Raw genomic sequence first — 57,671 nt, forward strand, 5'->3', positions numbered from 1 at the left:
GCCCGGCGTGGCCACCCAGCGCGCCGAATTCCGCCATGACGCCGCCGGCCAGCTGCTGCGCGTGGAGCGCCACGCCAGCGCCAGCGGCGACACGCCGGCGGTGGTCAGCAGCTACCGCTATGACGGCGCAGGCCGCCTGCTGCAGCTCACCCACGCCGGCCCGGCCGGCGTGATCGCCGACTACCAGAACACCTGGGACATCGGCGGCCGGCTGGTGGCGCAGGCCAGTGCCGATGGCAGCACCGCCTGGCGCTACGACGCGCTGGACCAGGTGCTGGGCAGCGACCACAGCGGCCAGCCCGACGAGGCCTTCGGCTACGACCCCGCCGGCAACCCGGTGCAGACCGGCGTGACGGTGGACACCGACAACCGGCTGACCAGCGACGGCACCTACCGCTACACCTACGACGCCGAAGGCAACCGCAGCACCCGCACCGAGATTGCCACCGGCCAGGTGACCACCTACGCCTGGGACCACCTCAACCGCCTGGTGGGCGCCGTCACGCGCGATGCCGGCGGCCAGCTGCTGAAGACGGTGGCGCTGCGCTACGACGCCTTCGACCGCAAGGTCTCGCGCACCGTGGACGGCAACACCGAGGGCTACGCCTGGAACGGCACCCACGTCGCGATGGTGTTCGACGGCGCCGGCCAGGTGGCCGAGCGCTTCTTCCTCGGCCCGCGGACCGACATGGTGCTGGCCGAGCAGCGTGGCGGCGCGCTGCGCTGGTCGCTGGGCGACCACCTGAACACCGTGCGCGACGTGGCCGATGCCGGCGGCAGCCTGCTCGACCATGTGCGCTACGACACCTTCGGCCGGGTGGTCTCGCACAGCGCGCCGGCCCAGGCGCCGCGCTTCGGATTCACCGGCCGCGACTTCGATGCCGCGCTGGGACTGGCCGACTACCGCGCCCGCTGGTACGACCCGGCCATCGGCCGCTTTGCCAGCGAGGACCCAAGCGGCTTCGCCGCCGGCGATGCCAACCTGTACCGCTACGTGGGCAACAACCCGCTCACCCGCACCGACCCCACCGGCCGCACCGCCGAGGAATTCCTGCAGCAGGTGGGCAAGAGCGTGGCCGTGGGCGTGGGCGCCGTGGCCGGCGTGGCCAAGGCCGCCTGGGACATGACGCTGGGCATGGTGTTCGATGCCGGCTGGCAGGTCGGCAGCGACATCGACTATGCGATGCAGCACGGCTGGTCGGGCCTGACGGCCAAGAAGGACGCCGAGATGGCCCGGGTGCAGGCGCAGCGCATGCAGGAGGCGATGGACCCCTGCAGCGACCTGCTGCACACCGTGACCACCATCGGCCAGCTGCCTTCCCGGGTCGGCAGCGCCATCGGCGAATCCTTCGATGCCTGGGCCGCCAATGTCGAGCGCCTCTACAGCAGCGAGAGCCTGACCGACAACCTCAAGGCCGGCTTCACCTTCGCCAAGCCGGTGGCCGAGGTGGCCGCCGTGGTGGTGCCGGTGGCCGGTGCGGTGGTGCGTGCGGGCTCCGAGCTGGTGTCGGGCATCCGCACCGCCTCGGCCATCGAAGGCGCCATGGCTTCCGGCCGCGCGCTGCGGGCCGAGGCCGCTGCGGTGGCCGAGGCCGCCGAGGTGCAGCGCGCCCGCCAGCTGGCCGGCGAACTGCGCGCCGCGCAGGCCGCCGCGGCTCAGGCGCGCGGCGCCGTCACTTACCGCCGCGACGTGGCGCAGTGGCTGGAGGCCAACTTCAAGCCGCGGCCCTTCGCCGAGAAGCCCAAGCCGGTCCGGGACGTCATGGTCGCCAAGACCAAGAGCACGCTGAAGGACCTGTTCGGCGCGCGCAGCGCGGCCGATTCCTTCGAGCGGCTGGCGGTGTCGCAGGAGATGTCGCTGGCCCGCCGCGAGGGCCTGAACCTGGCCGGCACCGCCTATGCGCCGGGCGAGCTGCGCATGGAGCTGCGCTCGGTGGACGTGCTGACCGAGAAGATCAGCAAGCTGGGCGCGCGGCTGGGCCTGGAGGCCAAGCCCGAGGTGCTGAAGGCCAAGTCGATCTTCGGCATCTCGTCCAAGGGCACCATCACCGACTTCAAGTCGCTGCGCACTTCCTGGCAGCAGGCCAGCGGCGAGACCTTCGGCCAGCGCTTCAAGGACTGGGCGCAGAAGAACTTCTACCGCTCCGACCTGGACATCGCCCGCGTCACCTACTCGGTGCCGGGCCAGCCGCTGAAGGTGCTGGGCAACGACGAGGTGGTGGCCCTGGGCCACCGGCTGAACGAGCGGCTGGCGTCCATGGGCCACACGCCGTCGTTCATCCACGGCTCGCACAACACCATGGACGTGCTGCGCGGCGGCTACCTGAACTACGAGGGCATCGCCAAGCTGGGCGGCCCGGGCGCGGTCACCGGCTTCCGGCTGGACGACGTCGGCAGCCTGGTCACGCGCGAGCTGTCCGAGCGCCAGATCTACAACCGCGCCATCGCCAGCAACGGGACCGAGCCCTGGTACGCCAGCTGGAAGCGGCCGGCCGGCGCCAACGTCACCAGCCGCACCGCCACCAGCGGCCCGAAGCTGGCCGGCGCCGCCCTGGGCGGTGGCAGCAGCCTGGACTGGGTGACGGTGGGCAGCGGCGTGGGCACCGCCAACCGCCTGGGCGCGGCCGGCGGCAACGTGGCCGCCGCGGTGCAGGCCACCCGCACGCAGACGCTGTGGCGCGGCATCGCCCTCACGCCCGAGGAAGCGGCCGGCCTGGCCGGCCAGGTGTCGGCCGGCCAGCCGCTGCTGTCGAACGCGGCCCGCAACGGCCTCACGCCGGCCCAGGCCGAGGCCTGGGCGCTGGAGATCGCCGCCCGCCAGAACCGGCCGGGCTCGCCGCTGCAGCAGATGGTGGCGGTGCATGTGGACGGATCCAACCCGAGCTCGCCCGGCATCTCCATGACCTCGCAGCGCGACTTCGCCGAGTACTTCGCGCTCACCGCGGCGCAGAACCGGCCGGGCACCCGGCCCTACCTGCTGCGGGCCGAGGTGCCCTACCCGCACGGCGGCGTGCGGCAGACCGGGCTGAGCTGGATCTCCGAGTACGAGACCACCTTCGTGCACCAGATGCCGGTGCGCGGCGGCGGCGTGTACGAACTGGAGGCCTCGCTGGTGCGCGGCAGCAACGGCAACCCCCTGCCGATGGCCAACACCCACGGCTACAAGCCGACCGGCGGTGCAGCGCCGGGGCCGCAGGCGCCCGCCGCCGGCCTGCCGGGCGGCGCGCCGCTGCAGGCCACGCCGGCCGCGCAGCCGGCCGCGGCCCTGCCGGAATCGGCGGTGCTGCAGGACACGACGCTGCTGCTGTCGCTGGCCGATGCGGCGCTGGGCCTGTGGCAGCAGGCGCTGGGCGACACCGCCGGGCTGCTGCTGCGGGTGTCCATCGCCGACCTGGCCGACGGCCAGCTGGGCCAGGCCTTCGTCACCGGCCTGGGCACCGACGGCAGGCCGGCCGAGGCGCGCATCGTGCTGGACTGGAATGCGGATGGCCGCGGCTGGTTCGCCGATGCCACGCCGCTGGAGGCGTCGGAATTCGGCGCCGCCGGTTCCGCCGCGGCCGGCCGCTTCGACCTCTTCAGCGTGGTGGCGCATGAGTTGGGCCACAGCCTGGGCCTGCTGCGCGGCTTCGCCGGCTTCGACCGGCATGTGCAGCAGGCGGCGGACGGCTCGCTGGTGTTCGTCGCGCCGGGCGTGCAGGCGGCGCTGTCGGCCGATGGCCAGCACCTGGCCGATGCCGGCGACCTGATGGCCACGCAGCTGGCCACCGGCCAGCGCCGGCTGCCTTCGGCGCTGGATGCGGCGGTGCTGGCCGCCGCACGCGCGGCCGGCCTGCCCGCCACCGGGCTGCCGGCCGGCCCGGCTGCGGCCACCGCCGCACCGGCGCTGCCGGTGGCGGTGATCAACGGCGACTTCGGCACCGTGCTCGGCGGCGCCGGCGGCGGCTGGACGGCCGTGGGCGGCGCCCGGGTGGAAGCCGGCCGCGGCGTGCTGACCGAAGACGGCACGCTGGCCTCGCGCTTCACCCAGGCGCTGCAGGTGCCGGCCGGTGCCCGCACGCTGCACTTCACGCTGGTGTCGGCGCAGTTCGACCCGGTGGCCGGCGGACCGCAGGATGCCTTCGAGGTGGCACTGCTGGATGCGGCCACGCTGGCGCCGCTGGGCGCCACCATCGGGCTGGCGGGCAGCGACGCCCTGTTCAACCTGCAGGCCGACGGCACCGCGTACCGCGCCGCCGGCGTGCAGACGGTGGCCTTGCCCGACGGCAGCACCCGCGTGGTGGTGGACCTGTCGGCCTTGCCGGCGGGCAGCCAGGCGGCGCTGTTCTTCGACCTGCTGGGCTTCGGCGCCCGCGGCAGCCGCGTGGTGCTGGACGACGTGGGCTTCGGCTTCGGCGATGGCGGCCAGGCGCCGGTGGCGGCGGACGATGCCTTCGCCCTGCCCGAGGACGGCAGCGCGCTGCTGGACCTCCTGGCCAACGACAGCGATGCCGACGGCGACCCGCTGGACACGCTGCTGGTGCAGGGGCCGGCCCATGGCGTGCTGGTGCGCCAGGCTGATGGCCGCTACAGCTACACGCCCGATGCCGACTGGTACGGCGTAGACAGCTTCACCTACCGCGTGGTGGCCGGCGGCCTGTTCGGCAACCTGGCCACGGTCACGCTGGAAGTGGCGGCCGTCAACGACCTGCCGGTGGCGCAGGGCGATGCCGCGGTGACGGCGGCCGGCACGCCGGTGGCGCTGGACCTGCTGGCCAACGACGCCGACGTGGACGGCCCGGTGCTGGCGGCCGAACTGGTCAGCGGCCCGGCGCACGGCAGCCTGCAGTGGTCGGCCGATGGCCGCGTGGTGTACACGCCGGCCGCGGGCTTCGCGGGGACCGACGTCTTCAGCTACCGGGCGCTGGACGGCGCCGGTGCGAGCGTGGCCGTCAACGTGACCGTGGTGGTGCAGCCGCCGCAGGAAGGCGGCGCGGCCCCGGTGGCACGCGACGACCAGGCGGTGCTGGACGAGGACGGCAGCCTGGCCCTCGACGTGCTGGCCAACGACAGCGGCAGCGCTGCGCTGGCCGCGGTGCTGGCCAGCGGGCCGCAGCATGGCCGCGTGCTGCTGCTGGCCGACGGCCGCTTCAGCTACACGCCGGACGCCGACTTCCACGGCAGCGACAGCTTCAGCTACCGCGCCACCGACGGCAGCGGCCGCAGCGCCCTGGCCACGGTGACGCTGGTGGTGCGGCCGGTGAACGACGCGCCGGTGATCGCGCCGGTGGTGCCGCCGCTGTTGGACGAAGGCCAGGGCTGGACGCTCGACCTCTCCGCCGGCGATGCCGACGGCGACGCCCTGCGCTGGACGCTGGACGAGGCGCCGGCCGGCGCGGTGCTGTCGCCGCAGGGCCGGCTCACCTGGCGCGCCGCCGATGGCGCGGCCACCAGCCGCTTCACCGTGCGGGTGGTGGACGTGGCCGGCGCCAGCAGCAGCCGCAGCTTCGACGTGGGCGTGCGCAACCTGGCACCCGCGGTGCGGGCCGGCGGCGCCAACCGCGTGGTGGTGGGCCAGCCCTATGTGCTGGACCTGGCCTATGCCGACGCCGCCGACGCCGTGACCGGCTGGGTGGTGGACTGGGGCGACGGCAGCACCAGCGTGCTGGGCGCCGACGCCACCCGGGCCAGCCATGTGTACACCGCCAGCGCGCAGCGCTCGGTGGTGGTCACCGCGATCGACGACGACGGCCGCTGGCAGGCCGCGCCGCTGGCGCTGACGGTGCTGGCCGACGGCCTGCCGCCGCCGGTCGATGGCGGCGGCAGCGGTGGCGGCACGGGAGGCGGCACCGGGAATGGCAACGGGAACGGCACCGGCGGTGTCGGCTCCGGCGCCGGCGGCGTGGGTGGCGTCGGCAGTGGTGTCGGCAGTGGCGGCGGAACCCCGGGCAGCAGCCCCGGCACCGGCACGCCGGCCACCACCGGCACCACCGTGGGCGCCGGCCTGCTGGCCGGCGGCTTCGGCCTGTCCACTGCCGGCGGCCTGGCCGGACTGGGCCTGGGCGTGCAGCCCGGCCGCGCCGGTGCGCTCGATGGCCTGGCCGGTGTGCAGCCGGCGCTGTACCTGCAGTCGGCGCATCCCAACGTGCAGGGCCGCGCCGTGGGCGCGCCGCCGGGCACCAGCCTGCCCCCGGTGCTCACCGCCGATGCGATGGCCGAGCTGCTGGAAAACGAGCCCACCGCCAGCGGCCAGCCGCCGCAGCCGGGCGTGCTGCGCGTCAGCGCGGTGGTGTTCTCCGGCAACGGCCTGCGGGTGCGCTTCAGCCTGCCGGTGGACGTGGCCCGCCTGGCCCAGCGCGATGCGGAGGGCCATGCCTGGCATTCGCCGCATGTGCAGGTGATGCGCGACGGCCGCCCGGTGGCCGGCGTGCTGCTGTTCGACCCCGACGGCCAGGGCTTCGTGTTCCTGGCCGAAGGCGGCCTGCTGCCGGAGGGCGACTACACCCTGCGGCTGGTGTCCGCCGCCGGCGCCTTCGCCACGCCCGATGGCCAGCTGCTGGACGGCGACGACAGCGGCCGGCCGGGCGGCGACTACCGCGTGCGCTTCCACGTCACGCCGGAGGCCGGCACCCTGCGCGCGCCGCGAGCGGCCACCGTGCCGGCCTCGCCCGCGCCGGCCGGCCCGCTGGCCCTGCTCGACCAGCCCTGGCTGGCCGCGCTGGCGGCGCTGGCGGCGGTGGGCCGCAAGCCGCGCGCGCGCCGCGACGCCGACCCGGCCGCGCCATCCGCACCGCAGGCCGACGACGCCCAGGCCGGCCTGCACCTGGCCTGGCATCCGCCGGCCGACGACACGCCGCTGTCGCCGCTGCATGCCCACCGGGTCGCCGGCGGCCTGCAGGACGGACCGGCCGACGACCTGAACGATTGGCGCATCACCCTATGAACCCGCTCACCCCTGTTCCGACGATGAAGCACGCTCCCCGCCGAATCCGGCACCTCGCCACCGCGCTGTTGCCGCTGGCGCTGCTGGCCGCCACCCTGCCCGCCGCGGCGGCCAACCTGGGCCAGATCCTGGAGCTGGCCAAGCGCCACGACGCCACCTATGCGGCCGCCCGCGAAGCGCTGCGGGCCGGCGAGGAGAAGGCCGAGCAGGGCCGCGCGCTGATGCGGCCCTCGGTGGGGCTGACCGGCAGCGTCAAGCATGTCAACGAACATGCGCTGCAGCGCGACGATCGCAGCGACTACAAGACCTCCACCGTCGCGTTGCAGCTCACCCAGCCCATCATGCGGCAGCAGAACGTGGTCTCGCGCGCCCAGGGCGAGCTGCAGGCCCGGCTGGCGGCCGAGCAGTTCCAGCAGGCCGAGCAGGACCTGTTGCTGCGCACCGCGCGGGCCTACTTCGAGGTGCTGCAGGCGCAGGACGTGCTGGCGGCCATCGGCTCGCAGCTGCAGGCCTTCGGCGAGCAGCTGGCCCAGGCCAAGCGCGGCTTCGAGCTGGGCTCGGCACCCATCACCGACGTCAACGAGGCGCAGTCGCGCCACGACCTCACCCGCGCGCAGCAGATCGCCGCGGAGAACGACCTGGCGGTCAAGCGGCGGGCGCTGCAGCGCATCATCCAGCAGGAGGTGCCTCCGCTGGCGCCGCTGGACGGTGCCGCCCGCGTGCAGGCGCCGCCGCCGGGCGAGCTGGCCGCCGACGTGGACCGCGCGCTCAACGACAGCGCGGCGGTGCGCATCGCCCGCACCAACCAGGAGATCGCCGAACGCGAGGCCGAGAAGCAGCGCTACGGCCACAACCCGACGGTGGACCTGGTGCTGGGCCTGAACGACAACCGCAACTCCGGCACGCCGGGCGCACTGGTGCGCACCGATGCCCGGCAGGCCACCATCGGCGTGGAGTTCTCGCTGCCGCTGTACCAGGGCGGCGCCATCAGCTCGCGCGAGCGGGAGGCGGCGGCCAACCTGTCGCGCGCCGGCTTCGAGCTGGATGCGGCCCGCCGGCAGTCGGAGTTCGAAGCCCGGCAGGCCATGCTGGGCGCGATGTCGGGCAGCGCGCTGGTGGCGGCGCTGGAACAGGCGCTCACCTCGGGCCAGACGCAGGTGCGCTCCACCCGCCGCGGCTTCGAGCTGGGCCTGCGCGCGCGGGTGGACGTGCTCAATGCCGAGCAGCAGCTGTTCGCCACCCAGCGCGACCTGGCCGCCGCCCGCTACCAGACCCTGGTGGCGGCCCTGCAGCTCAAGGCCGCGGCCAACACGCTGGGCGAGGCCGACCTGCGCGCACTGGATGCGCTGCTGAAGGAATGACGCCAGCCCTCGATCCCGTGGCCCCGCCCTCGCCGGTAGCTGCCGTGCCCGTGCCGCCCGCGGCCGCGCCCGGCAGCGCCTGGCAGCAGCTGGCACAGGCGCGCACCGTCCACGCGCTGTGCCAGGCCTGGCTGGCCGTGCTGTGCGGCGAGCTGACGCAGGCCCAGGCCGGCGTGGTGCTGCTGGCCGATGCCGAAGGCGCCTTCGCGCCCGCCGGCGCCTGGCCGCCCGGCCGCGCGCTGAATGCCCTGTCCGACGTGGCGCGGCAGGCCATGACCAGCCGCGCGGTGGCGGTGCAGCGCGGCGAGGAAGGCGCGCTGCGCTGCGCCTATCCGCTGCTGGGCGGCGACGGCGCGCTGGTGGGCGCGGTGGTGATCGACCTGGGCAGCGCCGCCGATGCCGCGGCCCTGGCCGCCTGCCGCCAGTGGCTGCACTGGGGCGCGGCCTGGCTGCTGGACCTGGCCAACCAGCAGGTGCTGCAGGCCCAGGCCCGGCGGCTGGAGCACACCGGCTTCGTGCTCGACCTGGTGCTGGGCACGCTGGGTGCGCCCGGCTTCCGCGAAGCCACGCTGGCGCTGGTCAACCGCGTGGCCGAGCGCCTGGCCTGCCACCAGGTGCTGCTGGCGCTGGACGACGGCCACCGGCTGCGCATCCAGGCCGTCTCCCATGCGGCCACCTTCGACGAGCGCAGCAGCCGCTTCCACCTGGCGGTGGAGGCGATGAGCGAGGCCGCCGACCAGCGCCAGCGCACCCAGCGCCCGGCGCCGGTCGCGGCCGAGGCGGCGGTGGCCGACCTGGCGCTGCGCCGCTATGCCGAGGCCACCGGCAGCGCCGCCCTGCTGGCCCAGCCGCTGGAGCAGCCCGGCCGCGTGGCCGGCGTGCTGCTGCTCGAACGCGACCAGCCCTTCCAGCCCGACGAGCTGATGCTGCTGGAAGCCCTGGGCCTGGCCCTGGCCACCACCCTGGCGCAGCGCCGCCGCGCCGACGAGGGCCTGGCCACCCATGCCCGGCGCAGCCTGCGCACGCAGGCGATGCGGCTGGTGGACAGCTCGCACCCGGGGCTCAAGCTGGCGGCCGGCGCCAGCGCGCTGCTGCTGCTGGTGCTGGCCCTGGTGCCGGCGCCCTTCCGCATCGCCGCCCCGGCCACGGTGGAAGGCACGGTGCAGCGTGCCGCGGTGGCGCCCTTCGACGGCTTCGTGCGCGAGGCACCCGGCCGCGCCGGCGACAGCGTGCGCGCCGGCCAGGTGCTGGCGGTGCTGGAAGACCAGGAGCTGCGGCTGGAGCGGGTGCGCTACGAGGCCGAGCTGGAACTGGCCCAGCGCAAGGAGAGCGAGGCCATGTCCGCCGGCAAGCGGGTGGAGCAGCGGCTGGCCGCCGCCCAGGCCAACCAGGCCCGGGCCCAGCTGGGCCTGGTGATGGAGAAGCTGGCGCGCGTGGCCATCACCGCGCCGGTGGACGGCGTGGTGGTCAAGGGCGACCTGTCGCAGCAGCTGGGCTCGCCGGTGCAGCAGGGCCAGGTGCTGTTCGAGGTGGCCGCCGGCGGCGGCTGGCGCGTGGTGCTGAAGGTGGACGAGCGCGACGTCGCCCATGTGCAGCCGGGGCAGGCCGGGGAGCTGGTGCTGTCCAGCCTGCCGGACCGCGCCTGGCCCTTCCGCGTGCAGCGCGTCACGCCGGTCAGCGTGGCCGAGGAAGGCCGCAACACCTTCCGCGTGGAAGCCGCGCTGGGCGACGACGCCCCGGCGCTCAGCCCCAACATGCAGGGCGTGGCCAAGGTGTCGGTGGGCCGCGCCGGCCTGCTGTGGGTGTGGACGCGGCCTGTGCTGGACTGGCTGCGCCTGGCCTGGTGGAAGGCCCTGCCATGACCTCGCTGCTGTCGAGCAACTGGTATCGCATCCAGCACCTGCGTCCGCGGCTGCGCGGCCATGCGCAGGTGCACCGCCATGTCTACCGCGGCCAGGTCTGGTACGTGGTGGAGGACCGCGCCAGCGGCCGCTACCACCGCTTCAATCCGGCGGCCTACCGCGTCATCGCGCTGCTGGACGGCCGCCGCGACCTGGGCACCGTGTGGCAGCTGGTGGCCGCCGACCCGCGCGAGGACACGCCGGGCCAGGACGAGATCGCCACCCTGCTGGGCCAGCTGCATGCGGCCGACCTGGTGCAGGCCGACGTCACGCCCGAGGTGGCGGAGCTTTTCGAGCGATGGGGCAAGGAGCGCAAGCGCAAGTGGATGGGCCGGCTGGGCAACCCGATGTCGCTCAAGCTGCCGCTGCTGGACCCTGACCGCCACGTGGCCGCCCTGGTGCGTGCCGCGCCGTGGCTGTGGGGCCGGGCCGGCGCGCTGCTCTGGCTGGCGGTGGTGCTGCCGGCGCTGGCGCTGGTGCCGGGGCAGTGGCAGGCCCTCACCGGCAACTGGCAGGAACGGCTGCTGTCCGCCGACAGCCTGCTGGTGATGGCGCTGGTGTTCCCGCTGGTCAAGCTGGTGCATGAGCTGGGCCATGCGCTGGCCTGCCGCATGCGCGGCGGCGAGGTGCATGAGCTGGGCCTGATGCTGATGCTGTTCTATCCCGTGCCCTATGTGGACGCCTCCGCCGCCTCCGGCTTCGCCGGAAAGTGGCAGCGCATGCTGGTGGGCGCGGCCGGCATGGGCGCCGAGCTGTTCGTCGCGGCGCTGGCCTTCTACGCCTGGCTGGCGCTGGAGCCGGGTTTCGCCCGCTCGGTGGCCTACGGCGTGTGCGTGCTGGGCAGCGTCACCACGCTGATGTTCAACGCCAATCCGCTGCTGCGCTACGACGGCTACTACATCCTGGCCGACTGGCTGGAGATCCCCAACCTGGCCAGCCGGGCCAACCGCTACTGGCGCCACCTGGCCGAACGCCACCTGCTGCGCCTGCCGCAGCCCGAGCCGGTGCATGCCACGCCCGGCGAGCGCCGCTGGTTCGCCGCCTATGCGCCGCTGGCCTACGTCTACCGGCTCTTCATCACCTTCGGCATCGCCTTCTTCGTGGCCACGCAGTACCTGCTGGTGGGCACGCTGCTGGCGCTGTGGGCGGTGGCCTCGGGCGTGCTGTGGCCGCTGGTCAAGATGCTCAAGGCGCTGTTCACCGAGCCGCGCTACGCCGCCCACGGCGCCCGCGTGCGCGGCGTGCTGGCCACCGGCGCGGCGCTGGCGGCGCTGTTGCTGTTCGTCGTGCCGCTGCCCTACCACACCGCCACCGAGGGCGTGCTGTGGGTGCCCGAGCGCGCCATCGTGCGGGCCGGCGGCGCCGGCTTCGTCAGCCGGGTGGCGGCCCGCAGCGGCCAGGCGGTGCAGCCCGGCACGCCGGTGCTGGAGGCCTACGACCCGCAGCTGGCCGCGCGCCGCGCCGCGCAGGAGGCCCGGCTGGAAGAGGTGCAGGGCCAGCTGGACGCGGCCTGGGGCAGCTCGCCCGCCCAGGCGCAGCAGATCGAGGAGCAGCTGCGCCGCGAGCAGGCTTCGCTGGCCGAGCTGGACGACCAGCTGCTGCGCCTGACCGCCCGCGCCGGCGCCGCCGGCGAGCTGGTGATCAGCCAGGAATCCGGCCTGCCCGGCCGCTGGCTCAAGCGCGGCGAGGTGGTGGGCTGGCTGCGCACCGGCGAGGCGCCGCTGGTGCGGCTGGTGGTGACGCAGGCCCAGGTGGACACGGTGCGCCGCTCCACCCGGGCCATCGAGGTGCGCATGCCGCAGGAGCCCGGCCGCAGCTGGCCGGCCACGCTCACGCAGGTGACGCCCGCGGCCGCCCAGCAGCTGCCCAGCCCGGTGCTGGGCCGCCAGGGCGGCGGCGAGATCGCGCTGGATCCGCGCGACACCAAGGGCACGCAGGCGCTGGAATCGCTGTTCGAGTTCGAGCTGCAGCTGCCGCGCGCGATGCCGCACGGCTTCCTCGGCAGCCGGGTGCATGTGCGCTTCGAGCATGCGCCGGAGCCGGTGGGGCTGCGCTGGGGCCGCGAGCTGCGGCGGCTGTTCCTGAGCATCAGCCATGGCTAGGACGCTGCTGCTCGACGTGCCCGACCTGGCGCCCGGCGCCTGGCCCGAGCGGCGCGACCGCCCCGCCAAGGCGCTGGACGCGCTGGCCCGCGTGGCCTGGAGCGCACTGCGCACGCGGCTGCAGCCGCCGCTGGCCGGGCTGCGCCGCATCGCCGGGCGCACCATGGCGCTGCGCGAGGCGATGCGGGCGCTGGACGACGAGGCCTTGCGCGCCGGGCTGGCCCGCATGGCGCCGGCCGCCGCACGCGACCTGCAGCCCGGCGACCTGGCCGCCGCGCTGGCCGCGGTGCGCGAAGGCGCCTGGCGCGCGCTGGGCAAGGAGCCCTTCGACACCCAGCTGATGGGTGCGGCCGGGCTGCTGTCGGGCCGGCTGGTGGAAATGCGCACCGGCGAGGGCAAGACCCTCACCGCCGGCCTGGCCGCCTGCCTGGCCGGGGCCGCCGGCCTGCCGGTGCATGTGATCACCGTCAACGACTACCTGGCCGAGCGCGACGCCGAGGAGATGCAGGGCCTGTTCGACTTCTTCCGCCTGCGCTGCGGCGTGGTGGTGCACGACCGCAGTCCGCAGCAGAAGGTGGCGGCTTATGCCTGCGAGATCACCTACTGCACCGGCAAGGACCTGGTGTTCGACTACCTGCGCGACCGGGTCAGCGCCGGCGGCGGCGCCACGCGGGCGCAGCTGGCCACGCGGGCGCTGGCCGGCCAGGGCGGCAGCCGGCTGATGCAGCGCGGCCTGCATTTCGCCATCGTCGACGAGGCCGACAGCGTGCTGATCGACGAGGCGAAGACGCCGCTCATCCTGGCCGAGAAAGGCGACCCGCTGGCCGAGCCGCAGGCCTTCCACGATGCGCTGGCGGTGGCCGACACCCTGGCCGCCGGCACCGATTTCCACCTGGACGGCGTGCGGCGCGAGCTGCGCCTGCTGCCGCCGGGCAAGGAGCGGCTGCGCGAGGCGGCCGCCGGCCGCGCCGGCCTCTGGGCCTCGGCCCGCGGCCGCGAGCATTTCGTCACCCAGGCCTTGCGGGCACGCCACCTGTTCCTGCGCGACCAGCAGTACCTGGTGGCCGAGGACGGCAGCGTGCAGATCATCGACGAGTACACCGGCCGCGTGCTGGCCGGCCGCACCTGGGAGCAGGGCCTGCACCAGATGATCGAGGCCAAGGAAGGCAGCGCCATCTCCAGCGACAACCGCACGCTGGCGCGCATCACCTACCAGCGCTTCTTCTGCCGCTACCTGCGGCTGGGCGGCATGACCGGCACCGCGCGCGAGATGAGCGCCGAGGCCCGCCGCACCTACGGCCTGGAGACGGTGACCATCCCGCCCCACCGCACGCCGCGCCGCGTGGCCGAGCGCCTGGTGCTGTGCCAGGACGAGGCCGCCAAGTGGCAGGCCGTGGTGCAGGCGGTGCGGCACTGGCAGCAGGCCGGGCGGCCGGTGCTGGTGGGCACGCGCTCGCTGGAGGCGTCCGAGGCGCTGAGCGCGGTGCTGGCGGCGGCCGGCATCGAGCACCAGGTGCTCAATGCGCGGCAGGACCAGGCCGAGGCCGACATCATCGGCCAGGCCGGCCAGGCCGGCACCGTGACCGTGGCCACCAACATGGCCGGGCGCGGCACCGACATCCGCCTGGGCCCCGGCGTGGACGCCGCCGGCGGCCTGGGCGTGGTGCTCACCGAGTTCCATGAATCCGCCCGCATCGACCGCCAGCTCATCGGCCGCTGCGCCCGCCAGGGCGACGCCGGCGGCACCGCCACCGTGGTGGCCGCCGACGATGCGCTGTTCGGCACCCATGCACTGGCGCGGCGCCTGGTGCGCTGGGCCGGGCACGGCCGCCCGGTGGCCGTGCTGCAGGCACCCGGCGTGGCCACCACCCTGGCGCACCGGCGCGATGCCGCCCTGCTGGACCTGGCCCGCCGCCTGGCCCAGGGCGCCTCCGAGCGGCGCCATGCACGCACCCGGCGCGACAACCTCAAGCAGGACCGCGCCCTCGACACCCAACTGGCCTTTGCCGGCAACCAGATATGAACCGAACCGCACCCTTCTTCCGCCGCCCCCGCCTGGGGCCTGCCCTCGCCGTGCGCCTGGCGGGGCCGCTGTGCCTGGCCGCCGCCGCCGGCGCCGCCTGGCCGGCGCCGCAGGATGGCCCGCCGCCCGCCGCCGGCCATGCCTGCCTGATGGAGCCATTCCAGAAGATCGAGCTGCGCAGCCCGGTGGAAGCCACCATCGCCGCGGTGCATGTGGACCGCGGCGCCTGGGTGAAGAAAGGCCAGGTGCTGGTGGACCTGGACAGCGCCGCCGAACGCGCCGCGCTGGAGGCCGCGCGATACCGCGCGGTGATGGAAGGGCCGGTGCGCACCGCGCAGAGCCGGCTGGAGGCGGCGCGGGAGAAGTTCGCCCGCCGCGACGAGATGAGCAAGGAGCACTTCATCGCCCGCCAGGACCGCGACGATGCCCGCACCGACGTGCGCGTGGCCGAGGCCGCGCTGGTGGAAGCCGACGAGAACCGCCGGCTGGCCGTGCTGGAGCAGCGAAAGCTGGCCGAGCTGGTGGAGCAGCGCAAGCTGCGTGCGCCCTTCAACGGCGTGGTGACCGAGCGGCTGCAGCAGGTGGGCGAGCTGGCGCAGACCGGCGAAGCGCGCGGCCCATCCTGCGGCTGGCGCAGACCCATCCGCTGCGGGTGGAGGTGGTGCTGCCGGTGGCCATGCTGGGCAGGGTGAAGACCGGCATGCGCGGCGAGGTGTCGCTGGAGGCGCCGCTGTCGGGCCGCCATGCGGCGCTGGTGACCGTGGTCGACCGCGTGGTCGATTCGGCCAGCGGCACCTTCGGCGTGCGGCTGGAGCTGCCCAACCCGAACGGCGAGCTGCCGGCCGGCGTCAAGTGCCGGGTGCGGTTCGAAGGCTGAGGCAGCGGCGGGCTACGGCCGCGCGAAGTCGGGGATGCGGAAGCGCTTGCGGTAGGCGCCCGGCGCCAGGCCGGTGGTGCGCTTGAACAGGCGGCGGAAGAAGGCGGCGTCCTCGTAACCCACGCGCCAGCCGATCTCGTCCACCGGATCGTCGGTGCGCTCCAGCCGCCGCTTGGCCTCCTCGATGCGCAGCCGCTGCACGTAGGCGATGGGCGCCAGGCCGGTGGCCGCGGTGAAGCGGCGCTTGAAGGTGCGCTCGGCCAGCCGGGATCGCTTGATCATCTCCTCCACCGGGCTGGCCACCGAGAAGTGGCTGCCCAGCCAGCGCTGCGCCGCCTCGATCTCGGCATCGCCGTGGTCGGCCCGGCCTTCGAAGGTGATGTAGGGCGCCAGGCCGTCCTGGTGCCACTGCAGCGCGAACAGGCGGGCCAGCGCCTGCGCGTCGGTGGCGCCGGCAAAGCGCGCCACCAGGTACAGCGCCATGTCGTGCCAGGTGGTGGAGGCGCCGGAGCTGACCAGGTCCTCCCGCGGGCCGGAGATCACCAGCACCTTCTCCGGATGGATGCGCACCGCCGGATGCGCCGCGGCGAAGGGCTTCGCATAGGCGAAGTGCACCGTGGCATCGCGGCCGTCCCACAGGCCCGTCTCCGCCAGCAGGAAGATGCCCGAGCAGGCCGAGCACAGCACCGCGCCGCGCTCGTGCATGCGGCGCAGCCAGTCCACCAGCCGCGGATGGCGGCCGGCCTGCCAGCCGGCGCCGCGCACCAGCAGCGAAGGCACGATGACGATGTCGGTGGAGGCCACCGTGTCGATGGCCCGCTGCACCGGCACCGGCACGCCGCTGGCGATGTCCAGCGCGCCGGCCGCCTCGCCCACGATCTCCACCTGGAACGGCGCGCGCGCCGGCGTGTCGGCCAGTCCCATCAGCGCATGCGCATTCATCACGTCGTACAGCCCGGCCAGCGTGGCGAAGCCGGCCTCGGGCAGCGCCACCAGCGACACATGGCGCGCAGCGGCGGGTGCATCGGCGGTGGATGCGGCGGACGGATGGGCGGATCGGGGCATCGGCGGGCCGGCGGTTGGCACGAACGGACCGATCTTGGGCGATTTCGGCTCTGCCGGGAATGGTGGCGCCTCGCGACGATGGGCGCCTGTTCAACCCCAACCACAGGAACATCCATGGAAACGTCCACCATCGACATGGCCCGGGTCGAGGCCTTCACGATGCGCGCCATCGGCGACGCCACCGCCGGCTACACCGGCGTGCTGGTCAGCCTGGGCCACAAGCTCGGCCTGTACAAGGCCATGGCCGGCGCCGGGCCGCTCAGCGCCAGGGAGGTCGCCCGCCGCGCGGGCTGCGCCGAGCGCTATGTGCGCGAATGGCTGAATGCCCAGGCCGCCGGCGGCTACCTGGCCTACCACGCCACCAGCGACACCTACGAGCTCTCGCCCGAACATGCGCTGGTGCTGGCCGACGAGGACAGCCCGGTCTTCATCCCGCCGGCCTGGGAGGTGCCGGCCGCCATGTGGTTCGACGAGCCCAAGGCGCTGGAGGCCTTCCGCACCGGCCGCGGCGTGGCCTGGGGCGAGCACGATGCCCGCATGGCCTGCGGCATCGCGGCCTTCTACCGCAACGGCTACCGCGCCAGCCTGGTGGCGCAGTGGCTGCCGGCGCTGGACGGCGTGGTGGCGCAGCTGGAGGCCGGCATCGCGGTGGCCGACATCGGCTGCGGCCACGGCCATGCCACGCTGCTGATGGCCGAGGCCTTCCCGCGCTCGCGCTTCCACGGCTTCGACACCCATGCGGCCTCGCTGGAGGCGGCCCGGCAGGCGGCGGCGGCCGCCGGCCTGGCGGACCGCACCTTCTTCGCGCAGGCGCGTGCCGACGACTACCTCGACCAGCGCTACGGCCTCATCTGCTTCTTCGACACGCTGCACGACCTGGGCGACCCGGTGGCCGCGGCCCGGCATGCGGCGCGCACGCTGGCGCCGGGCGGCACGGTGCTGCTGGTGGAGCCCTTCGCGCACGACCGGGTGGAGGACAACCTCACGCCGGTGGGCCAGCTGTACTACAGCGGCTCCTCGCTGATCTGCTGCGCCCATGCCATCGCCGAAGGCGGCCAGCTGGTGCTGGGGGCGCAGGCCGGGCCGCAGCGGCTGGAGCAGGTGTTCCGCAAGGCCGGCTTCAGCCACTTCCGCCCAGCGGCGCAGACGCCGTTCAACCTCGTCTTCGAGATCCGGCGCTGAAGCCAGCGCAGGCGCTGGAAGGACCGCACCATGGACCAGCTGCGTGCGATGCGCACCTTCGTCGAGGTGGCCGAGCGCGGCGCCTTCGCCGCCGCGGCGCGGGCGCTGGACCTGGATCCCTCGGCGGTCACCCGGCAGGTGGCCGAGCTGGAGGGCCTGCTGGGCGCGCGGCTGCTGGTGCGCAGCACCCGGCGCGTGGCTCTCACGCCCATCGGCCAGGCCTACCTGCAGCGGGTGCGCACCATCCTGCGGGAGGTGGACGAGGCCGCCGCGCTGGCATCCCACGGACAGCAGGCCCTCCAGGGCTGCGTGCGCCTGATCGCGCCGGCGCTCTTCGCCAGCCGGCAGCTGATGCCGCGGCTGGCGCGGCTGCAGGCCCGGCACCCGGGCCTGGCGGTGGCGCTGGAAACCGGCCCGGCGGCCACTGCATGCGAGGACCATGACATCAGCATCGTGGTGCAGGCCGGGCCGCTGGACGGCCGCTTCGTCGCCCACCGGCTGGCCGGCGCCGGCCTGCTGCTGTGCGCCAGCCCGGGCTACCTGCAGCGCCATGGCCGGCCGCTGCATCCCGGCGAGCTGGCCCGCCATCCGCTGCTGCTGGCCGAGCTGCCGCGCCGGCCACGCGGCCTGCGGCTCAGCCATGCCAGCGGCGCGGCGGTCGAGGTGCCGGCGGCAGCGGCGCCGCTGCACACCTCGCAGCCGGCGCTGTGCCATGCCGGCGCGCTGGCGGGCCTGGGCATCGCGGCGTTGCCCAGCTTCGCGGTGCAGGAGGAGCTGTCGCAGGGCCGGCTCGAGCAAGTCGTGCCCGACTGGCGCCTGCCCGGGCTGGCGGTGCATGCCTGCCTGCCCAGCCGCCGGCAGGTGCCGGCCGTGGTGCGGGCGATGCTCGACTTCCTGCGCGCCGAATTCCCCGGCGGCACGCACGACGCGTGGTCCATCGGCACCGCCACCGCGCTGCCCACGATGCGGCTGGCGGCATGAAGGCCGGCCGGCGCGCATGGGCGGCACCGGGGGCCTCCACAATCGCGCCCCCGAGGCCACCCGACCGATGCGCCCATCCGCGTCCCGGTACCCCATGCACCAAGATCCTCCGCCGGATGCCGCCGTGCCGGCATCGCCCCCCTCCGCCGCGCTGCTGGCCCACGGCAGCGTCGGGCTGGCCGCCGGCGCGGCCCTGTGGCTGCTCGCCGACGGCTGGCGCGCTCTGCCGGCGTGGGCGGGCTTCGCCGGGCTGTACGCCATCGTCGCGGCCGCCGGGTCATGGATCCTGTGGCAGGGCGCCTTCTGCACCGCGCTGCGCCGCGCCATGGCGGCGCTGGCGATGGGCGCAGCCTTCGCGGGGCTCGGCGCCCACGCGGGCCATGGCGGCGCGACGGGCTTCGGCGTACCGCTGGCGCATGCGGTGGCGGCGTTGGTGCTGGGCTTCGTGGTGATCGGCCTGGTGGCCGGCTTCGACGCCCGCCGCAGGCGGTTCGACTACGAGGCCCTGTTCGATGCGGCCTGGCGCAATGCCCTGGTGCTGCCGCTGGCCGCCGGCTTGAGCGGCGTGCTGTGGGTGCTGCTGTGGGCCGCCGCCTGGCTGATGGACAGCATCGGCGTTCCGGCCCCCGGCAGGCTGCTGCTGCAGTCGTCGTCCATCGCGCTGATCACCGGCAGCGCCTTCGGGCTGGGCTCCGGCCTGGTGCTGGCACGGGCCGCGGCGCTGGTCACGCTGCGCCGCTTCCTGCTGTCCTTGCTCACCTGGTTCCTGCCGCTCACGCTGCTGTTCGCCGCCGGCTGGCTGGCCATGCTGGCCGCCACCGGCGTGGAGCCGCTGTTCGCCACCCGGAAGGCGGCGCTGTACCTGCTGTGGTTCATCCTGCTGGCGGTGGTGTTCGGCAATGCGGCCTTCCAGAGCGGGCGCGAGCCGCCGCCCTACCCCGCACCGCTGGCCCGGCTGCTGAGCCTGGCCTGGCTCACGATGCCGCCGATGGCCGCGCTGGCCTGCTGGGCCCTGGGCCTGCGCATCGCCCAGCACGGCTGGACCGACGACCGCATCTGGGCGGCGGTGGTGGCCGGCCTGCTCACGCTGCATGCCGTGCTCTATGCCGCTTCGTCCCTGGCACGCGGTGGTGGCTGGATGCGGGCCATCGCGCCGGCCAACATCGCCGTCGCCCTGCTCAAGGTGGTGCTGCTCGTGGCGCTGATCAGCCCGCTGGCCGATGCACGCCGGCTGGGTGTGCAGGCGCAGGTCCAGCGGCTGCTGCAGGGCGTGGTGACGCCCGACGACTTCGACTGGAGCCACCTGGCGCGCAATCCGGCCTATGGCCGGCCGGCACTGGCCGCGCTGGCGGCGCACCAGGGCCCGGGCCCGGCGGATGCACGCATCGCGTCGCTGGCGCAGCGGACGCTGGCCGAAGGCGACCAGCCGGGACCGAAGCAGGCGGCGCAGCCGCTGCGGGCCCTGGCGCTGGCCACGGTGCTGCCCCGCGGCGCGGCCCTCGACGAGGACATGCGGGCCTGGCTGGCCCGGCAGGCCGACTGGGAGGTGTCCGCCTGCCTGGCCACTCCCGCCAACTGCCTGCTGTGGCTGCGCGACTTCGACGGCGACGGCGCCCGGGACCTGGGCCTCGTCTTCTCGCGCAGCGGCTACCAGTCGTTCACCATCTTCGCCCGCACGCCGGCTGGCTGGGCACGGCAAGCCGGCACCTCGCACGATGTGCGCTCGCTCACTGCGTGGCGCGAAGCCATCGAGCGCGGCACGGTGACGCCGGTGCCGCCCCGCTGGCCCGACCTGATGATCGACGGCGAGCGGGTGCCGCTGCGCGAGCGCTGACGGCGGGCGCCCTGGCCCGCACCGCGGGGCGGTGCAGGCTCAGCGCAGGAAGCGCAGCACATCGTCGGCAAACTCCTGTGCATGCTGGAACAGGAAGCCGTGGCCCGCGTCGGGAAACACCTTCAGCCAGCCGCGGGGCAGTTCCTGCGCCATGGCATAGGAGGCATAGGTCGGCGCCATGATGTCGTGGCGCCCGTTGGCCACCAGCACCGGATGGCCGATCTCCTTCAGCCGGGGCAGCAGCGACGTGGCGGCCTCGCGCACGCCCATCGCGGACTTCAGCTGCGCCTGCCAGGCCTGCGCATCCACCTGATGGCTGAAGGCATCGGCGCGGCCGGCCAGCCGGGCCAGGTAGTCGCGGCCGGCCTGCTGGCTGGCGGGGCTGGGCTCGAAGAACAGGTAGAGGAAGTCCTCGTCCGAGTTCACCGGCTTGGTGGCCACCGACCACACCTCCTGGCCCGCCGGCTGGTTGGAAGGCAGGTCTCCCGGCACGTGGCCGGGCGCCGAACCGGCGACGACCGCACGGCGCACGGCCCGCGGATGGTCCAGCAGCAGCTGCAGCGCCACGGTGCCGCCCATGGAGAAGCCGAAGGCATCGAACTGCGCGATGCCCAGCGCCCTGGCCAGGGCCACCACGTTGGCGGCAAAGCCGGACAGGTGATCGGGCGGGGTGCCGACGGAGCGGGCGAAGCCGGGCTGGTCGAACAGGATCACGCGCCGCTCAGCCGCGATGCGGTCGACCAGCAGCGGGTCCCAGTGGTCCATCGTGCCGCGGAAGCGGTTGATCATCACCAGCGGCGTGCCGTGGCGCGGGCCGAGGTCCCGGTAGGCGATGGTGGCGCCGCTCACCTCCACGAAGCGCGTTTCGGCGGACAGCGTCCGGCTCGCCGTCCCGGCCGTCGCCAGCGACAGCGCGCGCTGGTGGGACGAGAACACGTCGTCGCGTTCGAGGTCGCGGCCGCTCCCCAGGGCCTGCGACCATTCGTCGGTGCTGACCACGGCCGCGTAGCTGGACTGCAGCACCACGCAGGCTACCGAATGGATCTGCTCGGCGCTGGCCTGCCCCGCCTTGTTGGCATAGGACAGCGAGCCCGCGGCATCGGCGAGGAACTCCACCTGGTAGCCCTCGTGCAGGGCCTGGCGGATGGTGGACTCGTCGCACTGGTGCGTCATGTAGCCGCAGATCGCCAGCGTGTTGATCTCGCGGCGGGCCAGCCATTCGCGCAGGTCGGTGCCTGCGAAGACGCTGGGCAGGCATTTGCGGACCAGGTGCGCATGCGGACGGCTTGCGATCGACGGATGCAGGTCCGCGCCCGGCGTGCCCTCGGCGAAGATGGGCGCGGTGGGCGGCAGCAGGTGCTGCACCACCACGATTGGCACGCCGTGCCGCTCGGCCACGTCCATCGCCCTGTGGATGTTGGCGAGCGACTGCTCGACCGCCGGATGCTCGATGCGGAACCGGCCATCGATGTATTCGTTCTGCACGTCGATGACGACGAGGGCCCGACGGGTGCTGGCAAGGCTCATGGTGCCTCCTGCTGGATGTGGAGCCGCCAGCGTAGTGAGCGGGCCGGGCGCCGGCCTCGCCGTTTGGGGCAGCCTGGCGCTACGACTTCTGACATAGGCCTGACGGGCGCATGTCATATGCCATCCCGTCTGTGGTCGGTTTCACCGTCGTGCGTGCCCGCATGGACATCATGCGCTGCATCGGTCCACCCGCCGGAGCGCTGCATGAACGACACCGCGACACCCGCCCGCCTCAGAGTCCGCATCCAGCATGCCGAACCGCTGGTGGAGCTGGGGTTGCTCACTGCCTTCAAGCCGCACGAGGACCTGGAGGCCTGGCTGGCCGCCGAGGGCGCGCCAGCGGACGACGGCAGGCCGCCGGACGTGCTGGTCACCGACCTGCCGACGGCGCTGGACCGGCCCGCCTCGTGCCGCCAGGCACGCGTGCTGGTCGTCACCCACCGCGACCGCGAGCAGGACGTGAAGACGGCGCTCAGCCAGGGCGTGCATGGCTACCTGCTGCTGGGCTGCCCGCTGCAGGAGGTGGTGCAGGGCGTGCGGGCCCTGGCCCGCGGCGAGCGTTACCTCGCCGCGCCCATCGCGCGCCGCATGGCCGAGTGCCTGGCCCATGAGCCGCTGACGCCGCGCGAGGTGGAAGTGCTGCGCCGGCTGACCAGCGGCTGCAGCAACAAGGTGATCGCCAACGAGCTGACCATCGCCGTGGGCACGGTCAAGGTCCACGTCAAGGCCATCATGTCCAAGCTGGAGGCCGATTGCCGGACCCATGCGGCCAGCATCGCGGTGCAGCGCGGACTGTGCGACCACGGCGGCCCGCAGCGCAGGGGCCTGCCGTCCCGCCGCTGGCCGTCCGCTGCCGGCCTGGCCCCGGCGCACGGCATGAGCCGCTAGCCGCGCACCACCTCCACGTCGCTGTCAAAGCGGTAGCCCACGCCGCGCTCGGTGACGATCAGCCGCGCGGCCTGCGGGCTGGCCTGCAGCTTGCGGCGCAGGCGGCCCACCTGCACGTCGATCGTGCGGTCGAACACCTCCGCGTTGTGCAGGCGGGAGAGCTCCAGCAGCTGCTCCCGGCTGAGCACCCGCCGCGGCGTGGAAAGGAAGGCCACCAGCAGGTTGTATTCGCTGTTGCGCAGCGTGACCGCCTGGCCGTCCGGCGCGGTCAGCTTGCGCAGCCGCAGGTTGAGGTCCCAGCCCGCGAAGCGGTAGGCCCGCACATGCATCACGGTATCGGCCACGGTGGCATGCATGCGCGCACGCCGCAGCAGGGCACGGATGCGCGCCAGCAGCTCGCGCGGCGAGAACGGCTTGGTCAGGTAGTCGTCGGCGCCCAGCTCCAGGCCCATCACGCGGTCGGCCTCGTCATGGATGCCGGTGAGGATGATGATCGGCACCTTGGAGCCGGCCCGCAGCATGCGCGCCAGTTCCAGCCCGTCCTCGCCGGGCAGCCGCAGGTCCAGCAGCACCAGTGCGGGCGCCTCGCGCGCGGGCAGCGCCATCAGCTCGCGTCCGCTGGCGAAGGCGCTCACCCGGAAGCCGTGGTCGCCCAGGTAGTGGCTGATGAGCTGGCGGATGGAGGGATCGTCGTCCACTGCCACCACGTGGGGGGCGTTTGCGACGGAACGTTCACCGGAGACTTCCAACATGGCGGCAGGTATTCAACAGCGATTCACGGCAGCCCGGCAGGCAATGTAAGCCAGCGGGCATGACAGATGACATGTGCAGATGACGGATCGACACGCGGCCGGCCGGCCCGCGGCATCCAATGGGTCCGTTGCCCTGGTTGCCCCGCATCCCCAAGCCTGTGCCTGCCGGCCTTCGAATCGCCCTGCTCGACCCCGATGACCTCATGCGTGCGCTGGCGCGGCAGTGGTTGCGTGAAGCGGGTTTCCGCGTCGTCGATGGCAGTGCGCTGTCGCAGCCGCGGCGGCCGGTGGCCCTGGTGATCCTGGACTGCGCCAATCCCCGGCAGGCCGAGCCGGCGCTGCGGCTGCTGCAGGCCGAGCGCCCGGTGCCGGTGCTGCTGATGTCCGCCCGCCTGCGCCCTGGCCAGCAGCATTCCACCGCGCTGGCGGCGCAGCTGGGCGTGCGTGGCGTGCTGCCCAAGCCCTTCACGCGGGAAGCATTGCTGGCCGCGGTGCAGCGGGCCCTGGCCACCGGCACGACGGGTGACTGACGCATGGGCATCAGTCCGCGCGCCGCGTTGCCAGCGCCGTCGCCAGCGCCGCGGCCAGTTCCCGCTGCGACAGCGGCTTGGCCAGCACCGCGCTGGCGCCGGCCTTGCGCGCACGCTGGGCGGCGCTGGCACCGAGGAAACCGCTGACCAGCAGCACCGGCAGCGCCGGCCGCACCGCACGCACGGCCTCGATCAGCTCCAGGCCCGACAGCCGCGGCATGCGGGCGTCGGTCAGCACCGCGTCGAAGCGCTCCGGATGCGCATGGAAGGCGGCCAGTGCCTCCTGCCCCGAGGTGAAGCCCACCGGCACGTAGCCCAGGCCGCTGAGCATCTCGCAGCCCAGGCGCACCAGCATCTCCTCGTCGTCCACCACCATCACCTGTTCCTGGCGGCCGCGCTGCGGCGAAGGCAGCTCGCGCGGCGGCTGCACCGGCGCCTCGCCGCTGCGCGGCAGGTAGACGGTGAAGCGGCTGCCGCAGCCCACCGCGGTGGCCACGTCCACCGCGCCGCCCAGGTCGGTGACGATGCCATGCACCAGCGACAGCCCGAGGCCGGTGCCGGTGCCCACCTCCTTGGTGGTGAAGAACGGATCGAAGATGCGGTCCAGGATCTCCGGCTCGATGCCGCTGCCGGTATCGGACACCACCAGCACCAGGTAGTCGCCCGCCGGCAGCGGCCCGGTGGTGGTCTGCACCGGCTCGGCCAGCGCCTGCGGCTGCAGCGCTACCGTGAGGCGGCCGCCCTGCGGCATCGCATGCAGCGCATTGGTCACCAGATTGGTCACCAGCTGGTGCACCTGGGTGGCGTCGCCGATCATGGCGGCACGGCCCGCCGCCAGGCGCACGTCGGCCGCCACGAAGGCTGGCCGCATTGCGTCGAGCAGGGCCAGCGCCTCCCGCACGACGGCCTCCACATGCACCGGCACACGTTCGCCCACGCTGCTGCGGCTGAAGGCCAGGATGCGCTCGACCAGCGCCCGGCCGCGCTCGCCGGCGGCGACGATGCATTCCAGGTCGCGCCGCTGCCGGCTGCCGGCGCGGGTGTTGCGCAGGGCCATCTCGCCGAAGCCGAGGATGGCGCCAAGGATGTTGTTGAAGTCGTGCGCCACGCCGCCGGCCAGCGTGCCCACCGCCTCCAGCCGCTGTGCCTGGCGCAAGGCGGCTTCCGCGCGCCGCATGCTGTCGATGTCGCTCACCGAGCCGGCCATGCGCATGGCGCGGCCGTCGTCGCCGCGGATGCACAGGCCGCGGATGCGCACCCAGCGGTAGCCGTCGCCGGCATGCAGCACCCGGCCCTCGAAGTCGTAGTGCGGCAGCCGCTGCTCCAGGTAGTCCCTGAGCATGGCCTGCTGCGGCTGGGTGTCGTCGGGGTGCAGGCGCACCATCGCCACCCACTCCGACCTCGGCCGCGTGTCCATGCCCGGCGACAGCCCGTACAACCGCTGCGCCCGCTCGGACAGGAACATGCGGTCCGAGGCCAGATCCCAGTCCCAGATGCCGTCGTTGGAGCCTGCCACCGCCAGCGCGAAGCGCTCTTCCGACTCGCGCAGCGCCGCGGCCGCCAGCCGCGCGGCCGTCACGTCGCTGGAGATGCCGCTGACCCGGCGCGGACGCCCTTCGTCGTCGACGACGAAGAAGCCGCGTTCATGGATCCAACGCAGCGAACCGTCGGGCCGCACGATGCGGTAGTCCACGTCCCAGCCCTGCGGCGCGGCGGAGGTCAGCCAGCGGCCGAACTCGGTGTTGATGCGCTCGCGGTCGTCGGGATGGATGCAGTCGGTCCACAGCCGCGGGTCTCGGTACAGCGCCTCCACCGGACGGCCCCAGGTGCGCTCGAAGCTGGGATTGGCATACAGCACCCGCTCCGGATGGATGTCGGTGATCCAGATCACGTCGGGCGTGGCATCGGCCATGCGGCGGAAGCGGTTCTCGCTTTCCTGCAACGCCGCGCGGGACTGCTCTGCCTCGTGCTCGGCCTGCCGGCGCTCCCGGATCTCGTGCGTCAAGTCGCGGTACAGCCGTGCGTTGTCCAGCGCCACCGCGCCCTGCGAGGCCAGCAGCGCCAGCAAGGCCGCGCGCTCGCGGCTGAAGCCGCCCGGGTCCGGCGCCGCACCCTGGCGCTCCAGGTACAGCACGCCGCTCAGCCGGCCCTGGCGCAGCAGCGGCAGGCACAGCGCTGCGACGGCGCGCGGCGCGGCTCCCGCCGCCGCGTCTGCCGCGGGCATCTCGTCGAGCGAGACGATGCGCGAGTGCTGCACCGCCCGCGCCAGCATGTCCGGCGGCAGGTCGTCCGGCGTCACCGGGCGCGCACAGGGCTGCACGTCGATGCCCCGGGCGCTGCGCGTGGCCACGGCGCGCAGCAGCAGCGGCTGGCCATCCGGCACCAGCAGCAGGCCCCTGTCGGCATCGCCCAGGTCCAGCGCGGTGGCCATCAGCGTGTGCACCAGCCGGCTGCCGTCCATCTCGCCGGTGATGGTCTGCGACACCCGCGCCACCAGGTCCAGGTCCACCTGCACCAGGGGCGGCCCGGCCGCCGCGGCACCGGCCTCCTCGGCCAGCCAGGGCTGCTGCCGGTCGAGTTGCCGCACCTTGGCCATGGCGCCCCAGCGCAGCCAGGCGCTGCGCGCATGGCGCCAGTGCGCCCGTGCGGCCGTGGGCAGGCCGGCCTGCGCATGGCAGCGTGCCGACAGTTCGCTGGCCAGGGCCTCCAGCCAGGAGCGACCGCTGGCCTGCGCCAGCGCCACCGCCTGCTCATGCTGCGGCAGGGCCTGCAGCGGCCCGGCCACGGCGCAGGTCCACTGCGCCTCGGCCAGCGCGGCGAGGTCGGCGAAGCCCTCCGGGCAGCCGTCGCGCCAGGCCTGCAGGCCCTGCAGCAGGGCCTGCACCTGCCGGCGTCGTGGCTGGCGCTGCTGCACGGGCAGCCGCCGCGCCAGCGCGGCCCAGCACAGCACCGAGAACAGGTGGAAATTGGCGATCTGCAGGTGCACCGCCGACCACAGCAGTGGCGCGGCCGCATCCAGCGCCGCCTGCGCATGCCACGGCCGGCCGGCGATGAAGGCCAGCTGCGCCTGCAGCACGCGGTGCCAGAAGATCATCGTGGGCATGCGGTGCGGCGTCAGCCGGGCCTCGAAGGCGGCGCTGTCGAAGCCGTCGCCGTCCAGCCGGTGCAGCGCGGCGGTGCGGCCCTGCAGCGCCGCGACGAAGCGCTGCTGGCTCAGCAGCTCGTCGATCACGTCGTCGTATTGCGCCTGCCGCACCGGGGGCAGGCTGTCCTCGATCTCCCGCGCCACCGCATCCAGCGCATCGCCGCGCACCAGCCGGTCGTTGACCACATGGTGGCGCGCGAAGCAGGCCACCGCCAGCTCGCCTGTCTGCGCCGCGGCGTCCACAGCCGCACGGCCATGCGCGATGGCCTCGCCCAGCGGCGCCGCCCACACGCTGGCGATCTCCAGCGAGAACAAGGCCCGCGCGCGGGCCGACCGCAGGCCGGGACGCTCGGTCAGCCGCAGCGACAGCCGGGCCAGGGCCAGGCCCTCCCGGTAGCGGCCGAACAGGCGGCCGCTCATCACGCCGAACCAGGCCAGGCCATGTGGCGTGCCCGGCGACACGCCGCGCGACAGGCTGAAGTCCACCATCGCACACAGGTGCAGCAGGGCCAGCCGTTCGTCGGTGAAGCACGCCGGCGCGAACAGCTCGGCCAGCACGCCCATCGCCGCTTCCACCTCGGCGTCGGTGCAAGCCGGCAAGTCGAGCAGCGCTTCCAGCGGGCGGGCCGACAGCCGCGCCTGCACGTCGTCATAGGCCTGCTGCACCGCTTGCTGCGTGGGATGCGCCGGCATGCGCAGGCCGAAGCGGTCCAGGCAGGCCAGGGCCGCCTGCACCGCATCGGCGTAACGCGATGCCATCACCTGCAGGCTCATCAGCACCCGCGTGGCGGCCGCATGCGCCACCGCGTCGGGCGCATCGTGGATCAGCGCCAGCAGCAGCGGCTCGGCCCGGGCGGGATGGCCCGCCAGGAACTCCGCATGCGCCTGCATCAGGCGCAGCGCGCCGGCCAGTTCGTCCGGCCCGGCGCCGGGCGGCAGGTGGGCCAGCCCGCTGGCGGCGAAGTCGGCCGCCGCCCGGTAGGCCGTCGCGGCCCGGGCGGCCTGGGCGGCCGCCAGGTTCAGCCGTGCCAGCGCCTTCAGGTGCTGCGGCTCGGTGATGGCGGCGGCGCCGAGGTTGAGCTGGTGCACCGCCTCGAAGGTGGCGCTGCCGGCGTCGTCGGCCGCCAGCCGCCGGGCCAGCACCCGGCCCAGGCGCAGGTGCCAGGCCACGCGGTCCGCCTCGGCCAGGCGGGCATGCGCCGCCTCCTGCACCCGGTCGTGGGCAAAGCCGTAGCCCTCCTCCAGCCGCAGCACCAGGCCGGCATCCACCGAAGGCTGCAGCGCCCGGTGCAGCGCCGCCTCGTCCAGCGCGCACACCTCGGCCAGCACCGAGGCCGGCGCGCGGCCCAGGCAGGACAGCGGCGCCAGCACCTCGCTGGTGGCGGTGTCCAGCCGCGCCACCTTGTCCACCAGCAGGCGCACCAGGTCCCCGCGGTGCTGCCGACCGTGCAACTCGTCCAGCCGCCAATGCCAGCGGCCGGTGGCATCGTCGTTGTGCAGCAGGCCGTCGTCAGCCAGGCTGCCCAGCAACTGGGCCGCGAACAGCGGATTGCCGCCGCTGGCGGCATGCACCAGCGCGGCCAGTGGCAGCGCTTCCTGCTCACCGCAATGCAGGCTGTCGGCCACCAGCGCCGTCATGTCGGGCAGGCCCAGCGGGCCGAGCGTCCAGAAGCTGCTGTCGGGCGCAGCGCGCAGGGCGGCCAGCAGCTCGGCCAGCGCCTCGGGCATCGCGGTGCCGGTGTCGCGACAGGCCAGGATGACCAGCAGGTGCGGCGGCCGGGCCTCGCGGTGCAGGTGCAGTACCAGCTGCAGCGTGGCGGCGTCGCACCACTGCAGGTCGTCGAAGAACAGCACCAGCGGGCGGCCCGGCTGCGCGAACACGCCGAGGAAGCGGCACACCGCCAGCCGGAAGCGCAGTGCCAGGTCCTGCGCCGACAGCTCGCCGGCGGCATCGGCCACCGGCAGCCAGGCCGCCAGCTCGGGCACCAGCGGGCGCAGCGCCTCGCCCTGCGGGCCGAGGGCCTCGCGCAGCCGTTGGCACCAGCGCGCCTGCGCCTGCGGCTCCATGCGAAGCACCCGTCGCGCCAGGCTGCGCAGCACCTGCGACAAGGCACCGAAGGGCAGCGGCGGCTGGAACTGGTCGGCCTTGCCCGCGGCGAAGCTGCCATCGGGCAGCCGCTGCTGCAGCGCCTCGACCAGCGACGACTTGCCGCTGCCGGCCGGCCCGGTCAGCACCAGCAGCGCCGAGCCGCCCGCCGCCGCCCTCGCCACCAGCGTGCGGCCGGCCTGCAGGTCGGCATCGCGGCCATACAGGCGGTCGGGCATGCGCAGCTGGGCGACGAGGTCGCTGCGGCCCGGCGGAAAGCGGGCCACCTGGCCGGTCTGGCGCCAGTCGGCCTGGCAGCGGTGCAGGTCGGCCGCCAGCGCGGCGGCCGTCTGGTAGCGCTCGGCTGGCGACTTGGCCAGCAGCTTCTGCAGGATGTCGTCGAGCTGCGCCGGCAGGCCCGCCACGCAGGCGCCGGCCAGCGGTGCCGGAGCAGCCGCATGCGCCTGGATCAGCGCGATGGGATCGTGGCCCGGAAACGGCAGCCGGGCCGTCAGCATCTCGAACAGCACCACGCCGAGGGCATAGAGGTCGCTGCGGGCATCGGCCGGGCGGTGACCGCGGCCGCTGAGTTCCGGCGCCGCATGGGTGAGCCGGGCCGGCGCTTCGCCGCCGGGGTCGCCATCGGCCCGTGCCGCTTCCGCCGCATGGGCGAAGCCCAGCAGCCAGGCCCGGCCCTCCCCCGGCTGCACCAGCAGCCGGGCCGGGTGGAGGTCGCGGTGCACCAGGCCGGCCGCATGCAGACGGCCCAGCGCACGCGCCATCGCCACGGCCACCGCCAGAAACCGCTCGAAGGGCCAGGGTTGCTCCAGCAGGCCGGCCAGCGGCTCGCCGCCCGGATCTTGCAGATGCAGCTGCGGCCAGGGCGCATCCAGCTCGAGGGCCAATGGCACCGCGGCCCAGGCCGGTTGCAGCCGGCCGCGCCAGGCGTATTCCGCCTCCAGCAGGCGGCGGGCGGCCGCACCGCCGCCGCGGGCCCGGCGCAGCAGGCGGCCGCTGCCGGTGCGCAACAGCACCAGTTCACCGTCGTCGAGCAGGAGCGTTTCGTCGGCAGTGTCAGGCGATGTCATCGAACAGCAGGGACATTGGCGGGCCCGGCTCGATCATGACACCGCGCCCGCCGGCACCATGCGCCGCGGATGTCATCTGACACAAAGACGCGGCCGGGCGCCCGCACCTGCGGCGGCCGCTGGCATGCTGGTGTTCGTGGAACCTTCCCCGCCACCTGCCGGCGACTGGCCCGGCCGCCCCGACGACGAGCGCCTGCTGCGCGGCGCGGGCGCCTATGTGGACGACCTGGCCGCCGCGGCGCAGGCGGCGGTGGTCTGCTTCGTGCGGTCGCCGCATGCCCATGCGCGGCTGGCTGCGGTGGAGGCCGGCGCCATCGGCAGCTGGCCCGGCGTGCTGGCGGTGTGGACGGCCGCCGACCTGCAGCAGGCCGGCGTGCAGCCGCTGCCGCTGGTGAGCGGCCTGCAGCGGCCCGATGGCGGCGCTGCCACCTCGGCCACGCGGCATGTGCTGGCCGGTGGCCTCGTGCGGCATGTGGGCGAGCCGGTGGCCGCCGTGGTGGCCTGCACCGCCCGCCAGGCACGGGCCGCTGCCGAAGCCCTGCAGGCCCTGCTGTGCTGGCAGCCGCTGCCGGCGGTGGCCGATGCGCACGGTGCCCAGGCGCCGCAGGCACCGCGCCTGTGCGAGGACCTGCCCGACAACGTCGCCGCCTGCCTGCGCCACGGCGATGCGGCCGCCACCCAGGCCGCCTTCGACCGCAGCGCACACCGGGTGTGCCTGGACGTGGACAGCCCGCGCGTCGCCGCCTGCCCGATGGAGCCGCGCGTGCTGCTGGCGCTGCCCGATGTGCACACCGGCGGACTGACGGTGCAGGCCAGCACGCAGATGGCCAGCCCGCTGCGCAGCGCCTTGCTGGCGGCGCTGCCCATGCTGCGGGACGTGCCGCTGCGGGTGCGCACCGGCGACGTGGGCGGCGGCTTCGGCATGAAGACGGTGCTGCATGCCGAAGACGTGGTCACCTGCCTGGCGGCATGGCGGCTTCAGCGGCCGGTGCGCTGGCAGGCCAGCCGCAGCGAGGACCTGTGCGCCGCGCCGCATGCGCGCGACGTGTTCCTGGAGGGCGAACTGGCCCTGGATGCCGAGGGCCGCATGCTGGCCCTGCGCCTGCGCTGCATCGCCAACATCGGCGCCTATGCCGCGCCGATGGCGGTGCTGATGCCGCTGGCCGTCGGCCCCATGGTGGCCACGGGCGTGTACGACATTCCCCAGGTCGACATCGAATGCCGCGCCGTGCTCACCCACACCGCACCGGTGGGCCCCTACCGCGGTGCCGGCCAGCCCGAGGTGGCGCACCTGCTGGAGCGGCTGGTGGAAGCGGCCGCGCGCCAGCTGGGCATGGATGCCGCGGCGCTGCGCCGGCGCAACATGGTGCGGCCGCAGCAGATGCCCTACCGCAGCGCCTGCGGCCAGGTGATCGACAGCGGCCAGTTCGCCCGGCGGCTGGACGACACGCTGGCGCTGGCCGACTGGGCCGGCTTCGAGCGCCGCGCCACCGACTCGGCAAAGCGGGGACGGCTGCGCGGCCGCGGCCTGGCCTGCTTCCTGGCATGGACCGGCGCCTTCGCCCTCAGCGAAACCCTGCGCCTGCGGGTGGACGCCCGCGGCTGGGTGGAGGTGGTGTCCGGCGCCCAGGAGATGGGCCAGGGCATCGCCGCCAGCCTGCTGAAGCTGGCCGCCGGCGCGCTGGGTCTGCCGGCGTCGAGCCTGCGCCTCGTGCAGGGCGATACCGACGAGGTGGACGGCTTCGGCAGCGCCGGCTCCCGTTCCCTGTTCATGGGCGGCGCGGCCATGGCGCCGGCGGCCGCGGCACTGGTGCAGACAGCGCGTGAGCTGGCCGCCCAGGTGCTGGAAGCACCGCTGGAGGACATCGGCCATGAACGTGGCCTGCTGCGCGTGGCCGGCACCGACGCCGGCGTGAGCCTGTTCGAGCTGGCCGCGCGCCAGCCGGGTGGCCGCTTCGAGGCCGGCAGCGCCGCCACCGCACAAGGCCCCAGCTGGCCCAATGCCTGCCATGCCTGCGAGGTGGAAGTCGATCCCGCCACCGGCGAGGTGCAGGTGGTGGCCTACAGCTCGTCCAACGACATCGGCCACGTGGTGGACCCGGTGCTGGCCTGTGGCCAGATCGACGGTGCGGTGGCCCAGGGCATCGGCCAGGCGCTGTGGGAACAGCTGCGCCATGACGCACAGGGCCAGCTGCTCACCGGCAGCCTGATGGAGTATGCGCTGCCGCGCGCCGCTGACCTGCCCGCCTTCCGCACGCGGCTGGCCGGCGACACGCCCTGCCTGACCAACGGCCTGGGCGCCAAGGGGGCGGGCGAGCTGGGCGCCATCGGCGCCACGCCCGCCGTGGTCAACGCCGTCGTGGACGCCCTGCTGCGCGGCGGGCAGGCATCGGGCGCGCCGAGCCTGCAGGTGCCGCTGACCGCCGACCGCGTATGGGCCTGCCTGGCGGCCGGCACCGGACTTGTCTAGACAACCCGGCCGGTCGCGGCCACCGGCGTGGTGCCCCCGCGGCCGGCGCGCAGGCGGCGCACCTGCCAGCCGGCACCCAGCAGGAAGAGCAGGAACAGCAGCCCCACCAGCTTCTGCAGCGCCGGATCGTCCGGCCCCGTGAACAGCGGCGTGCCCGCCGGCACCCGGGTGAAGGTCTCGGTCACGCCCGGTATCAGGTGGAAGAACACGGTGAGCGACAGGCCCAGCGTCGCCACGTAGCGAGCCGCGCGGCCGAACCAGCCGGCGTATTCCGCCGCGGCCGATGCGGCCAGCACCAGCAGCGTCAGCACGCCCAGCGCATGCGGCACGCCGAAGCCGCCATGCTGGAAGATGCCGAAGCCGGTGAGGCAGGTGAGCATCGTGGAGCCCACGTACCAGCGTCCCAGGCGGCTGCGCCAGGCGATGGCCTGGTGGCGCCCGAGGGCGAGCAGCGCCGAGCCGAGGGCCAGCAGGCTGATCAGGGTGTGCACGGCGCCGAGGGGGGTGAGTCCGAACATGGTGGCTCCTTCAGGGGTGGGTCGGTGGCCGCATCGTGGGGCGGCGGCGCCGACGGCCGTAGCCCATGAAGCGGTAGCGGCGCCTATGTCCTTGGTGTCATGCCGGCGGACCCATCAACGTTTCACAAGCATTAACTCGCGCCGACGCGGCCCGGCGACGAACATGAAGCCATGGCAGCGCAAGAAGCCGCTGCCGCCCCCGCAAGCCACCACAGGAGTGCCCCATGCAAGCCGTATCGAACAAGCGCCTCACCGTGTTGATCAGCCATGCCGAGCCGTTGCTGGCGGTGGGCCTGGCGGCGGCCCTGCGGCCGCAGGCCGAGCTGGACGTGCTGCTGGAGCCGCCCGGCCTGCAGGCCGGCGCCCTGCAGGCGGTGGACGTGATCGTCACCGACTACCAGCGCGGCCTGGCCCACCTGGCCGAAGCCCGCTGCCATGCGCTGCCGCGGGCCCTGGCCGGCGCCCGGGTGCTGGTGGTGGCGATGAGCGACCGCGAGCACGAGGTGCGCCGCGCGCTGGAAGCCGGCGTGTACGGCTTCCTGGTGCTGGGCAGCCCCATCGACGAACTGGCCGCAGGCGTGCACACCGTCGGCAATGGCGGGCGCTACCTGTCCCAGGCGGTGGTGCAGCGCATGGCCGAAAGCCTTACCCGCGAAGCGCTGACCGCCCGCGAGGCCGAGGTGCTGAGGCTGGTGGCGCGCGGTGCCTGCAACAAGTCCATCGCACGCGAGCTGCAGATCGCAGTGGGCACGGTCAAGGCCCACATGAAGGCGATCATGTCCAAGCTGGATGCCAGCAGCCGCACCCAGGCGGCCAGCATCGCCACGCGCCGCGGGCTGGTGGACCTGCCCGCCGCGCAGCCGCAGTACGCCTGACCCGATCCGCCCGCGGAAGGACCTCCCATGGACAAGCTCAAGGCCCTCGCCACGTTCAAGGCGGTGGTGGACCACGGCGGCTTCGCCCGGGCCGCCGCGCAGCTGGACGTCTCCTGTTCCATCGTCACGCGCACGGTGCAGGACCTGGAAGCCCTGCTCGGCGTGCGGCTGCTGCACCGGTCCACCCGCCGTGTGGCGCTCACCCCGGTGGGTGAGCAGGTGCTCGACCGCGCAGTGGACCTGCTGGACGGCTACGAGCAGCTGGCCGCCTTCAGCAGCCTCAGCGCCTCGGAAGTGGCCGGCACGGTGCGGCTGAGCGCGCCGGCGTCGCTGGCCCGGCCCTACCTGAGCGCGGCGCTGGCCGGCTTCGTGGCCGCCCATCCCCGGGTGTGGGTGGACCTGCGGCTGGCCAGCGGCCCGCTGGACCGGGTGGGCGAGGAAGCCGATCTCGCCCTGTGCCTGGGCAGCCAGCTGCGCAGCAGCTGGATCGCGCGCCACCTGGCGGACGTGCCGGTGGGCCTGTTCGCCTCGCCGGACTACCTGCATCGCCATGGCCGGCCCCAGCATCCGGACGAGCTGGCCAGCCACCACTGTCTGATCGGCGACGAGGGCGCGGCCGAGACGACGTGGCGGCTGGGCCAGGCACCCGCCCGCTCGTTGACCGCCTACCCGGTGCGCGGCACCTTGCGATCGGCCCAGGCCGACGTGCTCGTGGGCGCGGCCATCCACGGCGCCGGCATCCTGATGCAGCCGGTCCCGCTGGTGCAGGACGCGGTGGAGGCGGGCCAGTTGCAACGGGTGCTCGGCGGCTGGCGCTGCGAGCCGATCAGCCTGCACCTGGCCTACAACTCGCGCCGCAACCAGCCGCTGGCGGTGCGCAAGCTGATCGATCACCTGGTGCAGGCCGCATTGCCGCAGGCCCCCGTCCGGCAGGCGCCGCTGCCATCGCACCTGGCGGTACTGGCGGCATGACCTGCCCGCAGGACGGGCCGGCATCAGCCGGCCTCCAGGCTGTACAGCAGCTGGCCGGCCGCGCGCAGGTCCGCGGTGTCATGGCCTTCGGTGAAGCGCTCCAGCACACCGGTCAACAGCGGCAGGCCCCATCTTGCCTGGCCTTCCTGCTGCCAGCAGCGGGCCAGCGCCATGGTGCAGCGCAGCTCCCACGACAGCGCCTGCTGCTCGCGCGCCAGCTCGATGGCCTCGCGCAGCAGCTGGCGCGCCTCGGCCTGGCAGGCGCCCTCCCCCTGCTGCAGCAGGCGCAGTGCCTTCACCCGCATCAGCTCGGGCGCGCACCAGCTGCCGCCGCCCAGGCGGGCACGGGCCAGCAGGTCGTCGTCCGCCAGGGTGGCGTCGATGGTGCACAGCGTCTCGCGCAGCAGCTGGCCGGCCGCCGGATGCTGCAGCGGCGGGGCCGGCATGCGCGCGGCGGCATCGGCATCGGTGAGCAGCAGTGCCAGCCGGTAGCCGTGGCCGAAGGCCAGCCAGAAGTCCAGCGCGGCATCGGTGGCGCAATCCAGCAGCAGGCCGGTGTAGTGCCGCGCCGCCTCCCGGTCGCCGGCCCAGAAGGCCACCGGTGCCGCCCCGTTGGCGATGGCGTAGCACAGCGACAGCGCATGCCGGATCTGCTGCGCCTCCTGCACCGCCAGCCGGGCATGTGCCAGCGCCTGCTCTGGCAAGCCGCGCACCCACAGGATGCGCGCCAGCACGGTGAGCGCGCTCACCCGCTGGTCGAACTGGAAGCCGCTGTTGCGGGCCACATGGTTGACGGTGATGGGATGTTCCAGCACCCGCCGCGCATGCTGCATTGCACGCGCCTGCTCGCCGTGGAAGTGCAGGCCCAGCGCCATCATGCGGTCGTGGGTGAGCGCGGTGTCCGGTGGCGGCGCCGGGCCGGCGATGTCACCGAAGCGCTCGGCCAGCCGCCGCGAGCCGGCATAGTCGCCCACGGTATTGCAGATGAGCCACAGGCCCCACACCGCGCGCAGCTGGTAGGCCACGGCAGCGTTGCGCTCGGCCAGCGCCAGGGCCTGGCTGAAGGCCTCGTGCATCGCGGGGCCGCTGCCTCGCGTGTGCCACAGCGCATGGCCATGGGCTTCGTGCAGCTGCATCAGCCGGATGGCGTCCACCGGCTGCTGGCGGGCCTGGGCCAGCGCCTGTTCCGCCAGCTGCCGGTATTCGCCGATGAGTGACAGCGCGAACCACAGCGGCGCCGAGGTGGCCACCAGCGTCACGCCCACCACGCCGGCCCCTCCCGCACCGAAGGCCCAGGCGATGGCGGCGCGCAGGTCGTCGATGCCGCGGCCATGCAGCGCGATCCACTGGCCGGGCGAGCGCTGCTCGCGGCCGGCCTCGGCCTCCAGGTACACCGACTGCTGGTGCAGCGCGTGGCGGGCCGCGGTGGCCGCCCATTCGCCACGCGCGGCCAGCCGCTCCTGCGCATAGGCCCGCGTGCTTTCCAGCAGCCGGTAGTACGCCACCTCGCCGCCCACGTCGGCCGACAGCATCGACTTGCCCACCAGCTGGCCCACGCAGTCGATGACGTCCAGCCGGCCTGCGCCGTCGGTGCACACGGCGTCCGCCGCTTCCAGCGTGAACCAGCCGCGGAACACCGACAGCCGCATCAGCACCGACTGCTCCGCCGGGCCCAGCAGGTCGAAGCTCCAGTCCAGCGTGGCCCGCAGCGTCTGGTGGCGCGGCAAGGCAGTGCGCCGGCCGTGCACCAGCATGGACAGCCGGTCGCCCAGGTGACTGGCCAGCTCATGGATGCCCAGCACCTGCACGCTGGCGGCGGCCAGCTCGATGGCCAGCGGAATGCCATCGAGCCGGCGGCAGATCTCGCCCACCACCTCGGCATCGGCTTCCTGCAGCACAAAACCGCCGAGGCCGTCGCTGGCCCGCTCGGCGAACAGCTGCACCGCCGGATAGCTGCGGGCCTGGTCCAGGCTCAGCGGCACGGCGGCCGGCGGCGCCGGCAGCGGCGGCAACCGGTGCAGCAGCTCGCCGTCCACGCGCAAGGCCTCGCGGCTGGTGGCCAGCAGGCGCAGCCGCGGTGCCCGGGCCAGCAGCTGCTGCGCCAGGTCGGCGGTGGCGTCGATCAGGTGTTCGCAGTTGTCCAGCACCACCAGCAGCTGCCGGCCTTGCAGGTGGCGGGCCAGCGCGTCGATCGGCCGCAAGGCATCCACCGCGATGCCCAGCGCGGAGGCCAGCAGCGTGGGCACCAGCGCGGCGTGGCCCAGCGGCGTGAGGTCGAGGAACACCGCCCCGTGCTCGAAGGCCTCCCGCAGCCGGTGCGCCGCGGCCACGGCCACGGCGGTCTTGCCGATGCCGCCAGGGCCGACGATGGACAGGCACCGGCAGGCCCCGAGCCGCTGCGCGATCTCGTCGATGCTGGCCTCCCGGCCCAGCAGGCGCACCGGGGTGGGCAGGCGGCCCGGGCGCTCAGGGTCGGGTGGCAGCGCGCCCGCGGCCGCGGCCGGTGCATCGGTCGACGCACCGGCCTCGCCCGCCTGCACAGGGGACACCGGTGCCACGAAGCAGTAGCCCCGCAGCGGCACGTTGCTGATGTAGCGCAGGCCGTCGCGGCCATCGCCCAGCAGCTTGCGCAGCGTCGCGATGTGCACCCGCAGGCTGCTGTCGTCCACCACGCTGCGGCCCCACACCCGCTCCAGCAGCACCTTGGCGGGCACCACGTCGCCGGCGCAGTCCACCAGGGCCACCAGCAGGTCGAAGGCACGGCCGCCGATGGCCACCGGCCTGTCGCCTTCGAACAGCTGGCGGCGCGAAGGCAACAGGCGGAACGGACCGAAATGCAGCGCAGTCTCGTCGGGCATGGCAAGGGGCAGGTGGCCGGGCTCCGCACTGTGGCAGGACGGCGGTCGCGCCGCGTCCCGCCAAGCGGCAGGTGCGGCCTACCTCCTTGGCGCTAGGTTGTCAGCCGCTGGCCGCCAGCAGCGCCTGCAGCACCTGCGGCGCATGCGTCCACGGCAGCGCATGCGGGCCGCCGGGTACCGTGTGCAGCACGCCGCCGGCCAGGGCCTCGCACAGCGGCACTGCGGCACTGGCCGGGGGCGCGATGCGGTCTTCGCTGCCATGCACCACGACGCCGGGCACCGCGATGCGCGCCAGGTCGTCGCGCAGGTCGGCGCCCGCCCAGGCCTGCACGCAGGCCAGCTGCGCCAGCGGCGAGGCATCCAGCGCATCGATCCACAGCGCCCGGTCGCCGGCGGCGGTGAGCGGGGCTGCCTCGCGGCCCAGCGCGCGCGCCAGGAACGCTTCCAGCGCAGCCGGGCGGTCGTCCACCAGCGCGTCATGCAGCGCCTGCGCAGCGGTGGGCACCGGCGGCAGCGGTGACACCAGCACCAGGCGGCGCACCCGCTCGCTGCCATAGGTGCCCAGCAGGCGCAGCACCTCGCTGCAGCCGAGGCCATGCCCTACCAGCACGCAGTCCTGCAGCGCGAGCTTGGCCATCACGCGGGACAGGTCGTCGGCCAGCGTGTCCAGGTCGTGCCCGGTGCTGGGCCGGCCGGAGCGGCCGAAGCCGCGGCGATCGAAGGTGACGACGCGGCGGCCCGCCGCCAGCAAGGGCGGCACCAGCTTGTCCCAGACGCTGCTGCGCACCGGCCAGCCATGCACCAGCAGCACCGGCGTGCCGCTGCCCAGGTCGTGCCCGTGCAGCTGGATGCAGGTGGAATTCTCATGGCCGATGTCGATCTTCATCGGGCCTCCTCCGTCAAGAACGGCCGTGCCGCGGTGGGACTGGCGGCCACTGTGGCGGCGATGCGCAGCCCCGCCATCCGGCTGCGGTGGGTACGCGGCCCGCCACCTTGAGGGCAGGCGGCGCTACCTCCAAGGAGATAGGCCGCAAGCGGTCGGCAGCTGCTGGCAACGGGCTGCGCCGGCTTAAGCTTGGCGGGCCTTTCGCCCACCGTCGATGCATGGCCGACACCCTGACCGTGACACCGCCGCCGCCGGCTGCAGCGTATTGCTTCGGCCCCTTCCGCCTCCTGCCCCACCAGCGGCGGCTGGAGCGGGACGGTGCACCGCTGCGCGTGGGCGCCCGCGCCTTCGACCTGCTGCTGGCGCTGGTGCGCCAGGCCGGCCAGGTGTTGTCCAAGGAGGCGCTGATGGCGATGGTGTGGCCCGACAGCGTGGTGGACGAAGGCAACCTGCGGGTGCACCTGGTGGCCCTGCGCAAGGTGCTGGGCGACGGCAAGGGCCAGGGCCGCTACATCGACCACGTGCCGATGCGCGGCTACTGCTTCGTGGCCGCGGTGCAGGCCCTGCAGGCCGCCGCGGCACCCGCACCAGCGCCAGCGGTGGCCGGCGGCGCCCCGGCCGACCTGCCGGCCGCACCCGTGCTGATCGGCCGTGAAGCGGATATCGCCGCGCTGCAGGCCCGCCTGCGCCAGCAGCGCTTCGTCAGCCTGGTGGGGCCGGGCGGCGCCGGCAAGACCAGCCTGGCCCGGGCGGCGGCGCAGGCGCTGGCGGCCGACTGCGCCGACGGCGTCTTCTTCGTGGACCTGGCGGCGCTGGCGCACCCGGCCCTGGTGCCGGCGGCCACCGCGGCCGCGCTCGGACTGCCGGCCGTGCAGGCCGATCCCCTGCCCAGCCTGCTGGCCTGGCTGCATGCGCGGCGGGCCTTGCTGCTGCTGGACAACTGCGAGCATGTGATCGACGCCGCCGCGGCGCTGGCCGAGCAGGTGGCCCAGGGTGCGCCGGGCGTGCTGCTGCTGGCCACCAGCCGCGAGCCACTGCGCGCGCGCGGCGAGGCGGTGCAGCGCCTGGGACCGCTGCCGCTGCCGCCGCCCGATGCCGAGCTGACGGCCGAGCAGTACCTCGCCCATCCCGCGGTGCAGCTGTTCGTGGAACGCGCCAGCGCCTCCGGCGAGACGGGGCTGCACACGGTGGAGCGGCTGGCCACGGTGGCCGCGCTGTGCCGCCGCATGGACGGCCTGCCGCTGGCCATCGAGCTGGCCGCTTCACGGGCGGCCACCTTCGGCCTCACCGGGCTGCTGGGCGACCTCGACCGCTTCCTGCTGCTGCGCAGCGGCGGCCGGCGCACCGCACCGCCGCGCCACAAGACGCTGCATGCGGCCCTGGAGTGGAGCCACCAGACGCTGTCGGCCGACGAGCAGCAGGCGCTGCGGGCGCTGTCGGTGTTCCCGTCGGCCTTCACCCTGGAGGACGCCAGCGCGGTGCTGCGGCCCTGGCCCCGGCTGCGCCCGCTGCCGCTGCTGTCGTCGCTGGCGCTCAAGTCGCTGCTGCAGGCGGACGTGGGCGGCGCGCAAGTCGTCTACCGCTTGCTGGAGACCACCCGCGCCTATGCCCGGGAGCAGCTGCTGCAGGCGGGCGAGTCCGCGGCGGTGCAGCGGCAGCATGCGCTGCACATGGCCGCCCGGCTGCAGGCCGGCGCGATGGACGGCCCGGGGCTGGAGCCGGGCGTGCGGGCGGCACTGGAATGGGCGTTATCGGCCGAGGGCGACGCGGCCCTGGCGCTGCAGCTGGCCGCCGATTCGGCCGGCCCCTGGTTCCAGCGCTCGCTGCTGGGTGAATACCGGCTGATCGCCGAGCGCGCACTGGCCCTGCTGCCCGGCCTGCCGCAGGCACCGCCGCCGCTGGAGATGCGGCTGCAGGCGGCCTATGCCCAGGCGCTGGTGCATGCCGCCGGGCCGGGCTCGCCGCTGCTGGTGGCCGCCTGCCGGCGCGCGCTGGCCCTGGCCGGCCAGCTGGGCGACGCGGCCTGCGGCCGGCAGATGCTGTTCCGGCTGTGGAATGCCAGCGTGGTGAATGGCGAGTACGAGACGGCGCTCGAGTGGGCGCTGCAGTTCTCCAGCGCCACGGCCGCTTCCGACGACCCGCAGGACGAGCTGCTGCGCCACCGGATGATGCTGCTGAGCCTGCACACCCTGGGCGAGCACCAGCGCGCCCATGCGCATGGCCAGGCCATCCTGCAGCACCCGGGGGTGGCGGGGCGCAGCCTGCAGCGGCGCGCCTTCGAGGTGGACCACCGGGTGATCGCGCTGGCCTTCAATGCCCGGGCACTGTGGATGATGGGCCGGCCCGATGCCGCCTGGGCGGCGGCCCGCGAATCGGTGGAGGAGAGCCTGTCCGCCGGCCAGCTGCTGGGCCAGATGTACGCCCTGGGCGTGAGTGCCTGCCTGGTCGCGCTGTGGAACGGCGACCTGCCCGCGGCCGACGACTGCGTGGCCATGCTGGCGGAGCGCGCGGCCAGCCAGTCGCTGACGATCTGGTCGCTGTGGGCGCGCTGCTTCGATGCGGCGCTGGTGCTGCGGGGCCACTCGCCGGCGCCGCGGCCCGCCGCGCCAGCCGCCGACGCCCTGCCCTACAACGCGATGCAGCAGGAGGTGCTGGCCACCCTGGTCGAGGGCATGGCCTCGCCGCAGGCGGTGCAGCGTGCGCTGGCCGAGCGCCACCGCGTCTGGTGCGCGCCGGAGGTACTGCGCAGCCAGGCTGTCGCGCTGCTCGGCCAGGCCGCGCAACCGGCCCAGGCGCAGGCGCTGCTGCGGCAATCCGCAGCCATCGCCAAGGCCCAGGGCGCGCTGGCCTGGCAGCTGCGCACCGCCACCACCCTGGCACGGCAAGCAGCGCTGCACCAGGGGCCCGGCGCTGCGCGTGCGGTGCTGGAACCGGTGGTGGAACGCTTCGCCGAGGGCTGGGCCACGCACGACCTGCGCACCGCCACCGGGCTGCTGTCGGCCTGGTCGTCCGCGGCCTGAAGCCGCGGCCTGCGGCCTGGGCGTCGTCAGGCCAGGTGAGTGGCCAGGAACTGCGCCGTGCGGCCGTTGGCCAGCGCCGCCGCCGCGGCGTCGTAATGCGCGCCCCGGTGGCGGGCGAAGGCATGGTTGCAGCCGGGATAGGTATGCACCTGCGCCCAGGGATGGCCGGCCAGGGCCTGCACGATGCGTTCGCGTGCGGCGCGGTCGATGAACTCGTCTTCCTCCGCCAGGTGCATCAGCAGCGGCGACCTGAGCGTGGCGGCCTCGTCCACGTACTGCTCGGTGCCGCCGCCGTAATAGGCCACCGCCGCATCGGCACCGAGTCGCGCCGCCGTCAGGAAGGTCATCAGCCCGCCCAGGCAATAGCCCATCACGCCGACCTTGCCGGTGCCGCCGAGATGGCGCCGCACCGCGGCGATGGTGGCGCCGACGTCGACCACGCCCAGGTCGCGGTCGAAGCGCGAGTACAGCGCGAAGCCCTTCTCCCACTCGGCCTGCGTCGCGTCGCTCAGCTCCACGCCGGGCTCCTGCCGCCAGAAAAGATCGGGGCACACCGCGAGGAAGCCCTGCTCCGCCAGCTCCGCGCAGGTCTGCTTCATGTCGTTATTGATGCCAAAGATCTCCTGCAGCACCACCACGGCGGCCCGGTTGGGCCGGGCGGGCCGATGCACATGCGCATGCAAGGCGCCGTCGGGCGTGGCGATGTCCAGTCGGTCGATCATGGGGTGTGCTCCTTGTGGGGATGTGGGAAATTCCAGCGCGCGGATGGCCGCGGCCACGCCGGCGCCGTAGGCGGCATCGGCCCGGGCGCAGCGGGCGACGTGGCGCTCCTTCACCTCGCGTGATGCGCCCTGGATGGAACGCGCGGTGTTGTCGAACAGCGCCTGCTGCTGCGCCGGGCTCATCAGCCGGAACAGCGCCCGCGGCTGCGAGTAGTGGTCGTCGTCGCCGCGTGCATCCCAATGGGCGGCATCGCCCTGCAGCGCCAGCGGCGGCTCGGCCAGCGCCGGATGGTCCTGCCATTCGCCTTGGCTGTTGGGCGCATAGCCGATGGTGCCGCCGGCATTGGCATCCACCCGCATGGCACCGTCGCGGTGGTAGCTGTGCACGGGGCAGCGCGGCGCATTGACCGGGATCAGGTGGAAGTTGACCCCCAGCCGATGGCGCTGGGTGTCGCCGTACGAGAACAGCCGCGCCTGCAGCATCTTGTCGGGCGACAGGCCGATGCCCGGCACCAGGTTGGCCGGCGAGAAGGCCGCCTGCTCCACCTCGGCGAAGTAGTTGTCGGGATTGCGGTCCAGCACCAGCTCGCCCACCTCGATCAGCGGATGGTCGGCATGCGGCCACACCTTGCTGAGGTCGAATGGATTGAAGGCCAGCGAGCGCGCCTGCCGTTCCGTCATCACCTGGATGCACAGCTGCCAGCGCGGGAAGTCGCCCGACTCGATGGCCGTGAACAGGTCGCGCTGCGAACTCTCGCGGTCCTGCCCTACCAGGGCCTGCGCCTGTGCATCGGTCAGGTTGCGGATGCCCTGGCGCGAGCGCAGGTGGAACTTGACCCAGTGCCGCTCGTTGTCGGCATTCACCAGGCTGAAGGTATGGCTGCCGAAGCCATGCATGTGTCGGTAGCTGGCCGGGATGCCGCGGTCGCTCATGACGATGGTCACCTGGTGCAGCGACTCGGGCACCAGCGTCCAGAAGTCCCAGTTGCCATGCGCGCTGCGCAGGTTACTGCGCGGGTCGCGCTTGACGGCGCGGTTCAGGTCGGTGAAGCGCAGCGGGTCGCGCATGAAGAACACCGGCGTGTTGTTGCCCACCAGGTCCCAGTTGCCTTCCTCGGTATAGAACTTGACCGCGAAGCCGCGGATGTCGCGTTCCGCATCGGCCGCGCCGCGCTCGCCGGCCACGGTGGAGAAGCGGACGAAGACCGGCGTGTGCTTGCCCACCTCGGAGAACAGCGCGGCCTTGCTGTAGCGGGTGATGTCGTGGGTAACGGTGAAGCTGCCATGGGCGCCGGAGCCCTTGGCATGCATGCGTCGCTCGGGGATGACCTCGCGGTCGAAGTGCGCGAGCTTTTCGATCAGCCACAGGTCCTGCAGCAGCGCCGGGCCGCGCGGGCCGGCGGTGAGGATGTTCTGGTTGTCGGCCACGGGTGCGCCGTTGGCGTGGTACAGGGCAGTCTTCATGGGCTTCCTTGCGTCAGTGGGGCGGGCATGCAGGCAAGCGTAGGCAGCCCGGCGGGCCGGCACATCGCCGCAAAGTGCGGCCGCGGCCTACGACCTTGGTGGCAGGGGCCGCATGTCATCTGTCATCTGCATCGGCATGCCGCACCCACCGCTCGGCCGCCCGCTTGGCGAAGATGCAAGGCCCCCGCCACCCTCGACTTCCGGTGAGCCCCATGCCCGACCTTGCCGCACTGCGCCGCCGCCACTTCCATGCCCTGGCCCTGGCCGCGCTTGCCTGGCCCGCCGCCCGCGCGGCGCCGCCGGTGATGCCCTTCCCCAGCCGGCCGATCACCATCGTCGTGATGTTCCCGCCCGGCGGCGTCGCGGACCTGGTGGCCCGACTGGCCGCCGCCGAACTGGCAAGCCTGTGGGGCCAGCCGGTGACGGTGGACAACCGCGCGGGTGCCAACGGCCAGATCGCCGCCGAACTGGTGGCCCGGTCGGTGCCCGACGGCCACACGCTGATGCTGGCGTCGGACGCGGCGATGTCCATCAATCCGCTGGTGTACGCGCGGCTGCGCTACGACCCCAAGCAGGACTTCGTGCCGGTGTGCCAGATGGTGACGGCCGCGGTCTACCTCTTCGTGCATCCCGGCGTTCCGGCCACCAGCCTGCCGGAACTGGTGGCATGGCTGAAGGCCCATCCGGGCCGGGCCGCCTACGGCTCCTACGGCCTGGGCAGCAGCCCGCACCTGCTGACCGAGACCTTCAAGCAGATGACCGGCACCGACCTGCTGCATGTGCCCTACAAGGGCACGGCCGATGCGATGCCCGCGCTGCTCAACGGCGAGATCCAGGTGCTGATGTCGCTGCAGGGTCCCACGCTGCCGCTGGTGCAGGCCGGCCGGTTGAAGGTGCTGGCGGCCTTCTCCGCGCAGCGCCAGCCCGCCATGCCGGACGTGCCCACCGCCGCCGAGCAGGGCGTGCCGTTGGAAGGCGGTGGCTGGTTCGGCATCGTGGCGCCGCGCGCCACGCCGCCCGCCGTGGTGGAGCGCCTGTCGCACGCCTTGAGCGGGCTCGCCCGCTCGCCCGGCTTCCATGGCCGCGTGGTGCTGCCGTTCGGCGTGGAGGCGGTCGGCAGGCCAGCGGCCGCGTTCGCCGAGCAGCTCGCCCACGACGAGCAGCGCTACGCCAGGATGGTCAAGGCCGCCAATGTCCGGCTCGACGCGTTGTAGCCGCCTGCCGGCCGGGCCGGGCTGCACCAAAGCGATAGCCGCCGGTGTGACCACCGGAGCATGCACGGCCCGGGGGGTGCTGCCTAAGCTGTGGGCACCTGACCAACCCAAGGACCTGCGCCATGAGCAAGACCGTGATCCCCGGCTACACCTACGGCAGCAGCGCCGTCGCGCGATCGCCGATCAGCGACGAGGAATTCGGCCTGCTCAAGCAGAGCGTGCTGCTCGGCCCGGACGACCTGGAGCACCTGCGGCGGGCCGGCGAGGTGCTGGCCGACCAGGTGGAAGACGTGCTGGACGTCTGGTACGGCTTTGTCGGTGCCCATCCGCACCTGGTGCGCTACTTCAGCGGTGCCGACGGGCAGCCCGATGCCGCCTACCTGGCCGCCGTGCGGCGCCGCTTCGGACAATGGATACGCGATACCTGCGCCGCCAGCTACGACCGCGCCTGGCTGGACTACCAGCACGAGATCGGACTGCGCCACACCAGCGCCGGGAAGAACCGGACCGACGGCGTCTGTTCGGCAGCGCAGTCGGTGCACCTGCGCTACATCATCGCCTTCATCGTGCCGATCACCGCCACGGTCAAGCCCTTCCTGGCCCGCAAGGGCCATGCGGCCGACGAGGTGGAGGCGATGCACGCGGCCTGGTTCAAGTCGGTGACGCTGCAGGTCACCTTGTGGAGCGCGCCCTTCGTCGCGCCTTCCGCCTTCTGACGCGGCAGCCATGGACCGCGCCAACGATGCCCTGCGGCTGCGCAGACGCGACCTGCTTGCCGGCACCACCGCGCTGGTGGCGGCCGGCTCCTTCCCGCTGGTCACCGCCTTCACCGCCACCTCCTCCCTCGCGGCCCTCCCGGCCACCCACCCCCCTGAAAGGAAGACAGCCATGTACATCACCACCCCCGACGGCACCCAGATCTACTACAAGGACTGGGGTCCGAAGGACGGCAAGGTCGTCACGTTCAGCCACGGCTGGCCGCTGAGCGCCGACGCATGGGACGCGCAGATGTTCCACCTGGCCTCGCACGGCTTCCGGTGCATCGCCCACGACCGGCGCGGGCACGGCCGCTCCAGCCAGCCGTGGCACGGCAACGAGATGGACACCTATGCCGACGACCTGCAGGCGCTGCTGACCAAGCTGGAGATCACCGGCGCCATGATGGTCGGCCACTCCACCGGCGGTGGCGAAGTGGCACGCTACATCGGCCGCCACGGCAGCCAGCGCGTCAGCAAGGCGGTGCTGATGGGCGCGGTGCCGCCCATCATGGTGAAGTCGCCGAACAATCCCCAAGGCTTGCCGATGGAGGTGTTCGACGGCTTCCGCCAGGCCTACCTGGCCGACCGCGCCCAGTTCTTCCTGGACGTGGCCAGCGGCCCCTTCTTCAACTTCAACCGGCCCGGCGCCAAGGTGTCGCAGGGGCTGATCCAGTCCTGGTACATGCAGGGCATGATGTCCGGCCACAAGAACGCCTATGACTGCATCAAGGCCTTCAGCGAGACCGACTTCACCGAGGACTTGAAGAAGTTCGACATCCCCACGCTGATCATCCACGGCGATGACGACCAGATCGTGCCCATCGGCGGTGCCGCGCTGCTGTCGGCCAAGCTGGTCAAGGGCGCGGAGCTGAAGATCTACAAGGGCGGCAGCCACAGCCTGGGCGACACCGCCAAGGACCAGTTGAACGCCGACCTGCTGGCCTTCGCCCGGGCCTGATGCGGGGCCGGGTCATGCGGCGGCCCGAGGCCGCCCGCATGGCCCCGCCCTTCAGCGGCGTGTCGAGGCCCGGCGGCGCCAGGCCAGCAGCCCGCTGGCGCCGGCCAGCCACAGCGCCCAGGTGCCGGGCTCGGGCACCGCGCTCACGCTGAACTGGCCGATCGACAGCGTGGACACGCCGTCCACCGCGTTCACGTCCAGCACGCCGAAGGCCAGCGCATGGCTGCCCGGCTGCAGCAGCAGGCTGAAGCGGCCGGAGACCGGCGTGGCCTGCGCCTGCCCCAGCGGTGCGATCAGCTGGCCGCCCAGCGCGACGAAGCCCCGGTCGCGGTAGTCGGCGTCGAAGCCGGTGGTCGTCAGCGTCCAGTCGAAGCTGACCTGCAGCGGCTGGCCATGGTCGAAGCGCAGGAACAGGCCGGAGCCTTCGAAGCTGTCGGCTGGCAAGGCACCGGGCGCCAGTTGCAGCGCGGGCTCCAGCTCGTAGAACTGCAGCGCGCTGCCGCTGCCCAGCGGCGTCTCGCCGGACTCGACCGCGGCGGTGGTCAGGCGCACGGCCGTGGCCGAATCGACGACCACGTCGCCGGCAGTGTTCCAGGTGCCCAGGTCGGCGGGCGCGGCGCTGGCCAGGCCGGCGGTGGCCAGGCCGAGGAGGAAGGCGATGGGTCGAAGCAGCTGCATGGTGATGGGCTCGGTGCGATGAGGAAGGCGCGGCGGGATCACTGCACGCCCAGGTCGCGCGACAGCGACACGGTCGTCGGGCTGACGCCGCGCAGCGTGGCCAGGGTGCGGGGCGCGATCGGGCCGGCGCTGCCGTCGACGTCGATCTGCAGCAGCGTGTCGCTGCCCGAGGCCACCAGCCGCACCACGCCGGCGCTGCCGCCGCGTGCCGGGTCGATGCCGATCGACGCCAGCAGCGCGGCCAGGTCGATGCGGTCCTTGCCGGGCACGAAGTCGGTGACGGTATCGCCCGCATCGCGCATCGACTGGTAGGCGAACACGTTGCGGCCGGCGCCGCCGGTCAGCACGTCGGGGCCCGCGCCGCCCACCAGGCGGTCGTCGCCGGGCGTGCCCACCAGCGTGTCGCGGCCGGTGCCGCCCGTCACGGTCTTCGTCAGGTCGATGCCCACCAGCACCGGGTCGTGGTCCGACGAACGGTACGGCGTGGGCGCATAGGGGTCGGCGGGGCACAGCGCGCCGTTGCAGATGGCGGGCGCCTTGAACTCCTGGTTGTAGTCGGCCAGCGCCGTCTCGTCGGCATTGATGTGCCAGTGGGTCACGCCGGTGATGCGGCCCGACAGGTTGCCACCGGTGATCGCATGGTCCAGCCGGCCGGCCGCGCCGTCGAACACGTAGGAGTAGCCGAAGGACTCGAAGCGGCCGCTCTGGTCGACGAAGCCGCTGGCCGTCAGCGCATGGATCGGGTCCTCCTGCGCATAGGCGTTGAAGTCGCCGATCAGCAGCACGTCGCTGGCGCCGGCCGCAGCCTGCTGCTGGGCCACGAAGCTGCGCAGCCGCTGGGCCTGCTGCAGCCGCTGCGCATTCCAGCAGCCCTGGCCGTCGCCGGCATCGGTGTTGCCGGCCGCGTCGGCATCGCCCGCCGACGGGCAGCTGCCCTTGGACTTGAAGTGGTTGACGAAGACGGTGAAGCGCTCGCCGTTGGCCGCGGCGAAGGTCTGCGCCAGCGTGGGGCGGTTGTTCACCGGGTCGGCATCGCTCACCGGCGCAGCCACCGGCGACAGCCGTGCCGGCCGGTACAGCAGCGCGACCCGGATGGCGTCGGTGCCGGTGCTGGCCGCCGGCAGCGCGGCCACCGCATAGCTGCCGGCACCCACGCGGGCATTCAGCGCATCGGCCAGGTTCTGTGCGGCCACGTTGCCGTTGTTCTGGATCTCCATCAGGCCGAACACGTCGGCCGGGATGGCCGCCATCGCCGCGACGATCTTGGCCTGCTGGCGCTGGAACTCGGCCAGGCTGTTGGCACCGCGGCAGTTGGCCGCGCTGACGCTCGTGCCCAGGCTGCAGCCCTGGCCGCTGCGACCGTCGGCGGTGCGGCCGTCGGTGAAGGTGGTGAAGTAGTTCAGCACGTTGAAGCTGGCCACCGTCACGTTGCCGCCCACCGTGGCCGGCGCGGCACTGCGCGGATTGGCGGTGCTGAACACCGGCGCCACCGTCGGATGGATCTTGTAGTCGCCCGCATCGGCATTGCTGCTGGTGGCCAGGCCGTAGTCGATCACGCCGGTGATGCTGCCCGCCAGGTCGCCGGCCCGCGGCAACGTGTCGGCACCCAGGTACGGCGTGGGATTGGGGTTCTGCAGGCTGCTGCCGTCGTCCAGCACGATGCGGCGGCGGCTGTTCAGGTCGGCCAGGGCCTGGGCCTGCGGACCCGGGCGGTAGCGGTTGGTGGGCGTCTCCAGCCGGCCGCCCACCGCCAGCGTGAGCTGCCCGTAGCGGCCCTGGAAGAAGTTCTGCGCGATGGTGAAGGGGCCGGTCAGCGTCACCAGCATGCCTTCATGGCGCTCCAGCTCGTCGTCCACGGCCTCGGGCAGCGTCACCACCACCGGCGCGATGCTGTAGCCGCTGCCGCGCTGCACGACGCCGGTGACGTTGGACAGCTGCGTCACCGGGCGGGCGGCGGTCACCGCGTTGCCGGCCGCGCCGGTGTTGAACTCGGTCACCGTGCCGGTGACCTCCACCAGGTTGCCCACGGCCACCGCCGGGTAGGCGGTGCTGCCGGTGAACACGAAGAGGCCGTCGGAGGTGGCCGGGTCGTTGTCGCCGACCGCGTCCTGCACGAAGAAGCCGTTGCTGTTGCGCCGAGTCACCACGCCGGTGGTGACCACCGTCTTGCCGGCCAGCGGGCTGGTGGTGCCGGCCCCCTGGATGGTGTAGATCGCCGCGGCCATCGGCGGCGGGGTGGTGCCACCGTCGCCGCCGCCGCTGCCGTCGCACAGCCGGGCCGGCGTGCCGGCGTTGCGCGGCGCCGGGGCGGCCACGCTGAAGTCGGCGCTGTTGTCGTTGCTGTCGTCGCAGCCGCCGTTGCGGCGCAGCGCCGCCGTGGTGGCCGACAGGCCGCCGGCCGGCGTGCCTTCGGTGGCATTGGCGCTGCCGTAGCTGACGATGTCCACCAGCGTGCCGCCGCTGGGCGCGGTACCGGTCAGCGGCACGGCCGCGCGGCTCAGCGCCACCTTGCCGCTGCTGGCCGACATCGCGATCGGCGTGGCCGGCGTCACGTCGGCCACCACCTCCACCGTGCCGCCGCCCTGCGCCGCCTGCCTGATGAGCAGGTAGCGGCCCGGCGCCAGCACGGTGCCGGCCGGCAGCGGGCTGACCTGCCAGCTGCTGCCGGCGGCGGACGCGTACTGCACCGACCAGCCACCGAGCATCTCGTCGGTGCTGCCGTTGTTGTGCAGCTCGATGAAGTCGTTCTTCAGCTGCGCGCCGCTGTTGCCGCCGCCGCCGTACACCTGGCTGATGACCACCGCCGCCGAGGCCGGGAACACCGCCGCCAGCGCGGCGCACAGCAGGCTGGCGCGCATCAGCGCGGCGTGGGGGCGGAGTGCAGGACGAAGTGGGCGCATGCGAGGCATCCGGAAATGGGCTGGCCGGCACCTTAAGCAGCCTGGATGACGGTGGCGTGAATGCGCGGCCGGGCACCGGTGGGCACCGGACGTTCACGCCACCGTCATGTGGCGGCCCCAGCATCGCCGCATGCGACATGATCCTGACGCCGGCGCCGAGCCCCTCGACCCGCCCGTGATGCAGCTGCGCACGGTGTGGATCTCGGACCTGCACCTGGGCACGCCGGGCTGCCAGGCGGCGGCGCTGCTGGACTTCCTGCGCGACGTGGAATGCGAGACGCTGTACCTCGTCGGCGACATCATCGACGGCTGGCAGCTGCGGCGCAGCTGGTACTGGCCGCAGTCGCACAACGACGTGGTGCAGAAGATCCTGCGCAAGGCCCGCAAGGGCACGCGCGTGGTGTTCGTGCCGGGCAACCATGACGAATTCGCGCGGCGCTACCTGTCGGTGAACTTCGGCGGCGTGGAGGTGCTGGAGGACTGCATGCACCGCACGGCCGATGGCCGCACGCTGTGGATCACCCACGGCGACCTGTTCGACGGCGTGGTGCAGTGCGCCCGCTGGCTGGCCCTGGTGGGCGACGTGGCCTACGAGTTCACGCTGAAGGTCAACCGCTGGTTCAACAGCGCGCGGGCCCGGCTGGGGCTGCCCTACTGGAGCCTGTCGCGCTACCTCAAGCTCAAGGTCAAGCGGGCGGTGAGCTATGTCGGCGACTTCGAATCCGCCGTGGCCCGCGAAGCGCAGCGCCGCGGTGCCGACGGCGTCGTCTGCGGCCACATCCACCATGCCGAGATGCGCATGATCGACGGGGTGCTCTACTGCAACGACGGCGACTGGGTGGAGAGCCTGACCGCCCTGGTGGAGCACGCCGACGGCCGCCTGGAGATCCTGGACCGCAGCCGCACGGCGCGGGTGCCGCAGACGGCGGGCAAGCGCAGCCTGCGCAAGGGGCGCAAGGCGGAGGAAGCGGCGCCGGAGCCGGTGCCGGTGGACGGCGTGGCCTGAGCGCGTCGCCAACGGCCCGGCGCACGGCTCAACCCGGCTGCCGGCTTCCCTGCGCCGTGCGCGCCACGGCCGCCTCGCCGGCCGCCAGCTCCTGCGCGATGATTTCCAGCACCTCCCACACCGCCTCGTTGCGCCGCGCCCTCACCTGCGCCTGGTAGGCGGGCAGCTCGCCCAGCAGATGCGCCGTCGCGCCGCGCAGCGCGCGCACCGTGCGCACGGCCAGGCCCAGGCCGTGGTCGCGCACCCATTGCACGTTGTAGCGCTCCTGCGGCATCACGCCGGTGGGCGCCAGCGCGATCACCGGCAGGCCGCGCTGCACGGCCTCGCTGAGGCTGCCGGGGCCAGGCTTGCCGATGAAGAAGTCGGCCAGGTCCATCAGCTGCGGGATGTCCTGGGTGAAGCCCAGCGCCGCATGCGGCGCTGGGCGGCGCAGGGCCTGCAGCTCGGCCCGCAGCGCCACGTTGTGGCCGCAGGCGAACAGCAGCGGCACCTCGTCCAGCCGACGGGCGATGGCCAGCATCTGCACCGAGCCATGGCCGCCGAACATCACCAGGCCCAGCGGCCGGTCCTCGGGCAGGCCCAGCTGGCGCCGATGCGCGGCCCGCTCGGCCGGCGCCATCGGCGGCGCATGGAAGGCCGGCCGCAGCACCATGCCCGAGGTGGCGTGCACCCGCTGCGGCGGCACGCCGGCCTGCAGCGCCTGCTGCACCGCGCGGCCGGTGCCGCAGACGAAGGTCTGCGCCTGCCGCGGCTCGATCCAGAAATGCGGCGGATGGTCGGCCAGGTCGGTCAGCACCGTGATGTAGCCCGCCTGCGGCGCCGCCTGCCGCAGGCCCTCGAACAGCGCGCGGTTGAAGTTGGGCACCAGCGAGACCACCAGGTCGGGTGCGCTGCGCTGCCAATGGCGCTGCAGCAGCCGCACCATCGGCGCATGGCCCAGGCGGATCATCATCTGCAGCAGCTTGAGTTCCTGGCCCAGGCCCAGCGTCCAGCCGCGGCGCAGGCGCAGGTTGTAGTAGTCCTCCGGCTCGAAGCCGGTGAGGCGCCGGAAGCTGGACTGCGCATCCAGCACGCGGGTGAGATTGACCAGCCGCACGCGCCAGGGCCGCTGCTGCAGCGCCGCCGCTTCCTGCAGCGCCTGCGCCGCGGCGCGGTGGCCGCCGCCGGCATCGAAGTACACGAGGTCGATGGTCTTCATGGCGCGGCCGATGGTGTCGCCGCCGCATGACCGGCCGTTGACGGCGGCACCCGCCGCAGCAGCGGCTGCCCCATGCGCAGCCGGCTGCCGGGGCCCACGCCCTGCGCCATCTCGAAGCCCGGCGGCACGAACACGATCAGCGTGGAGCCGTGCTCGAACCAGCCCATCTCCTGCCCGCGTCGCACCGGCGCGTCGCAGGGCATCTCGTTCGGGCCGCGCCAGCGCAGGTGCAGCAGCACGTCCAGCGCATGCAGCCGGATGCTGGCCACCAGCACCGCGGCCACCGCCACGATGGCCACCGGCTGGCCGCCGGGCGCCAGCCGCAGCCGCAGCACCGCGCGCTCGTTGCGGCAGAACAGCCGCTCCACCCGCGCCAGCGCAATGGGGTTGACGTTCCAGGTGTCGCCGCTGAGGTAGGTCACATGCTCCAGCACCGCATCGTCGGGCGCATGGAAGCGGTGGTACATCGCCGAGGTCAGCCGCAGGGTGACGTAGCGGCCACCCTCGAAGGGCCGCGTGTCCTGCGTGGGGCCGAACAGCTCGTCGATGCGGTAGGGGTAGCCCTTGGCCTGGTACACGCGCCCGGCCTGCACCGTGCCGCAGGCGCCGACGATGGCATCGCTGGGGCTGCACAGCAGCGCGGGATCGGTGGCCACCGGGCGGGCACCGGGGCGCAGCTCGCGGGTGAAGCAGTCGTGCAGGCTGGCAAAGCGCTGCTGCTTGGCATCGCTCAGGTCGAGGTCGGTGAACAGCCGCCACACCGCAATCGACAGCCGCGCCAGCAGCGGGCTGCGCAGCTTGCTGAAGCGGCCCATCCAGCGCGTGAGCGCGATGCGCGGAATGCGGTTGGTGAGCAGGAAGTTCAGGTCTTCCTGCTGCAGCAGGCGGCGCCAGGCGCCGGGTTTCACGGTGCTGTCAATCATCTCGGTTAGACCCCTGGGGTGGCAGAACAGGACATGGCATGGAAGACACCTTCGCACTGACGGCACTGGCAATGGCCGCGCTCGGTACCCTGGGCTGGGGCTGGCCGCGCACGCGCCGGCGGCTGCAGCTCTCGCGGGCCAAGCACCGCTCGCTCACCGGCCACGCCCGCATGGCCAAGCGCGTGGCCGGCTGGATTCCCGGCTATGCCTACGGGCCCGAGCGCTTCTTCAACGCCGACGGCGTACCCGAGGCCGTGGCCACGCGGCGCCGGCAGGGCTTCGAGCGGCTGTCGGCGCTGTATGCGCAGCGCTTCGCACAGGGCGCGGCACTCACGGCGCAGGCCAGCGAGGGCCTGTCGGACCTGCAGTTCACCGCGCGCTACCGGGTGCCCTTCCCGTTCAGCCCCCTGGTGCGCCAGCACCTGCGCGGCGGCAGCTTCGTCACCCGCGCCAGCGGCGTGACGCTGGAAGACGCCGACGGCAACCGGTTCCACGACCTGACGGGCAGCTACGGCGTCAACGTCTTCGGCGTCGACTTCTACAAGGCCTGCATGGAAGAGGCCCATGCCGCCACCCTGGCCGTGGGCCCGGTGCTGGGCAGCTACCTGCCCTGCGTGGCCGACAACATCGAGCGGCTGCGGTCGCTGTCCGGCCTGGACGAGGTCTCGTTCCACATGTCGGGCACGGAAGCCGTGATGCAGGCGGTGCGCCTGGCCCGCTACCACACCGGCCGCCGGCACCTGGTGCGCTTCTCCGGCGCATACCACGGCTGGTGGGACGACGTGCAGCCCGGCCCGGGCAATCCGATGCCGCCGCGCGATACCTACACGCTCAAGGACATGGACGCCCGCACCCTGCAGGTGCTGCGCACCCGCAACGACATCGCCTGCGTGCTGGTGAATCCGCTGCAGGCGCTGCATCCGAATGCCGCGGCGCCGGGCGATTCGTCGCTGGTGGACAGCAGCCGCCGCGCCGGCGTGGACCGCGCGGCCTACGGCGCCTGGCTGAAGGCCCTGCGCGAGGTGTGCACCGAGCGCGGCATCGTGCTGATCCTGGACGAGGTGTTCGTCGGCTTCCGCCTGGCCGAGCGCGGGGCGCAGGCGTACTTCGGCGTGCAGGCCGACCTGGTGACCTACGGCAAGACGCTGGGCGGCGGCCTGCCGGTGGGCGTGGTGTGCGGCAAACGTGCGCTGATGAAGCGCTTCCGCGACGAGCGGCCGGCCGACATCTGCTTCGCCCGCGGCACCTTCAACGCCCACCCCACGGTGATGGCGGCGATGAATGCCTTCCTGCGCCGGCTGGACACGCCCGAGGTGCAGGCGGTGTACCAGGGCCTGGACGAGCGCTGGGCCGGCCACCTGGCGCGCTTCAATGCCGCGCTGGAGGCGGCCGGCGTGCCGGTGCGCGTGGCCGGCCTGCAGAGCATCTGGACGGTGCTGTACACCTCGCCATCGCGCTACAACTGGATGCTGCAGTTCTACCTCCGGGCGCATGGGCTGGCACTGTCGTGGGTGGGCAGCGGCCGCATCGTCTTCAGCCTCAACTACACCGAGGCGGAGGTGGATGCGGTGGCCGCGAAGTTCGTGGCCGCGGCGCAGGAGATGCAGGCCGACGGCTGGTGGTGGCATGAGGCCGGCGCCAGCAACCGCGGCATCCGCCGCGGGCTGCTGAAGGAGATGCTGCTCAAGCGCCTGCGCTGATGTGGCCCCCAGGGCGGCACTGAAGGCCCCGAGGAGGCCTCAGTGCCTCCCGGCGACCTGCTGGCGCACATGCGGCATCGGGTCGAGCCGCTCGCCGCGCAGCAGCGCCAGCGGGGCCTTGTGGTACAGCATGATGTCGTGCACCGGGTCGGTCAGGATCTTGGTCATCCACGCCAGCGCCGGCACCGCGCCGTCGCGCAGCCACAGCTGCCCGGTGCGGAAGGCCAGGCCCGCCACGCCCAGCGCCAGCCAGGCGATGCCGATGTCGTGCAGCGTGCCCTGCCAGTTCGTGGCCGGCGTGATCAGGCCGAACAGCGAAGGCTGCAGCCAGATCAGCAGCGGCAGGCCGACCCACACCGCGATCAGCAGCAGCTTGCGGCGGATGTTGTAGCCCACCTTCACCGCTTCCTTGTATTCGTCGGTGACGTTGTTCACCGTGTCGAAGCCGCGCGGCTCGAAGAAGAAGTGGCCCGCCTGGCGCGTGGTCATCGAGAAGCACCAGCCGAGGATGGCGGCCATCGCCGGGTCGATGAACAGCAGCGCATAGGCCACCAGGAAGCTGATGGCGCTGATGAAGTGCAGGCTCTGGTTGATGCGGCTCTGGTGATAGAAGCGGTGGTCGTCCCAGCGCTGTTCGCGCAGGGTCTGGCTGAAGCTTTTCATGAGGCGGTCTCCGTCGACACGGTGGAGGGGCGCCGCCATGCTGCCCGCGCCGCATGAAAGCCGCATGACCGCCGGCCGTGTCATCAACCTGTTGCGCAGCCTGCGCAGCATGCGGCCATGGATGCACTGCGCGTGGCCTTCGTCACCGAGACCTATCCGCCGGAAGTCAACGGCGTGGCCACCACCACGAAGCAGTTCGTCGAGGGCCTGCAGGCCCGCGGCCATGCGGTGCAGCTGCTGCGGCCTCGCCAGCAGGCGGCCGACGCGGCGGTGCAGCGGCCCGGGCTGCAGGAGGTGCTGCTGCCGGGCCTGGCCATCCCCGGTTATGCGCAGCTGCGCATGGGCCTGCCGGCCACGGGCACGCTGCTGCGGCTGTGGCGCCGGCAGCGGCCCGACGTGGTGCACGTGGCCACCGAAGGCCCGCTGGGCTGGTCGGCGCTGCGGGCGGCGCAACGGCTCGGGCTGCCCGTGAGTTCCGACTTCCGCACCAACTTCGATGCGTACAGCCGGCACTACGGCATCGGCTGGCTGCAGCGGCCGATCACCGCCTACCTGCGCCGCTTCCACAACCGCTGCGGCTGCACCCTGGTGCCCACCGAGCCGCTGCGCCAGCGGCTGGCACGCAGCGGCTTCGAGCGGCTGCATGTGGTGCCGCGCGGCGTGGACACCGGCCGCTTCGGCCCGGCGCACCGCAGCCCGGCGCTGCGCGCGCAATGGGGCGCCGCAGCCGACGACCTGGTGCTCGGCTGCGTCGGCCGCCTCGCGCCCGAGAAGGGCCTGCTGCTGGCGATCGAGGCCTTCCACCGCCTGCGCGGCCGGCAGGCCAGGCTGCGGCTGGTGCTGGTGGGCGACGGCCCGCAGCGCGCGGCCCTGCAGGCCGCCTGCCCCGATGCGGTATTTGCCGGCGTGCAGCAGGGCCATGCGCTGGCGGCGCACTATGCGTCGTTCGACCTGTTCCTCTTCCCCAGCCAGACCGAGACCTTCGGCAATGCCACGGTGGAGGCGATGGCCAGCGGCCTGCCGGTCGTAGCCTTCGACCATGCGGCCGCGGGCCAGCTCATCAGCCCCGGCCGCAATGGCCTGCTGGCACCGCTGGACGACGGCGCGGCCTTCCTGTCGCTGGCCGCACAGGCCGCCGGCGATGCGGCCTGGCGCGCGCGGCTGGGCGAAGCGGCCCGGCAGACCGCGCTGGCGCTGGGCTGGGACAGCGTGGTGCACGGCTTCGAGGCACGGCTGGTGCAGGTGGCCCGCGGCGAAGCCCTGCCGGCGGTGCGGCCGGCGCTGCCGGCGGACGTGGACCTGAACCAGCCGGCACGCTGACCGCCCTATCATCCCGGCGCCGCGCCAGCCTTTCCGGCGCGTTGGAGGCCGCATGTACCTGAGCCGCTGCCGCGCCGATGTGCTGGCCCGTGTCATGGGCACGCTGGCTGAACCGCTGCAGGAACAGCAGGTGCGGCTGCAGCTGGGCCGGCTGATGCTGCAGCTGCTGGACGCGCAGTTCTTCGCCAGCTACGTGTGGGACGAGGCAGGCCAGCGCTTCGGGCGCGGGGTGCACCTGGAGATGGACCCGGCCAACCTGGCGGGCTACGAGCGCTACTACCAGTTCCACGACCCGATCACCCTGCGG

At 73.6% G+C, this 57,671-nt stretch carries 36 protein-coding genes and 2 pseudogenes (2 of these 38 cut by a window edge); 23 read left to right on the forward strand and 15 right to left on the reverse strand.

Features of this window, described 5'->3' with window-relative positions; translation table 11 throughout:
• The 7 genes in view from VO99_RS02880 to VO99_RS30735 are tightly spaced (at most 44 nt apart) and all read left to right on the forward strand, a layout consistent with a single transcriptional unit that may run on beyond the window.
• Positions 1-6,919, forward strand: the 3' end of a protein-coding gene (locus VO99_RS02880; RefSeq protein WP_046111311.1) for an Ig-like domain-containing protein. The gene continues 33,935 nt to the left of window position 1, outside the view; only the last 6,919 of its 40,854 coding nucleotides appear in the window; its start codon lies off the left edge, out of view; the stop codon is at positions 6,917-6,919.
• A 23-nt stretch (positions 6,920-6,942) separates the two neighbouring features.
• Positions 6,943-8,280, forward strand: a complete 1,338-nt coding sequence (locus VO99_RS02885) for a TolC family outer membrane protein (RefSeq protein ID WP_046111312.1) — start codon at positions 6,943-6,945, stop codon at positions 8,278-8,280.
• A gap of 44 nt (positions 8,281-8,324) precedes the next feature.
• Positions 8,325-10,142: an efflux RND transporter periplasmic adaptor subunit gene (locus VO99_RS02890; RefSeq protein ID WP_157039413.1), complete on the forward strand. Its 1,818-nt coding sequence runs from the start codon at positions 8,325-8,327 to the stop codon at positions 10,140-10,142.
• Positions 10,139-12,283, forward strand: a complete 2,145-nt coding sequence (locus tag VO99_RS02895) for a hypothetical protein (RefSeq protein ID WP_046111314.1) — start codon at positions 10,139-10,141, stop codon at positions 12,281-12,283. Before VO99_RS02890 ends, VO99_RS02895 begins: the two co-directional genes overlap by 4 nt.
• The gene (locus tag VO99_RS02900) at positions 12,276-14,306 is read left to right on the forward strand and encodes a preprotein translocase subunit SecA (protein WP_046111315.1); all 2,031 of its coding nucleotides are present in this window, start codon (positions 12,276-12,278) and stop codon (positions 14,304-14,306) included. Before VO99_RS02895 ends, VO99_RS02900 begins: the two co-directional genes overlap by 8 nt.
• A complete protein-coding gene (locus VO99_RS02905; RefSeq protein WP_083440316.1) occupies positions 14,303-14,998 on the forward strand; it encodes an efflux RND transporter periplasmic adaptor subunit in 696 nt (231 codons plus the stop codon). Before VO99_RS02900 ends, VO99_RS02905 begins: the two co-directional genes overlap by 4 nt.
• A complete protein-coding gene (locus VO99_RS30735) occupies positions 14,983-15,183 on the forward strand; it encodes a hypothetical protein (RefSeq protein WP_198156871.1) in 201 nt (66 codons plus the stop codon). Before VO99_RS02905 ends, VO99_RS30735 begins: the two co-directional genes overlap by 16 nt.
• 12 nt (positions 15,184-15,195) lie before the next feature.
• Here VO99_RS30735 and VO99_RS02910 read toward each other — a convergent pair whose 3' ends face one another.
• Entirely contained in the window at positions 15,196-16,248 is a 1,053-nt protein-coding gene (locus VO99_RS02910; protein ID WP_046111316.1) for a GlxA family transcriptional regulator, read from the reverse strand.
• Positions 16,249-16,362: 114 nt separating this feature from the next.
• Here VO99_RS02910 and VO99_RS02915 point away from each other — a divergent pair, with 114 nt between their 5' ends.
• The 3 genes from VO99_RS02915 (at position 16,363) to VO99_RS02925 (ending at position 20,245) form a co-directional block, all read left to right on the forward strand.
• Positions 16,363-17,430 (forward strand): class I SAM-dependent methyltransferase, encoded by a 1,068-nt coding sequence (locus VO99_RS02915; RefSeq protein ID WP_046111317.1) that lies wholly within the window; start codon positions 16,363-16,365, stop codon positions 17,428-17,430.
• Positions 17,431-17,460: 30 nt separating this feature from the next.
• A complete protein-coding gene (locus VO99_RS02920) occupies positions 17,461-18,411 on the forward strand; it encodes a LysR family transcriptional regulator (protein WP_046111318.1) in 951 nt (316 codons plus the stop codon).
• Between the two features lie 94 nt (positions 18,412-18,505).
• Positions 18,506-20,245: a DUF4153 domain-containing protein gene (locus tag VO99_RS02925; protein ID WP_046111319.1), complete on the forward strand. Its 1,740-nt coding sequence runs from the start codon at positions 18,506-18,508 to the stop codon at positions 20,243-20,245.
• A gap of 39 nt (positions 20,246-20,284) precedes the next feature.
• On the opposite strand, the gene VO99_RS31950 is transcribed toward VO99_RS02925, so the two are convergent.
• Together VO99_RS31950 and VO99_RS31955 are read right to left on the reverse strand one after the other, a co-directional pair.
• Positions 20,285-21,034 (reverse strand): alpha/beta fold hydrolase, encoded by a 750-nt coding sequence (locus VO99_RS31950; protein ID WP_375136378.1) that lies wholly within the window; start codon positions 21,032-21,034, stop codon positions 20,285-20,287.
• 123 nt (positions 21,035-21,157) lie between these two features.
• Positions 21,158-21,772: pseudogene (locus tag VO99_RS31955) on the reverse strand (cysteine hydrolase family protein); the annotation flags it as partial.
• Between the two features lie 204 nt (positions 21,773-21,976).
• Between VO99_RS31955 and VO99_RS02935 the strand changes: the two are divergent.
• A complete protein-coding gene (locus VO99_RS02935) occupies positions 21,977-22,660 on the forward strand; it encodes a LuxR C-terminal-related transcriptional regulator (protein ID WP_052736050.1) in 684 nt (227 codons plus the stop codon).
• Here VO99_RS02935 and VO99_RS02940 read toward each other — a convergent pair.
• Complete coding sequence (locus VO99_RS02940; protein WP_046111320.1) at positions 22,657-23,412, reverse strand: response regulator; 756 nt, start codon at positions 23,410-23,412, stop codon at positions 22,657-22,659. The genes VO99_RS02935 and VO99_RS02940 overlap by 4 nt on opposite strands.
• A 203-nt stretch (positions 23,413-23,615) precedes the next feature.
• Here VO99_RS02940 and VO99_RS28565 point away from each other — a divergent pair, with 203 nt between their 5' ends.
• Positions 23,616-23,942: a response regulator gene (locus VO99_RS28565; RefSeq protein WP_052736051.1), complete on the forward strand. Its 327-nt coding sequence runs from the start codon at positions 23,616-23,618 to the stop codon at positions 23,940-23,942.
• A gap of 10 nt (positions 23,943-23,952) precedes the next feature.
• Here the strand turns inward: VO99_RS28565 and VO99_RS02950 are convergent, their stop codons facing one another.
• Complete coding sequence (locus VO99_RS02950; protein ID WP_046111321.1) at positions 23,953-30,261, reverse strand: PAS domain-containing protein; 6,309 nt, start codon at positions 30,259-30,261, stop codon at positions 23,953-23,955.
• Positions 30,262-30,397: 136 nt separating this feature from the next.
• On the opposite strand from VO99_RS02950, the gene VO99_RS02955 reads away from it, so the two are divergent.
• On the forward strand, positions 30,398-32,731 hold the full coding sequence (locus VO99_RS02955; RefSeq protein ID WP_232315248.1) for a xanthine dehydrogenase family protein molybdopterin-binding subunit: 2,334 nt from the start codon (positions 30,398-30,400) through the stop codon (positions 32,729-32,731).
• Here VO99_RS02955 and VO99_RS02960 read toward each other — a convergent pair.
• Positions 32,728-33,249 (reverse strand): hypothetical protein, encoded by a 522-nt coding sequence (locus tag VO99_RS02960; RefSeq protein WP_046111323.1) that lies wholly within the window; start codon positions 33,247-33,249, stop codon positions 32,728-32,730. The two genes, VO99_RS02955 and VO99_RS02960, sit on opposite strands and share 4 nt — an antisense overlap.
• A 224-nt stretch (positions 33,250-33,473) precedes the next feature.
• On the opposite strand from VO99_RS02960, the gene VO99_RS02965 reads away from it, so the two are divergent.
• Positions 33,474-34,124 (forward strand): response regulator transcription factor, encoded by a 651-nt coding sequence (locus VO99_RS02965; protein WP_046111324.1) that lies wholly within the window; start codon positions 33,474-33,476, stop codon positions 34,122-34,124.
• A 27-nt stretch (positions 34,125-34,151) separates the two neighbouring features.
• Complete coding sequence (locus VO99_RS02970) at positions 34,152-35,096, forward strand: LysR family transcriptional regulator (RefSeq protein ID WP_052736052.1); 945 nt, start codon at positions 34,152-34,154, stop codon at positions 35,094-35,096.
• A 23-nt stretch (positions 35,097-35,119) separates the two neighbouring features.
• On the opposite strand, the gene VO99_RS02975 is transcribed toward VO99_RS02970, so the two are convergent.
• Together VO99_RS02975 and VO99_RS02980 are read right to left on the reverse strand one after the other, a co-directional pair.
• Complete coding sequence (locus tag VO99_RS02975) at positions 35,120-37,954, reverse strand: ATP-binding protein (RefSeq protein ID WP_046111325.1); 2,835 nt, start codon at positions 37,952-37,954, stop codon at positions 35,120-35,122.
• A 100-nt stretch (positions 37,955-38,054) separates the two neighbouring features.
• Positions 38,055-38,840, reverse strand: coding sequence for an alpha/beta fold hydrolase (locus tag VO99_RS02980; RefSeq protein WP_046111326.1), 786 nt, complete (start codon positions 38,838-38,840; stop codon positions 38,055-38,057).
• A 218-nt stretch (positions 38,841-39,058) separates the two neighbouring features.
• Here VO99_RS02980 and VO99_RS31790 point away from each other — a divergent pair, with 218 nt between their 5' ends.
• Positions 39,059-41,860: an ATP-binding protein gene (locus tag VO99_RS31790; protein ID WP_052736053.1), complete on the forward strand. Its 2,802-nt coding sequence runs from the start codon at positions 39,059-39,061 to the stop codon at positions 41,858-41,860.
• A 26-nt stretch (positions 41,861-41,886) separates the two neighbouring features.
• Here VO99_RS31790 and VO99_RS31160 read toward each other — a convergent pair whose 3' ends face one another.
• Entirely contained in the window at positions 41,887-42,582 is a 696-nt protein-coding gene (locus tag VO99_RS31160) for a dienelactone hydrolase family protein (RefSeq protein ID WP_232315258.1), read from the reverse strand.
• A gap of 39 nt (positions 42,583-42,621) precedes the next feature.
• Positions 42,622-44,046, reverse strand: a pseudogene (locus tag VO99_RS02990) (catalase); the annotation flags it as partial.
• Positions 44,047-44,258: 212 nt separating this feature from the next.
• Between VO99_RS02990 and VO99_RS02995 the strand changes: the two are divergent.
• The 3 genes from VO99_RS02995 (at position 44,259) to VO99_RS03005 (ending at position 46,976) form a co-directional block, all read left to right on the forward strand.
• Positions 44,259-45,260, forward strand: a complete 1,002-nt coding sequence (locus VO99_RS02995) for a Bug family tripartite tricarboxylate transporter substrate binding protein (RefSeq protein ID WP_046111327.1) — start codon at positions 44,259-44,261, stop codon at positions 45,258-45,260.
• 122 nt (positions 45,261-45,382) lie between these two features.
• Complete coding sequence (locus VO99_RS03000) at positions 45,383-45,976, forward strand: protoglobin domain-containing protein (RefSeq protein ID WP_046111328.1); 594 nt, start codon at positions 45,383-45,385, stop codon at positions 45,974-45,976.
• 10 nt (positions 45,977-45,986) lie between these two features.
• Complete coding sequence (locus VO99_RS03005; RefSeq protein WP_198156852.1) at positions 45,987-46,976, forward strand: alpha/beta fold hydrolase; 990 nt, start codon at positions 45,987-45,989, stop codon at positions 46,974-46,976.
• A gap of 51 nt (positions 46,977-47,027) precedes the next feature.
• On the opposite strand, the gene VO99_RS03010 is transcribed toward VO99_RS03005, so the two are convergent.
• Together VO99_RS03010 and VO99_RS03015 are read right to left on the reverse strand one after the other, a co-directional pair.
• On the reverse strand, positions 47,028-47,654 hold the full coding sequence (locus VO99_RS03010) for a PEP-CTERM sorting domain-containing protein (RefSeq protein ID WP_046111329.1): 627 nt from the start codon (positions 47,652-47,654) through the stop codon (positions 47,028-47,030).
• Positions 47,655-47,692: 38 nt separating this feature from the next.
• Positions 47,693-50,554, reverse strand: a complete 2,862-nt coding sequence (locus VO99_RS03015) for an ExeM/NucH family extracellular endonuclease (RefSeq protein WP_052736054.1) — start codon at positions 50,552-50,554, stop codon at positions 47,693-47,695.
• A gap of 130 nt (positions 50,555-50,684) precedes the next feature.
• On the opposite strand from VO99_RS03015, the gene VO99_RS03020 reads away from it, so the two are divergent.
• Positions 50,685-51,560, forward strand: coding sequence for a UDP-2,3-diacylglucosamine diphosphatase (locus VO99_RS03020; protein WP_232315249.1), 876 nt, complete (start codon positions 50,685-50,687; stop codon positions 51,558-51,560).
• A 28-nt stretch (positions 51,561-51,588) separates the two neighbouring features.
• Here the strand turns inward: VO99_RS03020 and VO99_RS03025 are convergent, their stop codons facing one another.
• Both VO99_RS03025 and asd read right to left on the reverse strand, forming a co-directional pair.
• Positions 51,589-52,758 carry a glycosyltransferase family protein gene (locus VO99_RS03025; protein ID WP_046111331.1) on the reverse strand — a complete coding sequence of 390 codons (1,170 nt, stop codon included), beginning with the start codon at positions 52,756-52,758 and terminating at the stop codon, positions 51,589-51,591.
• Positions 52,755-53,681, reverse strand: coding sequence for an archaetidylserine decarboxylase (asd, locus tag VO99_RS03030; protein ID WP_046111332.1), 927 nt, complete (start codon positions 53,679-53,681; stop codon positions 52,755-52,757). The genes VO99_RS03025 and asd overlap by 4 nt, the downstream gene beginning before the upstream one ends.
• 38 nt (positions 53,682-53,719) lie before the next feature.
• Here asd and VO99_RS03035 point away from each other — a divergent pair, with 38 nt between their 5' ends.
• Complete coding sequence (locus tag VO99_RS03035) at positions 53,720-55,381, forward strand: aminotransferase class III-fold pyridoxal phosphate-dependent enzyme (protein ID WP_046111333.1); 1,662 nt, start codon at positions 53,720-53,722, stop codon at positions 55,379-55,381.
• Between the two features lie 39 nt (positions 55,382-55,420).
• Here VO99_RS03035 and VO99_RS03040 read toward each other — a convergent pair whose 3' ends face one another.
• Positions 55,421-56,044, reverse strand: coding sequence for a DUF962 domain-containing protein (locus VO99_RS03040; protein WP_046111334.1), 624 nt, complete (start codon positions 56,042-56,044; stop codon positions 55,421-55,423).
• 117 nt (positions 56,045-56,161) lie between these two features.
• Between VO99_RS03040 and VO99_RS03045 the strand changes: the two genes are divergently transcribed.
• Together VO99_RS03045 and VO99_RS03050 are read left to right on the forward strand one after the other, a co-directional pair.
• Positions 56,162-57,364, forward strand: a complete 1,203-nt coding sequence (locus tag VO99_RS03045; RefSeq protein WP_046111335.1) for a glycosyltransferase family 4 protein — start codon at positions 56,162-56,164, stop codon at positions 57,362-57,364.
• A gap of 52 nt (positions 57,365-57,416) precedes the next feature.
• Positions 57,417-57,671, forward strand: partial view of a helix-turn-helix transcriptional regulator gene (locus tag VO99_RS03050; protein ID WP_046111336.1) — the start only. 507 nt of this gene lie beyond the right edge of the window; only the first 255 of its 762 coding nucleotides appear in the window; it begins with the start codon at positions 57,417-57,419; the stop codon falls past the right edge of the window.

It is taken from the genome of Aquincola tertiaricarbonis (assembly GCF_000969605.1).
GTDB classification, from domain to species: Bacteria; Pseudomonadota; Gammaproteobacteria; order Burkholderiales; family Burkholderiaceae_C; genus Aquincola; species Aquincola tertiaricarbonis.

What these genes read in the sequence shown, in the direction of transcription:
- VO99_RS02885 (WP_046111312.1), top strand. Translation starts at nt 6,943, where the DNA reads ATGAAGCACGCTCCCCGCCGAATCCGGCACCTCGCCACCGCGCTGTTG.
- VO99_RS02895 (WP_046111314.1), top strand. Translation starts at nt 10,139, where the DNA reads ATGACCTCGCTGCTGTCGAGCAACTGGTATCGCATCCAGCACCTGCGT.
- VO99_RS02900 (WP_046111315.1), top strand. Translation starts at nt 12,276, where the DNA reads ATGGCTAGGACGCTGCTGCTCGACGTGCCCGACCTGGCGCCCGGCGCC.
- VO99_RS02905 (WP_083440316.1), top strand. Translation starts at nt 14,303, where the DNA reads ATGAACCGAACCGCACCCTTCTTCCGCCGCCCCCGCCTGGGGCCTGCC.
- VO99_RS30735 (WP_198156871.1), top strand. Translation starts at nt 14,983, where the DNA reads ATGCTGGGCAGGGTGAAGACCGGCATGCGCGGCGAGGTGTCGCTGGAG.
- VO99_RS02910 (WP_046111316.1), bottom strand. Translation starts at nt 16,248, where the DNA reads ATGCCCCGATCCGCCCATCCGTCCGCCGCATCCACCGCCGATGCACCC.
- VO99_RS02915 (WP_046111317.1), top strand. Translation starts at nt 16,363, where the DNA reads ATGGAAACGTCCACCATCGACATGGCCCGGGTCGAGGCCTTCACGATG.
- VO99_RS02920 (WP_046111318.1), top strand. Translation starts at nt 17,461, where the DNA reads ATGGACCAGCTGCGTGCGATGCGCACCTTCGTCGAGGTGGCCGAGCGC.
- VO99_RS02925 (WP_046111319.1), top strand. Translation starts at nt 18,506, where the DNA reads ATGCACCAAGATCCTCCGCCGGATGCCGCCGTGCCGGCATCGCCCCCC.
- VO99_RS31950 (WP_375136378.1), bottom strand. Translation starts at nt 21,034, where the DNA reads ATGATCAACCGCTTCCGCGGCACGATGGACCACTGGGACCCGCTGCTG.
- VO99_RS02935 (WP_052736050.1), top strand. Translation starts at nt 21,977, where the DNA reads ATGAACGACACCGCGACACCCGCCCGCCTCAGAGTCCGCATCCAGCAT.
- VO99_RS02940 (WP_046111320.1), bottom strand. Translation starts at nt 23,412, where the DNA reads ATGTTGGAAGTCTCCGGTGAACGTTCCGTCGCAAACGCCCCCCACGTG.
- VO99_RS28565 (WP_052736051.1), top strand. Translation starts at nt 23,616, where the DNA reads ATGCGTGCGCTGGCGCGGCAGTGGTTGCGTGAAGCGGGTTTCCGCGTC.
- VO99_RS02950 (WP_046111321.1), bottom strand. Translation starts at nt 30,261, where the DNA reads ATGACATCGCCTGACACTGCCGACGAAACGCTCCTGCTCGACGACGGT.
- VO99_RS02960 (WP_046111323.1), bottom strand. Translation starts at nt 33,249, where the DNA reads ATGTTCGGACTCACCCCCCTCGGCGCCGTGCACACCCTGATCAGCCTG.
- VO99_RS02965 (WP_046111324.1), top strand. Translation starts at nt 33,474, where the DNA reads ATGCAAGCCGTATCGAACAAGCGCCTCACCGTGTTGATCAGCCATGCC.
- VO99_RS02970 (WP_052736052.1), top strand. Translation starts at nt 34,152, where the DNA reads ATGGACAAGCTCAAGGCCCTCGCCACGTTCAAGGCGGTGGTGGACCAC.
- VO99_RS02975 (WP_046111325.1), bottom strand. Translation starts at nt 37,954, where the DNA reads ATGCCCGACGAGACTGCGCTGCATTTCGGTCCGTTCCGCCTGTTGCCT.
- VO99_RS02980 (WP_046111326.1), bottom strand. Translation starts at nt 38,840, where the DNA reads ATGAAGATCGACATCGGCCATGAGAATTCCACCTGCATCCAGCTGCAC.
- VO99_RS31790 (WP_052736053.1), top strand. Translation starts at nt 39,059, where the DNA reads ATGGCCGACACCCTGACCGTGACACCGCCGCCGCCGGCTGCAGCGTAT.
- VO99_RS31160 (WP_232315258.1), bottom strand. Translation starts at nt 42,582, where the DNA reads ATGATCGACCGACTGGACATCGCCACGCCCGACGGCGCCTTGCATGCG.
- VO99_RS02995 (WP_046111327.1), top strand. Translation starts at nt 44,259, where the DNA reads ATGCCCGACCTTGCCGCACTGCGCCGCCGCCACTTCCATGCCCTGGCC.
- VO99_RS03000 (WP_046111328.1), top strand. Translation starts at nt 45,383, where the DNA reads ATGAGCAAGACCGTGATCCCCGGCTACACCTACGGCAGCAGCGCCGTC.
- VO99_RS03005 (WP_198156852.1), top strand. Translation starts at nt 45,987, where the DNA reads ATGGACCGCGCCAACGATGCCCTGCGGCTGCGCAGACGCGACCTGCTT.
- VO99_RS03010 (WP_046111329.1), bottom strand. Translation starts at nt 47,654, where the DNA reads ATGCAGCTGCTTCGACCCATCGCCTTCCTCCTCGGCCTGGCCACCGCC.
- VO99_RS03015 (WP_052736054.1), bottom strand. Translation starts at nt 50,554, where the DNA reads ATGCGCCCACTTCGTCCTGCACTCCGCCCCCACGCCGCGCTGATGCGC.
- VO99_RS03020 (WP_232315249.1), top strand. Translation starts at nt 50,685, where the DNA reads ATGCGACATGATCCTGACGCCGGCGCCGAGCCCCTCGACCCGCCCGTG.
- VO99_RS03025 (WP_046111331.1), bottom strand. Translation starts at nt 52,758, where the DNA reads ATGAAGACCATCGACCTCGTGTACTTCGATGCCGGCGGCGGCCACCGC.
- asd (WP_046111332.1), bottom strand. Translation starts at nt 53,681, where the DNA reads ATGATTGACAGCACCGTGAAACCCGGCGCCTGGCGCCGCCTGCTGCAG.
- VO99_RS03035 (WP_046111333.1), top strand. Translation starts at nt 53,720, where the DNA reads ATGGAAGACACCTTCGCACTGACGGCACTGGCAATGGCCGCGCTCGGT.
- VO99_RS03040 (WP_046111334.1), bottom strand. Translation starts at nt 56,044, where the DNA reads ATGAAAAGCTTCAGCCAGACCCTGCGCGAACAGCGCTGGGACGACCAC.
- VO99_RS03045 (WP_046111335.1), top strand. Translation starts at nt 56,162, where the DNA reads ATGGATGCACTGCGCGTGGCCTTCGTCACCGAGACCTATCCGCCGGAA.